Source organism: Thiemannella venezuelensis (assembly GCF_014203605.1).
Lineage (GTDB): Bacteria > Actinomycetota > Actinomycetes > Streptosporangiales > Streptosporangiaceae > Planomonospora_A > Planomonospora_A venezuelensis.
On record NZ_JACHJJ010000001.1, the window covers coordinates 55,209 to 110,336 of the forward strand.

The following is a 55,128-nucleotide window of genomic DNA, read 5'->3' on the forward strand; positions in this document are numbered from 1 at the left end:
ACCTTGAGGACGTGTCTGCGCGGGTGTGAGCCACGAAGTAGCGTCAATGGTGACGACTTCACCATTGGTTGGTGGGCGGTTTCCAGAAGTGGCGGAGATGCGACGTGGGTGACTGGCAGCAAGACGACGATCGCACGCGTGCGCTCCGGTCGCCCGAGCCCGCGCAGCCCCGGTCCGCGGGCCAGCCCGCCCATCCCGTGCCGGGACGGGGCACCCCGCCCGGCGGCGCGGGCGGCCCGGTGCCGCCGCCGGGTGACGGGCGGCTGCCCTCCGCGGCCTCCCCGGAGTCCGCCTCCTCCGGCAGGGCCGTACGGGACGACACCGTGCCCCGCGCGGTCTCGCCGGTGTACGGCAAGGCGCGGTCGGGCAGGAGCCCGGTCCGGCCGTTGAAGGGCTCCGGCGACGGCCCCTCCGGCGGGCCCTCGGGAGGGAGAGGCGGTCCCGGCATGCCGAACCCGGCCTGGGGCGCGAAGCGCCCGGGAGGACCCAGGAAGCCCAGGCGGCCGGGCAGGACGGCCGCGCGGATCCTCGCCGGCCTGATCGTCCTGCTCCTGGTGCTCGCCGTCGGGGGATACTTCACCATCGACGGGCGTCTGAAGCGGATCGACGCGCTCCGCGACTACGAGGGGCGACCCGCCGACACACCCGGCACGAACTGGCTGCTGGTCGGCTCCGACAGCCGGGCGGGGCTGAGCAAGGCCGAGCGGAAGAAACTCGCCACCGGCAGCTCCGTCGGCCGCCGCACCGACACGATGATGCTCCTGCACATCCCGGACAACGACGGCCGTCCCACCCTGGTCAGCCTGCCGCGCGACTCCTACGTGCCCATCGACGGCCACGGCAGCGACAAGCTCAACGCCGCCTACGCCTTCCAGGACGGCGGTCCCCACCTGCTCGCCAGGACGGTGGAGCAGGTCACCGGGCTCCGCATCGACAACTACATGGAGATCGGCTTCGGCGGCTTCGTCGGCATCGTGGACGCCATCGGCGGCGTCGAGATCGACGTCAAGCAGAACATCAAGGACCCCAAGGCCGGGATCGACCTGAAGAAGGGCGTGCAGACGCTGGACGGCGCCACCGCCCTCGGCTACGTCCGCACCCGCGCCACGGGGACCATCCCCGACTTCGACCGGACGCAGCGCCAGCGCCAGTTCTTCTCCGCGGTGGTGAAGAAGGCCGCCAGCCCGGGCGTCCTGCTCAACCCGTTCACGTCGGTCCCGCTCGCGTTCAGCGCCGCCGACTCGGTGTCCGTTGGTGAGGAGAGCGGCGCCTTCTCCCTGCTCTCCCTCGGCCTGGCCATGGGCGGCAACCCGGTCACCACGGTGGTCCCGATCGGCTCCCTGCCCACGATCAACGGCCAGTCCGTGGTGAAGTGGGACCGGGAGAAGGCCCTGCGCATGTTCGAGGCCCTGGCCCAGGACAAGCAGGTCCCCAAGGACCTCCTGGAGAAGTGACCTGAGGCCGTAAGCATCACGTAAGCGCCGGGACGGGCCGCCGGGGATACCTTCGGGCTGAGAGCCGGTCGCGGGACCCGCCCGCCGTGCGGCGGCGGAGGTTGCGCCCCGGGCTCCGAGCCTGGAGGGGACCATGAGAATCAGGAAGCTGCTCCGCCACCCCGTCACGTGGGTGGTCCTGGGGATCGGGGCCGTCGCGTTCGGCGTGGCCCTCTACCTGTTCCAGCCGTGGCGGCTGTTCACCACGGTCGAGGTGAACGAGGCCCCGCCCGCGGCGGTCGCGGCCTCGCAGGCGCCCGGCGCGAGCCCGGCCGCCACGGGCGGGCGGCCCGCGGGCGGGCCCAGGGAGCTGGCCACCGGCGCCTTCGTCTCCCACGAGCACGACACGGCCGGTACGGCCAGGCTCCTGGAGCTGGCCGACGGCAGCCGGGTGCTCAGGATCGAGGACCTGGACACCTCCGACGGGCCCGACCTGCGGGTCTGGTTGAGCGACCAGCCCGTCAAGGAGGGCCGCGCGGGGTGGTTCAACCTCGACGACGGCGAGCACCTGGAGCTGGGCGAGCTCAAGGGGAACAAGGGCGACGCCAACTACGCCGTCCCGGCCGGGGCCGACCTGGACTCCCTGAAGACCGTCACCATCTGGTGCAAGCGCTTCAGCGTCTCCTTCGGCGCCGCGGCGCTGGCCTGAGCCCCGGAGGTCCTCGGCCGGGCGCCCGCCCGGGTCTCCGGGTCTCCGGGTCTCCGCCGGGTCTCCGGGCGGGAGCCGCTCCCGTCCGGACGGCCCTTCTCCGCGGGTGGCCCGCGCCCGCCCCGCCCGGTGGGGTCAGGAGGCGGCGGCGGCCACGCTCCCGGCGGCGGCCGCGTTCATCGAGGCGATGTGCTTGGCCACGGCCTTGCCGACCCACACGTCTTCGGTGATCTCCTTGACCCGCTGCCTGTCGAGGCCGGGGAAGGCCTTGCGGTCGATCTTGGCGGCGCGCAGGACGGCGATCAGCGCGGCCGTCCGCTCGTCGGGGACGGCCCCGGCCAGCGCGCTCCGGACGCGCTCGCGGATCTCCTGCTCGACGCTCGCGTCACGCTCCGGGTAGCGGGAGCTGGGGAAGATCCCCAGGATCCTGCGGTGGTCCTCGCTCAGCACGCCCCGTTCGGCCAGCCCGGCGAGCAGGCGCTTGCGCAGCTTGCCGGACTGGAGCCTGTAGACCCACGACTCGGGCTTGCGCTCCTTGGAGTCTCCGGCGATCCGGGCGAGGGCCGCGTCGAGCTCCTCGTTCCCGAGCGGGGCGGCGTCCTCGACCACGACCTTCTTGCCGTCCAGGGCGATCCGGCCGCTGACGGCGAGCTCGGCCAGGATCGCGCCGCCGAGCGCGGAGTCCAGGTAGGCGGAGCTGACCAGTTGCTTGCCCTCGGTCTCCTCGTGGGCGAGGAGGAGGACCTCTTCGGCGATGATCGTCACATTCCGGATCCTATGCCGCGGAACCGGGGCGGTGACGTCGCGCGGCCGGGGCCGGAAGTGCTCCGCCGTACGGGGGCCTGCGACAATCTCCGGCTTGTGAGCATCTCTGAGGAACTCCACGTCATCGGCCGCCCCCTGCTCGACGCCCAGCTCGCCCACCCCACGGTGGCGGGGATCGCCAGGGGCGACCTGGCCGAGCCGGTGTTCCGGTCGTGGCTGGAGCAGGACTACCTGTACCTCCTGGACTACGTCCGCGTCTTCTCCCGCCTGGCCTGGCAGGCCCCCGACGGGCACCTCGGCGACCTGGTGGACCTGGCGCACTCCACCTTCCACGAGGAGCTGAAGCTGCACCGGTCCATGTCGGCGGAGTTCGGCGCCGACCTCGACGGCGCGGTGAAGGGCCCGGCGTGCGCCGCCTACACCTCGTTCCTGCTCCGGGCGGCGGCGGACTACGCCGAGGGGCTGGCGGCGCTGTACCCCTGCATGTGGGGCTACTCCATGCTCGGCCGCATCCTGGCCGAGGACCCCCCGGCGGAGCCGCGCTACCGCGCCTGGGTGGACACCTACGCCCACCCCGGCTTCACCGCGCTGACCGAGCGCGTCGCGGCGATGCTCGACGAGGTGGAGATCGCCCCTGAGCGGGCGAAGGAGCTGTTCACCGAGGGCATGGCCCACGAGCTGGCCTTCTGGGACGTGCCCTGACCCTCCGGAGCGTGCTCCGGCCTCCGGCGGGAGGCTCCCCGCCGGAGGCCGGCCGACCCGGGGCGAGCCCCGCCCGGAGGGCCTCCCCGCCTGCTCCTCAGGCCGTCACTGGGCCCACGGCGGCAGGATGGTCTGGTCGCCGAGGGTGGCCTTGATCCCGGCCGAGGTGCAGACGGTGGCGGCGGCCGGCTCGGTGGCCGAGGCGTTGCGGATCGAGAACGGGGTGTGCGGCGGCAGGATCATGGCGTCGCCGGCCTCGATCACGTGCTCCACGCCGCCGATGACGCCCACGATCCGTCCCGAGCGGGCGACGAACACCTCCTCGCGGTCGACGGTGTGCTCCTTGCCGGAGGAGCCTGGCGCCATCTCGATCGACCAGACGGCCAGCTCCGAGGAGCCGCGCGACGGGACGGCGAGTGAGTGGAAGGTGACGCCGTCGAGCTCGAACACGGGGGCGTCGGCCAGGTTCGCGGTGGTCATGCTGTCCTCCTAAAATGGTCAACGCGGTTGACTGCATTGAAAAGGTAAACCAGGTTGACTACATCGTCAACGGGCGGAGGGAGCGGCGGCATGACGCGCAGGCGAGGGGAGATCCCGTTTCTGCTGGCCATGACGTACCGGGCGATGACGGAGGCGCTCCACGAACGGATCGCGGCGGAGGGGCGCGAGCCGCTGCGCCCCGCGCACGGCTACACCTTCCGGCTGCTGCTGGACCGCGGGGGCGCCACCTCGGTCGAGCTCGCCGAGCACCTGGGCGTCACCAAGCAGGCCGCCTCCAAGATCGTGGCCGAGCTGGAGGACTGGGGCTACGTCGAACGCCGCCCGCACGCCACCGACGGCCGCGCCCGCGTGCTGGCCCTCACGGACAAGGGCCGCGCCTACGTACGGCACGCCGACGACATGTGGGCCGACATCGAGGACCGGTGGGGCGAGGTGATCGGGGCCGAGCGGCTGGACCGCATCCACGAGGACCTGCGGGCCTACGTGGACGAGGTCGCGGGGGGGCGCGCGGTTCTGCGCCCCATCTGGTGACGGGCTTGGGACAATGGGAAGCATGAACGTTCCTGAGGTGGAAGTGCACGCCGTACCCGGTGACGGGTTCCTGCTGGACGTGAGAGAAGACGACGAGTGGCACGCCGGGCACGCGCCGGCGGCCGTCCACATACCGCTCGGTGAACTGCAGACCCGGGTGGAGGAGATCCCCAAGGACGCGACCGTCTACGTGGTCTGCCGGGTCGGCGGCCGGTCCGCGCACGCCGCGGCCTGGCTCAACCACGTCGGCTACGACGCGGTCAACGTCGGCGGAGGCATGCAGTCCTGGGCCTTCGCCGGCCGTGCCATGGTGAGCGAGACCGGCCAGGAGCCGTTCGTCGCCTGACCTGATGCTTGTCAGAAAGAGGGCGGATGGCATACTTCTGGACGAAAACATTTACCGCGGGAGCTCGGGCGCAACCGGGCTGAGAGGGCGGAACCACGCAGAGGGCCGAGAACGGCCCTCCGGCGCGCCGCCGACCGCATGAACCTGTCCGGGTAATGCCGGCGTAGGGAGAGTGTGATGGCGTCCGACGTCGCCGAGCCCGACCATGCCCCGGTCAAGCATGCCGAGGCCCCCCTCACCCTCGACGAGGCGCCGCCCAAGGCCCTCGGCGTGCTCGACCAGGGCGCCCTCTGGGCCAACCTCGGAGTCAGCCTGCTCGGGTTCTCCGGAGCGATCGCGCTGATCGACCCGCTGGGCGACCGGCCCCTGAGCTTCCTGGCCGCGGTCACCGCCGCGGTCGTCGGCAGCCTCGTCGGCACCGCGATGGTGGCCCTGGCCGCGATCCCCGGCCAGCAGACCGGCGCCCCGGCGATGGTGCTGCTGCGCGGGCTGTTCGGGGCCCGGCTCTCGTACGTCCCGACCGTCCTCAACATCGTCCAGATGCTCGGCTGGGGGGCGTTCGAGCTCTGGGTCATCGCCCAGGGCGCGCAGGCCATCGCCGGGTCCTTCGGGGTCGAGGTGCCCTACGCCGTCTGGGTGGTCCTCGGCGGGGTGATCACCACCGCGCTGACCGTCCGCCCGCTGGGCGCGGTCCGCCTGCTCCGCCGCTACGTCACCGCCGGTGTGATCATCTCGATGATCTGGTTCACCGTCGAGCTGTTCGGCCGCGGTCCGTCGATCGGCACGGGCACCTGGGAGGCGTTCGCCCCCTCCGTCGACTACGTGATCGCCCTGTCGGTCTCGTGGGTGCCGGTCGCGGCGGACTTCGCCCGGTTCTCCCGCTCCGGCCGGGCCGCGTTCACCGGCGTGGTCGGCGGCTACACGATCGCCCAGGTGGCCTGCCTGACACTGGGCATCGCCGCGCTCGCGCTGGTCGGCAACGACCCGGGCAGGGTGTGGGACCCGTTCGTGGCGGCCTCGCTCGGCTGGCTGTTCTTCGGCATCCTCGTGCTGCGCGAGACCGACCAGCCGTTCGTGAACGTCTACTCCACCGCGATGTCCCTGCAGAACCTGCTGCCCCGGCTGGACCGCAGGGTCATCTCCGCCGGCACCGGCGTACTGGTCACCCTGCTGGCGATCTTCGTCGGCGCCGACACCTACACCGCCTTCCTCGGCCTGATCGGCGCGGTCTTCGTCCCGATGTTCGCCGTCCTGGCGGTGGACTACTTCCTGCTCGGCGGCGGGAGCCGCTGGGACACCTCGGAGGACGCGCCCTCGCGCTGGCTGATGGTCGTCCCGTGGGTGCTCGGCTTCGCGGCCTGGTGGATGCTGGCCGCGCTGCCGACCGCGCAGGAGCTGGGCTGGTGGACGCGCTTCTGGACCGGCGCCCGCGACCTGGTCGGGTTCGCCCCGCAGCCGTGGATGAGCGCGGCCCTCGGCGCGTTCCTCGTCTCCGGCCTGGTCACCCTCGGCCTGGGCGCGCTGCGCCGCCGGTAGCGGCGCCCGGAAGGCGCGGCTCCGCGGGCGGGCCGTACGGGACCACCGCCCGCCCGCGGGGCCCGGACCGCCCGCGAGCCCGTGCGAGGGCCGCGGGACACGTGGGTCAGCGGAGCCCCTCGATCCGCAGGAGCCGCTCCTTGACGGCCGTTCCCCCCGCGTAGCCGCCGAGGACGGACTCGCTCTCCACCACCCGGTGGCAGGGCACGACCACGCACACCGGGTTGCCGCCGAGCGCGTTGCCGACCGCCCGCAGCGCCCGCGGCCTGCCGATCCGCTCGGCGATCTGGCGGTAGGTGGTCACCGTCCCGTACGGCACCGCGAGCATCATCTGCAGCACGGTCCTGGCGAACGGGGTGGCCAGCCGGAGGTCGACCGGGGCGGTGAACGTGCGCAGGCGGCCGGAGAAGTAGGCGTCCAGCTCCCGGCGGACCGGGTCGATCCGCCGGGGGTCGGCCCCGATGAACGTGCTGACGCCCCTGGCGATGCGCTCGAAGACGACGCTCTCGTCCTCGTAGCCGCAGGCGACCACCCCCCGCCCGGTCACCGCGAGCACCATGCGGCCCACCGGCCCGTCGTGGGTGCCGAACGCGACGTCGGGATGCCTGTCCCCGACGTAGGTGGGCGAGGTCGCTCGCAGCAGTGCGTCGAGGTCGCCGGACGACCCGGATGACATGGCCCCACCCTTTCCCGTTCAGGTGTGTGGTGACCGCAGCGTATCGGACGGATCGCATCGGAGAGCGCCGGCACATGCAGGACGAAAGTGCCAAGATCCATCCGCTCCGGGCGGCAAGATGGGGCATGTGCGTGATGACATGAGCGCGATCAGTGACGAAGCCGTCGGCGGGATGATCGTCGGAAGCTCCCCCAACGCGATCGTCGCGCTCGACCGGGACCAGATGATCATCAACTGGAACCCCGCGGCCGAGCGCCTGTTCGGCTGGCCGGCGGGGGAGGCCGTCGGACGCCGGCTCCCGATGGTCCCCGAGGAGCTCACCGCCGAGCACAACGCGGTTCTGGAACGGGTCCGCACCGGCGGCCGGGTCTCGCTGCGCACCCGGCGGTTCCGCCGGGACGGCAGGCTGCTCGACGTCCGGGTGGACACCGGAGCGCTCTGCTCGGAGGCCGGGACCCTGCTCGGCTACGTCAGCGTCTACCACCCGGCCCAGGACGACGAGACCGCCAGCGAGAAGATCCTCCGCCGCGCGCAGCTCGTCCGGAGGCTGACCGACGTGGTCGCCGACATCAACGCCGAGCTGGAGCTGCCCACGGTGCTCGACCGGATCGCCGCCAGCCTCACCGAGCTGACCGGCGCCGACGCGGGCGGGATCGTGCTCATCGAGGGCGACCGGCTCCGCCTGGTGGCCTGCCACCGGCTCCCCGACGTGCTCCGCGGCACCACCGCCGACCTGCGCGCCAGCCTGGTGGGCAGGCTCCTGCGGGCCGGCCGGACCGTGATGATGGAGACCGCCGACCAGGCCCGCTCCGACGAGCCGGCCTGGTCGTGGCTGCCCGGCCTGCACACCATCGCGCTCGGCGTGGCGGCGGTGGGCGGCCGGCCGTACGGCGCGCTCTACGCCCTGTTCGCCAACGGCCGGGCCGGCCATGTCGAGCTGGAGCTGCTGGAGCTCCTCGCCGGGCATGCCGGGATCGCCGTGGACAACGCCATGGCCTACCAGGAGGCCGTACGGCAGCGCGCCCACGAGCGCGCGGTGTTCGACGCCAGCGCCGACGGCATCGCGGTCCTCGACGGCATGGGCCGCGTCATCCAGTGGAACCCGGCCGCCGCCGAGCTGACCGGCTTCCACGCCGCCGAGATGATCGGCGAGCCGCCGCCGTTCCCGCTGCCCGACCCGGGGGACAAGCTCACCTACCAGCTGCCCTCGGGCATCTGGCTGGACGTGCTCCGCGCGGAGATCGTGGAGACCGGGGAGACCGTGGTCGACTTCCGCGACATCACCCGGGCCAAGGAGCTGGAGGAGGCCAAGGACCTGTTCCTGGCCACCACCAGCCACGAGCTGCGCACCCCGATCACCGTGGTCCGCGGCTTCGCCGCCATGCTCGACACGCGCTGGGACGGCCTGAGCGACGCCGAGCGCCGCTCGGCGGTCCACACCATCGCCGAGCGGGCGCGCTCCCTCGGGCAGCTCATGGACCACCTGATGCTGGGCTCGCGCGCCGGGGCGGGCGAGCTCACCCTCAAGATCGAGGGCTTCGACCTCGGTGCGCTGATCCGGGCCGCCACGCTGGGCCTGCCGGTCCTGTCCGAGGTGCACCGGGTCGAGGTGGTCGTCCCCGACGGGCTGCCGGAGGTCTCCGGGGACGCGCTGGCCACCGACATCGTGCTGGGCCAGCTCCTGGAGAACGCGTTCAAGTACTCGCCGGACGGAGGTCTGATCAGGGTCGAGACGTGGCCGGAGGGCGACCGGGTGGTCCTCGTCGTCGACGACGAGGGCGTGGGCATCGCCCCGGCCGACCGGGAGCGGGTCTTCGAGCGCTTCGTCCAGGTGGAGAGCGGGAACCGCCGCCGGTTCGGCGGGGTCGGCCTCGGCCTCTACATCGTGCGCAGCCTCGCCCGCGCCCAGGGCGGCGACGTGTCCGCCTATCCCCGGCCGGGCGGGGGGACCCGGATGCGATTGGTCCTGCGCAGAGCCGACACGCCGGACGCCCTTACCGGCTCCGACACGCCAGCGCGGTAACGAGGCGGCAACGGGAGGGATGATCTATCGTCCAATGTGCACAAGCTGTGATCGGGGCACGGTTTCCATGGGAGGAGAACGGGGCATTTCGGTCGTATCTGGGGTGTGTTCCTCAGGGGGAACAGAGATACGGGGAGGTGAGTCCGTCGAGCGTCGTGTTGTTGCCGTACGCACCGTCCAGCGTCGCCGTCGCACGCCAATGCCTCAGCTCTGACCTGCAGGAATGGGGCGTCTACGAGAGTGCGATAGACGACGCCGTGCTGGTGGTGAGCGAGCTGCTGAGCAACGCTCTCCGGCACGCGCACCCCCTGCCGTCCGGGCAGATCAAAGTGGCATGGCGCTGGACCGATGGACATGTCGAGGTAGCGGTGAGTGACGGGGGCGCCGCCACCGAACCACGGGCCGGGAGGGCTCCGCTCTCCTCGTTGGGGGGACGGGGTCTGGGCATCGTCGAATACCTGGCCGACCGATGGGGGGTCAGGCACGAGGGCGAGATCACCACGGTCTGGGCGATCGTGACGACTCTCAACCACAAGGCCAACGGCCAGGAGCTCGGGGGCCGGATCGGCGGGCGCTACGCCGGGAACGGCCACCTGGGCAACGGCCACCAGGGGAACGGCCACCGTCCCGTCGCCGAGGCCGCCCTGCCGGAGCACATCTGAGCCTTCCTGCGGGCCGCCGCCGCGGTGGCCCGCAGGACGAGGCCGGTCCTCCGCGGCCGGGCGGCTCAGCCGTGCGTCACCTGGAGAACCGCGTCACCTGGAGAACCGCGTCACTTGGAGAACCTGGCCGCGACGGTGACCCCGGCGACGACCAGGAACGCCACGGCGGCCAGCACGAACAGGAACTTGAAGAGCCCGAACAGGGCGGGCAGCACGAGCCCGAACACCACGTAGAGCGCGAGAACGCCGCCCAGGACTGCCATCACGGTACGACCCATGGGTCCACCGTACGCCGCAGGCCGGTCCGGGACGCGGCGGGACGCATAACGATCAGGTCTTACGGACCGGTGACGGGATTCGGCGACCGGTCGTGTCCCGCCTACCGTGGGAAGCATGAGCGCGCGGATTCTGGTGGTCGACGACGACCCGACGGTGGCCGAGGTCGTGGCCCGCTACCTCGAACGCGACGGGCACACCGTCGAGTGCGTCGGCGACGGCGCCGAAGCGCTCAGGCGCGCCCTGTCCAGCCCTCCCGACCTGCTCGTGCTCGACCTGATGCTGCCCAAGATGGACGGCCTGCAGGTCTGCCGGAAGCTCAGGGAGCGCTGGCCGGTCCCAGTGATCATGCTGACCGCGCTCGGCGAGGAGATCGACCGGGTCGTCGGCCTGGAGACCGGCGCCGACGACTACGTCACCAAGCCGTTCAGCCCCCGCGAGCTGGCCCTGCGGGTGCAGTCGGTGCTGCGGCGGGCGCGCGGCGCCTCGGTCCCGGCGGGCACGGGTGTGCTGCGGGACGGCGAGCTGGTGGTCGACGTGGGCGCCCACGAGGTACGGCTCGGCGAGGAGGAGATCATGCTGACCGCCCGCGAGTTCGACCTCCTGGCCCACCTCATGCGCAACCCCCGCCAGGCCTTCAGCCGCTCCGACCTGCTCGACCAGGTCTGGGGCTGGTCCTTCGGCGACTCCTCCACGGTGACCGTCCACGTCCGCCGCCTCCGGGAGAAGATCGAACCCGATCCGACCGTCCCCCGGCGCATCGTCACGGTGTGGGGCGTCGGCTACCGCTACGAGCCCCTGGCCCTGCCGTGATCCCGGAGATCGTGGAGATCGCGGCGGTCACCGCGGGGCTCGGCCTGCTGGTGGCGCTGACCGGGCTGGGCGCGATGCGCCTGCTGCGGGAGCGGTCGATCGGGGTGATGCTCGCCGTGGTCGCGGCCGTCCCCGTCGCGGTGACGGTGGCGGGCGTGGTGGCGATCACCCTGAAAATGATCATCGAGGGCAGGCCCAGGGACATCGTGCTCAGCGTGGTCGCCGTCGGCGGCCTGGTCGGGCTGGGGGTGGCGGCCGTGCTCGCCCGGCGGGTCGTGGCCGCCAGCCGCAGGCTCGTCGCCGCCGTGCACGAGGTCCCCCCGTCCGGCGAGTTCACCCCGCCGGACGGGCTGCCCGCCGAGCTCGGCACGATCGCCGCCGCGCTGGACGAGGCCTACCGGCGCATCCGCCTCGGCCACGAGCGCGAGCGGACGCTGGAGGGCGCCCGCCGCGAACTCGTGGCCTGGGTCAGCCACGACCTGCGCACCCCGCTGGCCGGGATGCGGGCCATGGCGGAGGCCCTGGAGGACGGCGTGGCCGCCGACCCGGAGACCGTGAAGCGCTACCACACCCAGATCCGGCTGGAGGTGGACCGCCTCTCCGGCATGGTGGACGACCTGTTCGAGCTGTCCAGGATCCACGCGGGGACGCTGCGCCTGTCCCGCGGCCGGATCGGCCTCGGCGACCTGGTCGCCGACGCGCTGGCCGGGGTGGAGCCGCTGGCCCGGGCCAAGGGGGTGCGGCTGGCGGGCGAGGTGGAGCCTGCGGTGCCCGTCCACGCGGACGCGGGGGAGCTCTCCCGGGCCCTGCGCAACCTGGTGGTCAACGCGATCAGGCACACGCCGGGCGACGGCGCGGTCGTGGTCCGCGCGGCGGTGGAGGGCGACCGGGCGTGCCTGTCGGTGGCCGACTGCTGCGGCGGCATCCCCCCGGAGGACCTGCCCCGCGTGTTCGACGTGGCCTTCCGCGGCGAGGCGGCCCGGAGCCCGCGCCCCGACGGGGCGGGCGCCGGGCTCGGTCTGGCGATCGCCCGCGGCATCGTGGAGGCCCACGAGGGCGCCATCGGCGTCGTCAACGAAGGCCCCGGCTGCCGCTTCGAGATCCGCCTTCCCCTAGCGCCGAGCCCCCGCTCTCCGGCTGGGCCGGGATCATGACGCTCACCTGGGCCCGGCCGGGTTCTCCGCCGGCCTCCCCGCCGCCCGGCCCGGAGTCGTCGGGCTCGACGGGGTGACGGGCGTCACCGGCGGGGCGGGCGGGGGCGTCTTCCCCGCCGCGGGGCTCCCGCGCGGTGCCGAAGGTCTCCGACATCGCGCGGAAGGTCGGGCACGGCCAGCGCCACATGCAGCTCCGGCAACGCAGGATCGGATGCGCGGTGTCGCTGGTGATGCCGCCCGCGTCACGGGGCTGGTGGAGGTCGAGGAGCCGGACCCCGAGAGTGGCGAAGTCCAGCAGCTCCTCCCTGGCCGTTTCCAGGAAGTCGAGGTCGTCGCCGGTCAGGCGGGCCCTGATCGGGACGGTCCCCTCGCGGCTCACCAGGCCGCGGAGCAAGGCGGTGGCGTCCCGCCACGGCGTGGATCGCTCCGCGCGGGTGATGGCCGACTCCAGTCGCTCTCGGAGCCGCTGTCGCGGGAGGTCCTCAGGAAGATCGATGTTCATGGATTCTGTCAGGCCCGTTTCTCACTCGACGTCCGTCGCCCGTCCGTGCAGCGGCGGTCGGGAGGTTCCGGGCCTCCCCCTTTCCGGCCTAGCCGGCGTTGCACAGTGTCAAGCTTTGCGCACCGAGGGTTCCCGTGAAGGGAGAACGGGGACAAAGAACGGGTGAGTCGGATCGGCGGGCGCCCGGCGGCGCCTCCGGCCGTGAGGGGGACACCCTCTAGACGAGAGAAACGTGACCGGAGGGCTTCGCGCCGCTAGTGTGCCCGCTGTGGAGCTAAAAGTCTCAACTCGATCTCATGGCGGGCACACCGTCATGGCCATTGTCGGAGAAATCGACCTATATACCGCACCTCGCCTGCAGGCCGAGTTCACTCGGCTGCTTGAGGAGAGCGCCACGACCCTCGTGGTCATCGACATGTCCGGCGTGGAGTTCTGCGATTCCACCGGGATGAACGTGCTGCTCTCCGCGCTCAAGCGGCTGCGCGAGCGCGGAGGCGCGCTGGAGGTGGCCGGGCCCAGGCCCGCCGTCCGCAAGATCCTTCAGGTCACCGGCCTCGACTCGGTGTTCACCGTGCACGAGACGGTCCCGGAAGAGCTGCTCGCGGTGGAATCCCAGGGGTGAGCCGCCTCCATGACGCGGGTCCGGGGGGTGGACGCCGCATGCACGACGGTCTTCGCGCGGGCCGGGGGCGGAGGCCGTGACCGGCACAGCAGTGATCATCCCGGCGAAGGACGAGGCCGACCGGATCGGGGCCACCGTGACGGCGGCCCTGGCGCTCTCCGGGGTGGACCTCGTCGTGGTCGTGGACGACGGCTCGGCTGACCGGACGGGCCAGGTGGCCAGGGCCGCGGGGGCCCGCGTCGTACGGCACAGCCACAACCGGGGCAAGGCCGCCGCGATGGAGAGCGGCGCGGAGGTCGCGCGCCTGCTGGACGGCGAGGGTGAGGACCCGCGCCATCTGCTGTTCCTGGACGCGGACCTGGGCGAGACCGCGCACACGGCCGCGCCCCTGATCGAGCCGGTCCGGGCAGGCGAGGCGGACATGACCATCGCGGTCTTCGTCACCCGGGTCAAGCTGGGCGGTCACGGGTTCGTGGTGCGGCTCGCCCGCGAGGGCATCGAGCGCGCCACCGGCTGGGCTCCCGCCCAGCCCCTCAACGGCCAGCGCTGCCTGACCAGAGCCGCCTTCGAGGCGGCCCGGCCGCTGGCCCGCGGCTTCGGGGTGGAGACGGGCCTCACGATCGACCTGATCCGCAGGGGGTTCCGGGTCCGCGAGGTCGAGGTGGAGATGGCCCATCGGGCCACCGGCACCGACTGGAGGGCCCAGATCCACCGGGCGCGGCAGTTCCGCGACGTCGGCCGCGCCCTGCTGGCGCGCAAGGCCCTGCGCCGCTGACAGGGCCCCCGGCAGAGCCGCTGACAGGGCCGCTGACAGGGCCGCCGGCGGAGGCCGCCGATCACCGGGACCTGCGACCGGGCCGGGCCGGGCCGTCCCCCGGATGTGCTGGAATTTGCGGGTGACCCTGGATGCGGCGGCGGCCCCGAAGAACACGACGCGTGACCCGCGTGACGGCCTGGGCGTCCTCGCACCCGCGGCCATGGGCGCGTCGGTCGTCCTGACGCTCCTGATCGGTGCGCTGGGGCCGTCCGCCATGGTCCCCGCGCTGGCCGGGCCGTCCTGGGAACCCCCCTACTCGCTGGGCGCCGGGCCGGACGCCCGCCTGGTGATCGCGCTGGCGGCCGCCGCGATCCTGCTGGGCGGGGCCGGGCTGGGGGCGGCGCTGCACTCCCGGTGGCGACCGGACCCGCGATGGCTGCTGGCGGCGGGGTCCGCCGCGGCCGCGGTCCTGGCCTTCCTGCCGCCCTCGGGCTCGGCCGATCACCTCAACTACGCCGCCTACGGCCGGCTCGCCGCCCTCGGGCACGACCCCTACGCCGTCACGCCCGCCGAGGTCCCCGCCGACCCGGTGGCCGGAGCCGTCGAGGAGTGGGCCGGGGTGACGAGCGTCTACGGGCCGGTGGCCACCGCCGTGCAGGCGCTGGCGAGCCTGGCGGCCGGTGACTCGGTCAGGCTGACCGTCTTCGGCATGGCGCTGTTCAACGCCGCCGCGTTCGTCGGGACCGCCCTGCTGGTCCACCGGTTCACCGCCGGGGACGAGGCCCTCCAGCGCCGGGCGGCGCTGCTCTGGGCGGCCAACCCGCTGATGATCTACCACCTCTCCGCCGGGATGCACGTCGACACCCTGGCCGTCTTCTGCATGGTCGCGGCCCTGGTCGCCTGGCGGGCGGGCGGCCGGTGGCGGTCCCTGGCCGCCACCGGGCTGCTGCTGGGCGCCGGGATCGGGGTGAAGCTCAACGCCGGGCTCGTCGCGCTCGGGCCCGCCTGGGAGCTGCGGCGCTCGCCCGCCCGGCTCGCCGTCGTCGCGGGAACGGCGACCGCCACGGTGGCGGTCGTCTACGGCCTCGCCGGGCCGCACGTGCTGGACCAGGTTGGCGAGGCCAGCAGGAAGGTCTCCCTCGGCACGCCGTGGCAGCTGGTCAAGCGCGGGCTGCAGGAGCTGTTCGGGAGCGGCGCCTACACGGTCTGGATCCAGCTCGGCTCCATGACCCTGCTCGCCGTCCTGGCCTGGCTGCTGCTGCGCGCCCTCCCCGCCGGCCGGGTCCCCGGGGCCGCGGGGGCCACCGGACCGGCCCCGGGGGCCACCGGACCGGCCCCGGAGGGCGACGGGTCCGGCCTGCGGGGTGCGGCGGGGGCTCCGGCTCCGGCGGTGGCCGCGGTGGTCGTGGCGGCCTGGCTGTTCGCCGCGCCGTACGCCCTGCCGTGGTACGACGGGCTGGCCTTCGCGCTGCTGGCGCTGGCCTCCTGGCCCGCGCTGGAGCTGTTCATGGTCGCCAGGGTGACGATCCTCTCCCTGGGATACCTCCCGGCCCGCGAGGCGCTCCGCCCCGACGACCTGCTCTGGCTGAAGACCGTGGTCAGGCAGGAGGTGGTGCCGTGGTCCCTGCTGGCTCTGACGGTCGCTCTGGGATGGTGGGCGGCGAGAGCCGGAGCGCGCGCACGCAGGCGGCCAGCGTCAGCGGCACCGCGACCGTGAGCGCCATCGCCGGGATCGCGATGCCCGAGTCGTTCATCAGGAAGCCGACGAGCGCGCAGGTCAGCGCACCGATCAGGCCGGCGCGCAGGGCGGGGGCCGACGCGTAGGCGCGGCCCAGCGCGGCGGCTCCCCAGCGGGAGGGCCGGTTCAGCACCAGGAACAGGAAGGCCAGTGCGACCAGCGAGAGCAGGGTCAGCGACCAGTTCCCGACCGTGACGCCGACCATCGCGCCGAACTTCCGGGAGACCACCGTCCACGCCTCGCCGTCCAGCACCTGCTGGACGAACGCGCCCAGATGGGTGCGCCGCCCGGCGGGGCGCGACCAGTCGGCGACCGCGATCGCGCCGATCAGCACGGCCCCGGCCAGGCCGACCAGGCCGAGCCCGGCCACCGAGACCCGGCGGCCGGTCAGCAGCGTCACGAAGACGGCCACCCCGGCCAGGAACGCCGGGACCCCGCCGAAGTCCGCTCCCCACGCCGGCCAGCCGTCCGCGAAGACCGCCAGCCCGCCGTACAGCACGCAGACCGCCACGGCGAGCCCGCGCCGCCCGCGGCCGGTCAGCCACTGGGCGATCCCGGCCAGGGCGAGGATCGTGCCGGCCGAGTAGACGGCGAAGGCGATGTTGCCGAAGCCGTAGAAGCGCCCGCCGGTCACCGGCTCGTAGCCGGTGACGGCGTTCACCTGGAGCGTCGAGCCGGTCATCACGTCGAGCAGCAGGGCCAGCGAGGTGATCCCGGCGACCGCGGTCAGCGGGCCGAGCACGTGCGCCCGCCACGGCCCGGCGAGGGCGAGCCCGGCGACCGCGCAGGCGATGCCGAGGATGGTCAGGACCACCCCGGCCATCGGGACCGGGAACGTCCACCACGGCACGAGCTGGGCCAGGAAGGTGGCGACCGCGATCGAGCCGCTGACCGTGGCGACCGCCCGGACGGCGGTCAGCGCCCGGGCGCCGCCCCAGCCCCGGCGGATCGCCGCGGCGGCCAGCAGGTAGAAGAGGATCTGCACGGTGACGAAGGCGGTGAAGAACGGCCCGCGCACCTGGCGCAGGACCTGGCTGGCCAGGTCCTCGTCGGCCAGGTCCGCCACGAGGGCGGAGGCCGGTCCGCCGGCCGGGGAGCCCGCGGTCCAGGCCCGGCCGACGACGGAGGTGGGCGCGTCCAGTCCGAGCAGGGCGAGCGCGGTGGCGGTCAGGTCGGTGAGGGTGACCAGGCCGTCCTGGCGGGTCGAGGCCGCGGTGAGGCGGCCGCGCGGGTACGGCCCGCCGCCGGGGGACGGGCCGTAGGCGATCGCCACGTGCAGGTGGGCCGCGGAGGCGGTGTCGGACACCCCGCCGACCAGGAGCGCCGTGTCCGGCGGGAGCCGGTCGAGGACCGCGCCCACCTGCCGGTCGGCCGAGGCCACCGCCTCCCGCCTGGCCTGTCCGGTCAGGGAGGCGTGCTCGCCGCCTTCGCCGGTCCCGGCGCCGATCCACGCCCGGGCCAGGTCCCCGGCCTCGACCACGACGAGCCGGTACGGCGCCAGGTCGCCGAGTTGCTCCACGCTCTCCGCGTATCTCCCGACTTTTCCCGATGTGTCGGCTGCACCCAGGACGGCGCCCGGCCCGACCGCGGCGACCTGTCCCCCGGCCGTCGTCACGAGCCGCCCCAGCTGACCCAGCACCGGGTTGTAACCGGTCCCGGTGTTGAAGGCCGCCAGCTCGGCCCAGCCCGGCACGCTCACCCCCGCGCCGGAGACCGGCGGGGGCGAGGGAAGGGCGCAGGCCATGCCGGGGGTCCCCGCCCGCTGCCCGGCCGAGACGGTCAGCCAGCCCTCCACCGGGCAGATGAACCCCCGCCCCTGCGGCGGCGCCGCCCGGGTGGACATCGACGCCGACCCCCCGGCCTCCACGAGCCTCCACAGGTTCGGCGTCCGCGCCCGGTCCAGGTCGCTCCAGAGCAACCCCGGCACCCCGAGGACCACCACTCTGGCGGCACCGCGCCGCCCGGGCCCCCCGGCGGGCGCCGGGGCGGACGGACGGGCGAGGTGGTCCGCGGAGGACGGGCCCGTGGAGGACGGTGCGGCGGGCGGCGTGGCGGAGGCGGCGGCCGTACCCGGACCGGACAGGACCAGGAGCACGGCGGCGGGCAGCAGCAGGACGGCTGCTCTCCGGAGGGGATTGCTGAGCGCAATGAATATCGCGCTCAGCAATCCCCTCCGGGAAGACAGTCCTCCAGGAAGAGGCGGGACTCGGCTCGCGGGCCCCGGTGGGACCGTCCGAGACGGTGGCCGATCCGTGACCGCGGAGAGCACGCAGGGCCGCAGGGGCACCGGGGCGGTGCCGGGTGACGCGGAGAGCGGCCGGGCCGGGGCGGTGCCGGGTGACGCGGAGAGCGGCCGGGCCGGGGCGGTGCCGGGTGACGCGGGGAGCGGCCGGGCCGGAGCCGTACCGGACGGCCGGTGGTTCCCGCGTGCTGAGCTCATCCGATCCCCCGTATCCGTTCCCGCCGGTCTTTCCGGTCGTTCACGGTAGCCTGCCTCGTCGTGACGAGTGGCGAGGTGAGCGTGGGCGACCGGCCGGCGGGCGGGCGGGTGGCGGGCGGACGGCCGGTGTGGGTGTGGCCGCTCGCGCTGCTGATCGTCGCGGCGGCCGCGGCGCCCCTGGTGCTCCACTGGCTCGGCAACCCCGACGACCAGCGCCTGGTCGACCTGGACGTCTACCGTACCGGCGGGGAGATGGTCCTCTCCGGGCGGCCGGTGTACGACTTCTTCACGCCCGCGCCGCAGTTGCTGCCCTTCACCTACCCGCCGATCGCGGCGCTGCTGGCCGCGCCGCTGGCGGCGATGTCCTGGCCGGCGGCGCAGTGGGTGTGGACGGCGGGGATCTTCGCCACCCTGGTGGTCACCGTCGGGTACGGCTTCCGCGAGGCGCTCGCCCGCATCGGCCGCCCCGGCACGGCCGCGGGCGGGCCGGAGCGCGGCGGACCGGTCCCGCGGGTGCCGCGGCCGGTCTGGATGCCGCTGGCGTTCGCGTTCCTGACGGTCGCGTGCACCTACCTGATGCCGATCAGGGACCAGGTCCGCTTCGGACAGGTGGACATCCTGCTGGTCGCGCTCTGCCTGGCCGACTGCGCGGCGCGGCGGCCGGTGTGGCCGCGCGGCATGCTGATCGGGCTGGCCACGGCGGTCAAGCTCACCCCCGGCGTCTTCCTGATCTACCTCCTCGTCACCGGGTTCGGCCCCGGGGCGCGGGAGGAGCAGCGCAGGACCTTCTTCATGGCCGCCTTCACCGCCGCGCTGCTGACCCTGCTGCCGTTCCTGGTGATCCCGGCCGACGCCGCCGACTTCTGGTTCCGCGCGCTGCTCGACCCCGAGCGGCTCGGGTCCAACGCCGCGACCACCAACCAGTCGATGCGCGGCATGCTCATCCGGCTCTACCTGCCCGACACGCTGACCGGCCTGATCTGGGTCGCCCTGGTGGCGGTCGTCGGCCGGTACGGCTTCCTCCACGCCCGCCGGGCGCTGCTCGGCGGGGACGCGCCGACCGCCTTCGCCCTGGTCGGGCTGATGGCCGTGCTGCTCTCCCCGGTGGCCTGGATCCACCATCTGGCCTGGGTGGTCGTGGTGCTCGGCGCGATCGCGGGCGACGGGCGGGACCCGGTGCGGGTCCGGGTGGCGGCCGGGGTGTGGCTCTACTACGTGGTGCCGATCCCCTGGTGGGGAGTGGCGATCAGGGCGGCGGAGATCCCGGTCGTCAGCCCGGTGCTGGGCAAGATCGTGCAGAACGCGTTCGGGCTCGGCGCCCTGGGGCTGGTCTGGCTGCTCGGAGTCTGGCTGCCGAGACGGCGCGAGGCCTTCCGCGAGGAGGCCCTGCGGGCCGTGCCGTCCTGACCTGCGGGCTCCCGGGAGGCGTCTGCGGGTCGTCCCTTCCGCGGGGGAATTTTCCGGGCGCCGAGTGTGCCGTTCTGCGCGCACTTCCGGACACCCGCCGGATAACCTGGTGGTATGCCGAAACTCGCCTATCTGGGACCGGAGGGGACCTTCGCCGAGGAGGCCCTGCGGATCCTGGCGCCGGAAGCCGAGCGCCTGCCGAGCGCGAACGTCAGCGCGGCACTCGACGCCGCCCGGCGGGGCGAGGCCGACGGCGCCGTCGTCCCGCTGGAGAACTCGCTGGAGGGCGGCATCGCCACCACCCTGGACGAGCTCGCCTGGGGCGACCCGCTGCTGATCACCGCCGAGGTGCTGCTGCCGGTCGAGTTCTCGCTGCTGGCCCGCCCGGGCACCGAGATCGGGCAGATCAAGCGGGTCTTCTCCCACCCTGCGGCCCTCACCCAGTGCCGCGGCTTCATCGCCCGCGAGCTGCCGGACGCGGTGACCATCGCCGCCCCGTCGACCGCCGGGGCGGCCCAGGAGGTGTCCCTGCCCGCCTCGCCGTACGACGCGGCCATCGGCGCGCGCATCGCCGGGGAGCACTACGGCCTCGTCGAGCTGGCCGCGCGGATCGGCGACCGCTCCGACACGATGACCCGGTTCGTCCACGTGATCCGGCCCGCGCCCCTGCCCGAGCCCACCGGAGCGGACCGGACCTCCCTGGTGGTCTTCCTCTCCGACGACCACCCGGGCGCCCTGCTGGAGATGCTGACCGAGTTCTCGGTGCGCGGGGTCAACCTGACCCGCATCGAGTCGCGGCCCACCGGCGACGGCATCGGCCGCTACTTCTTCCACTTCGACTTCGAGGGCCACGTCGCCGAGGCCCGCGTCGGCGAGGCGATCTCCGGGCTCCACCGGGTCTGCTCCGAGGTCCGCTTCCTCGGCAGCTATCCGCGTGCCGACGGCGTGCCTCCTCAGGTCAAGCGGGGCACGGCCGACGCCGACTTCGCCGAGGCCGGCGACTGGCTGGCCAGGATCAGGACCGGGCTGGTCTGATCGCCGGGAATCCGGGAAATCATCAGAGAGCCTGAACGCAAGGCATCCGTGGCGCGTCCAACCTGATGAGGGAGGCGCCGTGGATGCCCGGCCGGGCGAGGGCGGGCCGGACGGACGGCGAGACCGGCGCCCACCGGGTCGCGGGCCTGAAGGCGCTGCGGTGGCGGGCGGGGCCCCCGAGCCGGGGACGCTCCGGTAGGCGGTATATCCGCGCGGGCGGGAGCCGTACGTCGGTACCCTGTCTCTGTGATCGACCTGCGTACCCTTCGTGAGGATCCCGACCGGCTACGGGCGTCGCAGCGTGCCCGCGGTGCAGACGACTCCGTCGTCGAGACGCTGCTCGACCTGGACGAGCGCCGCCGCTCCGCGCTGAGCTCGTTCGAGTCCCTGCGCGCCGAGCAGAAGACCATGGGCAAGTCCGTCTCGAAGGCTTCGGGCGAGGAGAAGGCGGCGCTGCTCGACCGCGCCAAGGATCTCGCCGCCCAGGTCAAGGAGCGGGAGGCCGAGGCGGAGAAGCTGGCGGCCGAGCTCGACGCGGTCCTGCAGACGGTGCCCAACATCGTCGAGGAGGACGCCCCGCACGGCGGCGAGGACGACTACGTCGTCCTGGAGGAGGTCGGCGAGAAACGGGCCTTCGACTTCGAGCCCCGGGACCACCTGGAGCTGGGCGAGCTGCTCGGCGCCATCGACATGGAGCGCGGGGCCAAGGTCTCGGGCGCGCGGTTCTTCTTCCTCAAGGGCGCCGGCGCCCGGCTCCAGCTCGGCCTGCTCAACATGGCCATGCAGCAGGCGGTCGCGGCCGGGTTCACACCGATGATCACCCCGGTCCTGGTGAAGCCCGAGGCGATGCAGGGCACCGGCTTCCACGTGGCCCACGACAAGGAGATCTACCGCCTGGCCGAGGACGACCTCTACCTGGTCGGCACCTCCGAGGTGCCGCTCGCGGCCTACCACGCCGACGAGATCCTCGACGCCGCCGCGCTCCCGCTGCGCTACGCGGGCTGGTCGTCCTGCTTCCGCCGCGAGGCGGGCTCGTACGGCAAGGACACCCGGGGCATCATCCGCGTCCACCAGTTCGACAAGGTCGAGATGTTCTCCTACTGCCGTCCCGAGGACGCGCACGAGGAGCACCTGCGCCTGCTCGCGTGGGAGAAGGAGATGCTCGCCAAGATCGAGGTCCCCTACCGGATCATCGACACGGCGGCGGGCGACCTCGGCACCTCCGCCGCGCGCAAGTTCGACTGCGAGGCGTGGATCCCCACCCAGGGCCGCTACCGCGAGCTCACCTCGACCTCCAACTGCACCGACTTCCAGGCCCGCCGCCTGGCCGTGCGCTTCCGCGACGCCGGGGGCAAGCCGCAGCACGCCGCCACGCTGAACGGCACGCTGGCCACGACCCGGTGGATCGTCGCCATCCTGGAGAACCACCAGCAGGCCGACGGCTCGGTCGTCGTCCCCGAGGCCCTGCGCCCCTACGTCGGCCTCGACGTCCTGGAGCCGGTCAAGTAGGCCCCGAGGCGGGGACCCGGCCGCTCAGGCCGGGTCCCCGCCGTCCCGCCGACCCGGCCCGCCGTACGGCCCGCTCGGAGCGGGGTCACGGTCACCCGACGAGGTAGCGCTGGAGGGTCGGGCCCAGCCAGTGCACGATCTCCTCGCGCGACATGGCGGCGACGGGGGGCAGGCGGAGCACGTAGCGGCACAGGGCCATGCCGAGCACCTGGGCGGCGGCGAGCCCGGACCGGAGGGGGACCTGGGCCGGGTCGTCGTGCAGCCCTGCGACCAGCGGGCCGAGCTGGTCCGCGAAGATCCCGCGCATGCGCTCGGCGACGGCCTCGTTGGTGACGCCGGTGCGGAGCAGGATCATCATGCCCTCGTCGTCCTCCCACCGGTCGAGGAAGTGGGAGATGAGGGCCGTCCCCACGGTCTCGCGCGGGAGCCCGGCCAGGTCCGGGAGGCGCAGGTCGACGTCGGCCGCGGCGGCGAAGAGCTTCTCCTTGCTGCCGAAGTAGCGCATGACCATCGACGGGTCGATCGCGGCGTCCGCGGCGATGGCGCGGATGGTCGCCCGTTCGTACCCGTCGGCCGCGAAGCGCTCGCGGGCCGCGGCCAGGATCAGCGCCTTGGTGTCCTCCGAGGATCTCCTCATGCCAACGATTGTAGGCCAACAACTGTTGACTTCGCCGCCCGCGAGGCGCAGAGTTATGCCAACAGACGTTGACCAACAAGCGTTGGCATAAATCATCGGAGGCCGAGATGCTCCCCACCCGTACGGACGTCCTCGTCGTCGGCGCCGGGCCCACCGGGCTCACCGTCGCGGTCTCCCTGGCCGCGCAGGGCCACGACGTGACCGTCGTCGACGACCAGGCCGCCGGCGGCAACACCTCCCGGGCCGCGGTGGTGCACGCCAGGACGCTGGAGGTGCTGGAACCGCTCGGCGTCTCCGCCCGGCTGGTCGCCCGGGGCATCCGGGCTCCCCGGTTCACGATCAGGGACCGCGACCGGGTGCTCGTCCCGGTCGAGTTCGGAGGCCTCCCGACCGCCTACCCCTACACGCTGATGATCTCCCAGGCCGAGACCGAGCGGATCCTCCTGGAGCGCCTCGCCGAGCTGGGCGGCCGGGTCGCCAGGCCGTACCGGCTGGAGAGGCTCACCCAGGACGGCGAGGAGGCCACCGCGGTCATGGCCGACGGGAGCACCGTGCGGGCGAAGTACGCGGTCGGCGCGGACGGCATGCACAGCACGGTCCGGGAGCAGGCGGGCATCGGCTTCACCGGCGGGCGGTACGCCGAGTCGTTCAGCCTGGCCGACGTCCGGCTCACCGGCGGGGTGCCCGCCGGGGAAGTGGTCCTCTACTTCTCGCCCGCCGGGCTGGTCGTGGTCGCCCCGCTGCCCGGCGGGATCCACCGGATCGTGGCCACCGCGGACGAGGCGCCCGCCGCGCCCGACGGGGCCTTCGTCCAGGCGCTCCTGGACGCCCGGGGACCGGAGCGGGAGCGGGCGGTGGTGCACGAGGTCGTCTGGGGCTCGCGGTTCCGGGTCCACCACCGGGTGGCCGACGCCTACCGGGCGGGACGGATCGTCCTCGCCGGGGACGCCGCGCACGTCCACAGCCCCGCAGGAGGCCAGGGGATGAACACCGGTATCCAGGACGCCGCAGTCCTGGGGGAGGCGCTCAGCGCCGCCCTGAAGGGCGCGGAGGAGGCCCTGGACACCTACGAGGCGGCCAGGCGCCCGGTGGCCGGGCAGGTGGTGGCGTTCGCCGGCCGCCTGACCGCCCTCGCCACCATGAACCGGCACGCCCGCCCGGCCCGCAACCTGGCCCTGCGGACCCTGGCGCGGATCCCGGCCTTCCGCCGCACCCTGGCCCGGCGGCTCTCGGGGCTGGTCTACCGGGTCTGAGCCTCGCCGGGGGCGGTCTGAGCCCCGCCGGAGGGTGTGAGCCCCGCCGGAGGGGTCGGAAAGCACGAAGGCGGGGTTCGCGCAAAGCGAACCCCGCCTCTGTGACCTAGTGGTCTATGCGTCAGATGCCACGGACCTGCGAGGCCTGCGGGCCCTTCTGACCCTGCGTGATCTCGAATTCGACCCGCTGGCCGTCCTCGAGGCTACGGTAGCCGTTGCCGACGATCTCGGAGAAGTGCACGAACACGTCCGGCGCACCGCCGTCCGGTGCGATGAAGCCGAAGCCCTTTTCAGCGTTGAACCACTTGACGGTTCCCTGAGCCATTAAAGCTCTCCCTCAGGATTTGAAACTATGGGATTCACACCTCGTGAACCCCCGTGTGTCGTACAGCGGGGCCCCGGGTGGCTCAGATCTAGCTCTGGTCATGCACTACGGGATCAGCTAATACAACGCCATCACATCTAACACTATCCCGCCTCCGCGTGTTCCCGCCATCGGGAAGATTCCTCTCCAAGCGATCCCGGGACTGGCGCGGCAGGCATCACAGTGCAGACTGGGACCTGTTATGGGAAGTCCCCGCCTTGTCGCCACAGACCTCGATGGTACCGCCCTGCGTTCGGACGGCACTGTCTCACCCCGTACCGCCGCCGCGTTCGCCCAGGTCGAGAGCGCCGGGGCCGCGCTGGTCTTCGTGACCGGCCGCCCGCCGCGGTGGATGCACACCGTCGCGGGAGCCGTACACCACCGGGGGCTGGCCATATGCGCCAACGGCGCCCTCGTGTACGACCTGCACACCGAGCAGATCGTGAAATCCCACCTGATCGAGCCCGAGGTGCTCGAAGAGGTGGTCAGGAGGCTTCGGGAGAAAGTTCCAGAACTTTCCTTCTCAGTGGAATACGAGGGCGGATTTGCACACGAATCGGACTTTCGGCTGGGCGGCTGGGACAGCAAGGCCGTCGCCGGGCTCCGCGTCGGCACGGCCACCCTCACCTCGCGCCCCTGCGCCAAGCTCCTGGCCCTGCACCCCCGGATGGATCCCGACATCCTCCACGCGGCGGTGTGCGGGGTGGTCGGAGACCTGGTCACGCCCACCCACTCCAGCGGCCGGGCGCTGATCGAGATGAGCGCCCACGGCGTGACGAAGGCCTCGGCCCTGGCCGAGCTCGCCGAGGCGCAGGGGGTCGCACCGGCCGAGGTGGTCGCCTTCGGGGACATGCCGAACGACCTGCCGATGCTGCGGTGGGCGGGGACCGCCTACGCGGTCGCCAACGCCCACCCCGAGGTGCTGGCCGCGGTGCACCACGTGACCGCGGCCAACGACGACGACGGGGTCGCCCGGGTCCTCGAAGAGATCTTCTGAGCCCGGGCGCCGGGCCGTGCTCAGAGGTAGGGCCCGGAGCTCCCCTGCTGGTGGCCCTCCTGGTGGAGGGAGGCGCCGCCGGGCAGCGCCCGCCGCATGTTCTCCAACTGGGCGCGGGCGGCCATCTGCTGCGCGAACAGCGTGGTCTGGATCCCGTGGAACAGCCCCTCCAGCCAGCCGACCAGCTGGGCGTGGGCGATCCGCAGCTCCGCGTCGCTCGGCGGGGCGCCGTTCTCCTCGGTGAAGGGGAGCGACAGGCGCTCCAGCTCCTCCACCAGCTCGGGCGCCAGGCCGTCCTCCAGCTCCTTGATGGAACTCTGGTGGATCTCCTTGAGCCGCTTGCGGCTGGCGTCGTCCAGCGGAGCCGCGCGCACCTCCTCGAGGAGCTGGCGGATCATGCTGCCGATGCGCATCACCTTGGCGGGCTGCTCGACCAGGTCGGTGATCGACCGCCCGTCGCCTTCCTCCTCGGGCTGCATGCCCTGGGGGCCCACGACCACGATGTGCGGGGTGCTCTCCTCAGCGTTCATGGAATCAACCTACTAACTGCCGCCCGGTGGTGGGGCGGTCCAGAGCGCGGACACGACCCCCGTGATCACAAGTCGTTCGTCAGCAGGACCTTCCCGACGTGCTCGCCGGCCTCCACGATCCGGTGCGCCCGCGCCGCCTCGCTCATGGGCACCCGCGCGTGCACCACCGGGCGGATCGCACCGGCGTCGAACAGCGGCCAGACGTCGTCCACGACACTGCGCACGATGGCGCCCTTCTCGTCGACCGGACGCGAGCGCAGCGTGGTGCCGTGCACCGAGGCGCGCTTGACGAGCAGCGCCCCCAGGTCCAGCTCGCCCCTCGTGCCGCCCTGCATCCCGATCACCACGAGCCTGCCGCCGGTCTTGAGGGCCTTCACGTTCTGCGCGAGGTACCTGCCGCCGATGATGTCGAGGATCACGTCGGCCCGGACCTTCTCCGCGAAGTCCTCCTCGCGGTAGTCGATCCCCTCGTCCGCGCCGAGCTCCAGGCAGCGGGCGATCTTCTCGGCCGATCCCGCGGTGACGACGACGCGCGAGCCGAACGCCTTCGCCAGTTGCACGGCGAGCGTGCCGATCCCGCTGGCGCCGCCGTGGACGAGCAGCGTCTCGCCCTTGCGCAGCCTCGCGGTCATGAACACGTTGGACCAGACCGTGCACGCCACCTCGGGCAGGCCCGCCGCCTCGACCGGGTCCACCCGGTCCGGGACGCGCATGACCTGCTGCCAGGGGACGGCGACGCGCTGCGCGTAACCGCCGCCGGCCAGCAGCGCGCACACCCGGTCGCCCGGCGCGAACCCCTCGACGTCCGCGCCGACCTCGCCGACGACCCCGGAGCACTCCAGCCCGAGGTACGGCGGGGCGCCGGGGGGCGGGTCGTAGAGGCCCTGGCGCTGCAGGAGGTCGGCCCGGTTGACCGCGGAGGCCGTCACATCGATGATGATTTCTCCCCGTCCGGGACGGGGGTCGGGAACCTCCCGCCAGGAGAGGACCTCGGGCCCGCCGGGCCTGTCAATCATGATGGCGTGCATGCGGTTCACGCTATCGGGGAACCCAACTCGGTGGTTGCCTGCATCGAAGAGAACACGGGGCGTTAATCTTCAATGTGTTTGCTGCCCCTTTAGCCCATCCCGAGGGGGAACACGGTGGCAAGACACGATCGTGAGGAATCTCTCGAGGAACAGCTCGCCTGGCTCGACGCCATCAAGGAGCAGGAGGAGGCACCCGTCGCGGTGACCGTCGCCGCAGCCGCGGCGACGGACGACGCCGTCGCATCGCCATATCCGCAGGACCCGTGGAGCCTGGTGCCCACGGAGCCCGACACCGCCTCGTCGTCGCTGTTCCGCACGGCCGCCGACTCCGAGCACGCCGCCGCGGGCACGTCCGTGACCGTCGCGGACCCGCCGGCGGACCGGGAGACGGAGGCCGCCGACGCGGCGGACGCGGCCGAGTGGACGGAGGCCGCGGAGGCGGCGAGTTCCTTCACGCTGCCCGCCATGCCCTCCCCGGAGGACAACGACGCCTTCCTGGCCCCGCTCAAGCCGCTGCCCCGCCAGGAGTCCGGTTCCCCGGACCCCGGCGGCTCCGGCACGGGCTTCGGCTCCGGGACGACCGGCGAGTACGCGCCGGGCTCCTCCGCCGGGCCGGAGCCGGCCCGGGGGCTGTTCGAGGAGCCCAGGCGCGGCGAGGGAGCGGGCGAGTCCTTCACGCTCCCCTCCGCCGGCCTGCCCGCTCCGGGCCCGGAGCCGTCCGGCCCCGGCGGGACCGAGCCCGCCGCCGGCCGCTTCACGCCCGGCGCGGAACCGGACGCCGTCCGCTTCGGCCCGGGTGACACCGACCCCGGATACAACCGGTTCGGCCCGGGTGACACCGATCCCGGATACGACCGGTTCACGGCCGGCGGCACCGAGACCTCCGGCTCCTTCCAGGTGCCCGGCTCCTTCGGGACGGACCGGCAGGGCCCGGCCGCGCCGCAGGAGCACTCCGCTCCCGGCGCGTTCGCCCCCGACCTCTCCGAGACCGCCAAGGTCTTCCCCCGCGGCGGGGACACGGCCGCCGAACCTGGTCGCGGCGGGATCTCCGAGCCCGATCGCAACGACACGATCGGAGCCGTCCGGGCGGCGGCCTTCGGCACGGCCCGGAACGCCCCTCCCGCCGCCGATGACCAGGGCGCGGCCGAGCCGGTGCGGGAGCCGTACCCGGACGCGGCCGAGCCCGTGCGGGAGCCGTACCAGGCGCGCCGCCGCCAGCAGCCTCCGGCGCCCGCCTTCGGCGCCCCGCCCCGCCGGCAGGACCCGGGCACCCCCCGGCCGTCGGCCGACAGCCTGGACCCCGAGTCGCTGCTCAAGGGCCGCCGCAACGGGCCCTCCGGCGGCTGGCGCAAGCTGATCTTCAAGGCCTCGGCGGGCCTGATCAAGCCCGGCGAGTCCCCCGAGGTCCGCCGCCGCGGGGAGCTGCTCACCCGCGCCCGGACCCCGGTGGCCACCGGTCACCACCGCGTCGCCGTGCTCAGCCTCAAGGGCGGGGTGGGCAAGACCACCACCACGGTCGGCCTCGGCGCCACCCTCGCCCAGCTCCGCGGCGACCGGGTGATCGCCGTCGACGCCAACCCCGACCGGGGCACCCTGTCGGACAAGGTCGAGCTGGAGACCGCCGCGACCGTCCGCGACCTGCTGAACGAGCGCGGCCAGATCAAGCGCTACGTCGACATCCGGGCCTTCACCTCGCAGGCCCCGTCCCGCCTGGAGATCCTCGCCTCCGACAGAGACCCGTCGGTGTCCGAGGCCTTCAGCGCGTCCGACTACCAGTCGGTGGCCCAGGTCCTGGAGAACTTCTACTCGATCTGCATCACCGACTGCGGCACCGGGCTGCTCCACTCGGCCATGTCCGGCGTCCTCGGCCTGGCCGACCAGCTCGTCCTGGTCAGCTCCCCGTCCGTGGACGGCGCCAGGGCCGCCTCGGCCACGCTCGACTGGCTGGAGGCCCACCACTACGAGCACCTCGTCCGCTCCGCCACGGTGGTGCTGTGCAGCGTCCGTCCCCGGTCGAAGTCCACCGTCGACCTCGACCGGCTGGAGGCCCACTTCGCCGCCCGCTGCCGCGCGGTCATCCGCGTGCCGTACGACCCGCACCTGGAGGAGGGCGCAGAGATCGACCTGGAGAGGCTGCAGCCCGCCACCCGCGAGTCCTACCTCCGCCTGGCCGCGTCGGTGGGCGACGGGTTCGCGCCCGTGTCCGCCTGAGTCCGGGTACGGCGTGGCGCCTCGTCCGGGAGATCCGGACGAGGCGCCACGCGGTACGGGTCGTGAGAGACTAGGGTGCAATCTGACGCGTCCCGCGGGCGCGTCACCAGGAGAGCTCGCCTAGTGGACGATGGCGGCGGTCTTGAAAACCGCTAGGCCGGGTGACCGGCCTCGTGGGTTCGAATCCCACGCTCTCCGCTGACCAGGGGAAACAGTCGGAGTCGGTTCCGGCGGCCATCGCCGGGACCCCCCGATGGGAACAAAATGGGAACACGGCGTCACGAGCTCGCCTCCTGAGCGCCCTTCCGCCCCGGCAGGAGCGCCACGACCTTCTCCGCCGCGTCGTCCAGAACGGCCTGGCGGACGTGCTGGTAGAGATCCCGCGTGATCGTGGTCGTGGAATGCCCGAGCTGCGCGGAGACGATCTTCACGTCCAGTCCGGCCTCCAGACCGAGTGAGGCCGCCGTGTGCCGCGCCTCGTGCAGCTTGATGACCGGAAGCCCGGTGTCCCGCGCGATCTGCTTGAACCGCTCCGTCACCCGGTCCGGCGGCAGAGGCCGACCATCGGGACGGGGGAAGACGAGGTCGTTGTCCTCGTAGCGGTCACCGGCCGCGAACCGCTCCCGGCGCTGGACCGAGTGGTGCGCCTTCAGCAGCGACACCGTATCTGTGTCCAGGGACACGACCCGGTGCCCGGCCCTGGTCTTCGGGGTGTCGATGACGATCCGCCCGCCGAGCTGCAGCACCGTCTGAGTGATCCGGGCGTGTCCGGTGTCCATGTCGAGGTCGCTCCACCGCAGGCCGCACGCCTCACCGCGCCGCAGCCCTCGGAGCAGGACGATGCGGTACAGCAGTCCGAGCGGGTCGTGTTCGGCGGCCTCCAGGAACATCCCGACCTGCTCGGGCGACCAGACCCGGGCCGGATCACGCTCCTCCGCCGGGAGCTCCACGCCCATGCACGGGTTGGACTCGACCATCCGCCGTTTCACGGCCCAGTTGTAGGCGTTGCGCAGCGTGGCGAAGATCCGGTGCTGGGTCGCGACCCCGGTGACCTTGTGGCGCTCGCGCACGTCCCCGGCCAGGTTCGGGACACGCTTCTCGGCGGCGGCCGTGCGGATCTCGGCGTTCCACTCCTCGATCGTGTCGAACATCCCGTCGATGTGGGCGGCCCGGAGGCGGTCACGGGAGATGTCGCCGAGCTGGGGGATGAGGTAGTGGTCCAGGTGCTGCCGCCAGCCGCGCCTGGTCGACTCCTTCTTCGCTCGCTTGGAGGCGTACCAGTCCTCCAGCAGATCGGCGACGGTGCCGACGGAAGCGGTCAGGTCGAGCCCGAGCTTCAGCTTGCGCCGGACCTCCTCCACGTCGGGCAGTTCCTGGCCGTGCTTGGTCGCGAAGATCAGGTCGCCGATCTTTCGGCGGGCCGTGTCGTCGTCCCGGGCGAGCTGCACTAGATCCCGTACGCGGCCGAACGCCTGCTCTGCGGCGGTCTGCGTCGCGAAGCCGAACCGCTTGAGCTGGCGCGCGGCCCGGTCGGTCGTGTCGAGGCGGGTCGTGAAGCCGTGCGTGCCGTGTCGGCGCTTGGTGAGCTCCGGGCACTTGGAGTCGAGTGGCTTGCCCGTCTCGGGATCCTTGCAGCCGCAGCGCTTGGAGTAGGACGCCTTCATCTTCTGCCGCCTACTCCGATCTGCGCGCCTGGCGCGCGGCGACGAGATCAGCGGTGGCGACCTCGGTCATGAAGATCCGCTCGTCCATCCCCGGCAGCGGCTCCTCCCCGCGTACCCACGCCCGGACGGTGTCGGCGTCCTCGACTCGCTCTGGGGTGACCTTCACCGGCCCGTCGCTCAGCGGGACGAACAGATGCACCAGGCCGACGTCCAGCACCGCGCCGAGCGCCAAGAGCTCTGTCAGGGTGACGTTCTGGCGCTTGCCGTTCTCCAGGTTCGACACCGTGAAGCGGTCCCACCGCACCCCCTGGCGGGTGAGCGCATCTCCGAGCTGGGCGGCTGTCCACCCCTTGCGTCGGCGGAGCTCGCGCACGCGGCGGCTCACGACCTGCACCGGGTCATCAGGGATCACATCCCAACTCTAGGCCGAAAGTGAATTTCAATGCAACTAGAGTGTATCAAGAAGAACAAACGTGATGTTCGTTCATTATAAGTTGGGTTCATTTCACATATGGGAGAAGCAATGACTGCTCCGGTTGCTCGTCATGGCCTGGATCGGCCCTTCGATGGGGACCGCTTCCTGACCACCGATGAGGTCGCGCAGCGCTACCGCACCAACCCCAGCACCGTCCGCTACTGGCGTCATGTGGGCTACGGACCCGTGGGAGAGAAGTTCGGCCGGCGAGTGCTCTACCGCGAGTCGGACCTGATCCGTTGGGAGCAGGAGAAGGCACGGAACGGCAGCGCCGCCTGAAGCGGAGGGTCAGAGTTATCCGGCGCGGAATCGGCCCCCACGCTGTGTGGGGGCCTGACCGTCCTAGCCGGACTGGCGGTTGAGGTAGGGCGCCGGACGGGCCTGGGGGTCCGAGTCGTCGATCGCGTCCGACGTCCTAGCCCTGAGCGGGACGATATTGTCGGCCGGGGTGTCATTCTTGACCTGGAACAGGCCGTAAATCTCGCTGACGTAGACCGGGCGGTCGGAATTCGCGGCAAGGAAGTCATTGATGATCTCGAATACCACCCGGCCGTAATGGTCGCCCCGGGCGATCATCGTATTATCGACGAATTCCTTCACGTTTCGAATCTTGTCCCGGCATTCCACGACCCACTTCTCGGGAGCAACCGACATGAACCAGTGGCGGGTGAGCAGAGCGGAATTCCATGCATGGTCCGGGAGATCGGCCGAAAGCTCAGTTTCCATCATATCGTCGAAGCCGCCGTCAATCTCATCACGCTTTTCACGGTACTCATGAATCTGGTCGAGCATATATGCCGGGCTCGGCTCCAACTTGGTTCTGTATTGGCTTTCGATATATCGATCGGTATGTCGGCATGAGTCAACGGAGCCGCGGAGGAGATCCTTGGCAGACTGGAGACCGAAATCTTTGATGAAGTCGACTAATTCTGCGACGATGGCGTACGCCAAATTCTTGTTTTCCTCATTTTCCTCCATCCAGTCATGCCAGTTTTCCCCGACGGTGGCCGCAAGCCATTCCCGAGTGGTGAGTTTGGCGTCATTTAAAAGTTTCTTGGCCTTCTTAGCGGCGTACTCCTCCCGCTTCCTGGCGGCCTCCATCTCCCGTTTCTTCGCGGCCCGCCTCTCTACCTTCTGTGCGGCCTTCGTGGCGGCCTCGGCGGCGGCCTTCCTCTCAGCTTCAGAGAGCTTCCGCTTGGCCACGGGATTCGTCAGCTTATCGAGCGGCTTGTATCTGTTCAGGCGGCCCCAGGCGTTGCCGTCGATCTCGATGAGTCCGTAACTCTTCATCTCTTTCAGGTCGTCGCTGACGGTGTTTGGGTGGACGTCCTTGGGACCGGTGCTGATCAGCTTCCCGAGATCCTTGCGCGAGGTATAGGCCCATCCGAACCGCTCAGCATCGTTCTGATTCTGCCCCTTGATCCGATCCAGGATGATCCACTCCCGAAAAACGCGGGGGCGAGGACCGTGCGTCAAGATGTCTCGGGTGACCTTGGTCCATCGCCCCACATCCAGACGATGCAGATGCGAGTAGCCGTGGTATGTGTCCTCCAGGTTCTGGGATTCCCGGTACAGATGGAACACCACTCCCTTCCGGCCAGCATGCCGGACCGACATGAAACCGGACTGCTCCTGTCGGCGCATCGAGCGCTGGAGGGTCCGCTTGGCGATCCCGAGGTCCTCGTAAATCGTCCGAAGCAGAATCGGCGACGTGCCGCCATCCAGGGCGCCGAAATACGTACAGACGTAGGCCCAGACGGTCACATCGATATCGTCCAGATGGTCAGAAATGGCGACCGTCAACGGCACCTTGCCGAATGGCATCTTGGCAGAGCCTGGGGGTAGACTACCCATAGGATGAAGTCCTTTCGCTTGGATCTACTTCATCTTCCGGCCCGGTTCCTCCCTCAAGGAGCCGGGCCTTCCGTCGTTCACGGTAGAGGACGACACAGCCACCTGCCTAATTCGGAAGGCATATCCCAACTTGGAAGTTCTCGCGAGTTGGGTTTTACTCACCACCGTGGAAAGAATTGCGCATCATGGACGCCGTGTGACACCCAGTCGACGGCCCATCGGTCGGGTAGGGCGGGTGGCCCGACTGGGTAATCACACGGCGGTCACCTTGAAAGAGCGTGCCGAGCCCGAGCGGCCGCATCTAGTTGGGATATTGGGGCCAGAGGACCGTCGCCCGTGGGGTGTCACCACGACTGAGGGATGTCACCATGACTGCGTTACTGCGACCGTGAGGTGTCACCGCGACTGGGCTAATAGAGATTTTCAAGATTTGAGAGATATTAGGGAGAGACTTCGTCTCTCTACGCCGCGACCTTCGGTCGCGGCGGAAACTCCAAACTCCAGGAGTCCGGAAGCCATGGACCATGGCCAGCAACTGCATGCTCCCGGCCCGATGCTTGGTCTCCGGTCAGATTTCCCGCTGCAGACCTCCGGCCCGAATATCCCTGCGCGGCCCTGAATGCCATTCTCCGGGCTGATCACCTCGATTCGGTGGGGATTCCGCAGCCGGGGTCCCGTCGGCCCTCAGAAGCGATCTGAGGGCTTTATTTGATCACCGGCCCCGAATCCCGCTCGGACGGAAACGGCCTGCCGATGCGATCCCCGGCCGGATCCCGGTCACGGCCCAGGAGACCGGTTGCCGCTCCCAGCGCCTCGACGCTCTAGCGGCCGGAAAGTCGGCCCGGCATGTGGTCACCGCCGCGAGCACGCACAGACCACACCAGCGTTGGATACGATCACGGACGCGTCCCTCCACGAAATGCGGCCCCCGTGGAGACGGGGCGGAAAAATCGGCGCCCGACGGAACGCCCCTCGGATCCAAGGTCGGAACATGGCCCACAGCTCACCCGGACCCCAGTCGCCGACTGGAGCCCGCGGGCTGCGTTTCCGCAGGTCAAAAAATCGGCGGATTATTTGGCGGCCCTCCGGATCCCCTGGCTCTACACCTACGTCAGACCCTGATCTCCACCGGCCGAAAGCACCACATCGAATCTCACGTGAGCTTGGCCCGCCGCGTACAAGTTGACCAGCATCGAAAACACCGGAGCCCGATTTTTCGGCTCGGCGTAGCCTGGATAGAAGCGACCCTCGGCATCCTTCCAATCGTCATCGCTGTAGCTCATCGACAACTGTTGAGACCGGGGACCGAAGAGCTGGAGCGCCTGACTATCCAGCGTGATCCCCTTGGCCAGCATCTGCCGCACCATGATGCTGACCACCCGCGACAGCGGAAGGTCCAGCTCATTCTTGGCACGGGCCGAGGCCAACTCCAGTGCCTTCGGGTTGACCGAGTAGCTCGTCTTATGGCGCGTCATGGGCTCGGTTATATCGAAGCTGCCAAGATATGGATGAGTTGTCCGCGCCCTGTCCCCGATTCCCAGCGTAGGCGGTTACCGGGACCAGCCGAAAAATCGGCGCCGCTCGGAGCACTCTCCTCTACCTACATGAGGACCGGGACCACGAAGACATCCTGACCGCAGACCATCCGCATGCCGTTCCGGCCTCCTGGTCTCGGCCGTCGGCACCTGGTGCCAGCGCCTACGCGGCCGCCTGGTCCCTCGCACCAACTACGCCGGACACCCGGTACCCCGTAGGTCAGGGCATGGGGGCAGACGAGCGCCCAAGGACTTGGGGCAGTGGCCGGATGGCGCTCCGCGCCGAGCTCGTCGCCGGAGCCGGAGACGACGAGAGCGCCCACCCCACGAGGGACGAGCGCTCTCAGCGGCCTTCGAGCTCTGCGACCTATCGGCGCGTCCGGCTACGGGAACTGGACCTCCATCCCGAGGGCGGACAGGACCAGGACCACGACGATGACGACGGTGGTCCGGAGGTACTGACCCCACTCACCGGGGATCTGGACGCAGAGGGTGAAGTTGCTCATGGGCGCCTCCTCGGCGGATCGACATGATTACGGATGTGCCGGGCCTGTCCGAGGAGTCGGATTCTGCTCGCTACCCTGAGCGTGCGAAGAACAGGTGCGTAGCTGAGCCTCTGGCTCGGCTGGACACCTAGGGGAGGCCCGGTCCCTTTGGCCGAGGGGCCGGACTTCTCGATGCCCGAGGGAAACCATACGGGTGGGCAGCCGCGTACAAACGGAATCGAGAGCGCCGAGACTCGTTTTCCCTCCGGGATCAGGCGTTACTTCTTGTGCTCGAACGGGCTGCCATGCCGGTTCCGGGAAAATGGCAACCTCCGCACCGTGCAGGTCGACGGCTAGAACTTCCGGCCGTAGAGGGTGAACGACCTGCTGGAGGAGGGTTCTCATGGACTTCGTCGCCGAGTAGCTGCTGAACGGCGGACAGTTCGGTGCAGTACCAGGGCCACGATGACGAGAGAGCCGCGAATGTCGCTGACAGGGCGGTCCCCCCATGAGAACGTCGACCGTTGTTCGGCATGCCTCTGTCACCGAGATGAGTCGATCGGAGCAGACAGAGACCGCCGATCTCCATCTTCGCCGCCAGCCGACTTCTCCCCGTCGGCAGAGCATCTTGGTGTCGTTCATGGCCTTCGTTTCCGACGGTCGGAGCTGACGTCCTCCCGTACGTCACCCGTACGTGAAACTGGTGACGTACTCGGCTCTCGGCCGGAGGCGTGACGCGACCGAGCCGCGCCCCCTGGAGTTCTCCGAGCTGTCGCAGGCTGATCGACTCCCAGGCCCGGGACGGATTGCCCAGTCGCCGGCCTCTGCTCCGTAGGCGGATTTTCCCGCGTTTCCGCAGGTCAAAAATCTGCGGACCCCTGGCGGAGAAAATCGGCGCGGGTCTGGACATCTTGTCGGACCAAGGACAGAGGCACGGACGACCGCGCAGGGAGCAGGACTACGCCCACCGGCTCTCAGGTCCCGTTCTCGCCGTCCTGGTTGGAGGTCATGGGGTCTCCGCTCGTCGAGCAGCTCGCCCCCGAGGCCCTGGCCGTCGTGTAGTCAGAGACGACGAGAGCGCCCACCCCACGAGGGCGGACGCTCCAGGCGGTCAGGCAGGACTACAGGCCGGTCACCGGGTTGTCAGTCCAGCGGTCGCCCTCTTCCAGGTAGCCGAGCAGGGCCGTGGAGCCGTCGGCCCATCCGCCGTGGCGGCCGATTCTCTCCAGGGTGGCGCCCGCGCGCCGGGCGGCCGTGGCGAACCCGCGCCGCAGGGAGTGACCGGTCCAGCGGCCTTCGAGGCCAGCGGATGCGGCGATGCGGCCGACGATCTCCGCGACGGCCTCGGCCGTCATGCGGCCCTGGGGGTCGCCGATCACCTTGCCCTTCCGGGTCATCGGCGGGGCGATGCGGCCGTGCCGGTCGATGCGGACCAGGAGCGGCCCCGATGTACGGCCAGCCTCGCCCATGGCGCCCAGGAGAGCGCGCACGGCGCGCACGGGGCAGGTGGCCGGAATCCGGCCGTACGGAATGGCAACCTCGGTGAACTTCTTGATCTTCCGCCGGTACACCGTGACCAAGAGCCCGTCGGCCGTCTCCCGAACATCGACGATGTCCAGAGCCACCAGCTCGGAGATGCGCGCTGCGCAGGCGTAACCGAGCAGGAGCGCCACGGCGTCCCGCTTCCCGGCCAGGGTCGTCCGGTCCAAGGTCTCCAGCATCGTGCGCAGGGCGTCGGGCTCAGCCGCATCGGCCTTGCGGGTCTTGGCGGCCGGGTCCTTGGTCAGGGCCAGCCGCTCGCGGTAGCCGGACAGCACCTTCCGCGCGGCCTTGGTCTGGGGCGGCTCGACGTCGGCCGCGTTGTGCCTCGTGCGGATCGCGGCGAGGGACCGCTCGATGCTGGAGGGGGCCAGCGGACGGCCGGTCTTGGCCGAGGGGGTCACGGTCAGGTGGGCGACGTACTCGGTCACGGTCTGGGCCGTAGCCGGAAGCGCCACGCGACCGACCGACTCGCACCACACCGAGAACGTCTCCCAGTCCGAGGCGTACGCGCGTCGGGTCGACCCCGGGACGCCCGCGATGACGGCCACACGGGTGAACGGGCTCAGAGTGAGATCGGCGGCCGAGTGGGTCACCCGCGCGTCGACGGCTGGGACGACGACGGCCGAGGGAGTGAGGGGGGCGGGGACGAGCTCGGTCATGGGGGCTCCGGTCGATCGGTTCTGGCTCTTGAGAAGAAAGATTATCAAGAGCCAGACGAGATGAGATCATGTTTGGTCACGGTCAGGCGACGATGACGACCGGTCTCCAAGGATCGGCCCGGCCCACGAACCCGCCGTGATATCTGCCCCTCTCGTTCTCTCTCCTCATGCGCCCCCGCCACCGGTCGGCCCCCGTACCGCCCCGTTCCGGATCCTCCGCGAGACGCCCCGCCCATCCACGCCGCGTCTTCACCAGGGCATCGCCTCGTAGGTGAACGCTCCCGCCGTCAGCCAGCCACCCCAGTCCAGCCCGCACGGCGACAGCGCCGAGCACGCGGCCTGGTGCGTCCCCGACTGCCCACAGCCTCGCCACGACCACGGCCCCGCCGTCGGTGGCCCCTGCTCGGCGACCCGACCACGGCGAGCACGTCACCCCGGGCCATCGGCCGTCGACTGGCGGACCCGGTGCCGCACCTCGTGGCGTTGACCCCCCCACCCTTAAACGGCCTTCTCGAAAGGCCCCCCGCCTGGTTTCTCAGGTAGGTCACGCCCTCATGGTCGAGACAGTGGCCTGAAATTCCCGAAGCCGGGACCAGTGCCATTGTGTAGGCGGTCACACATTACCATTCAAGCGATGTACTTCATTAATGTATAAGCATGAAGAACATCAAGGTATCCCCCGAGCGGTTCAAGCAGATCAGAGTAGAAAAGGGCGTCAGCGCATACGCCCTGGCTCGGATGATCGGTAGCAGCTCAGCGCAGATGTGGCGGATCGACAGCGGCCGTTTCACAACCAGCACACTTTTCCTCCAGCGCCTCGTTCCGGTCTTCGGCGAGGAGGCCGTGGCCTCCCTGCTTGTCGACGATGACCAGCGCGAACACTTCCTGAACGCCTGCGCCCGCCTGCGCGGCATCCAGCAGGTCTGACCCGATAACCCCTTCCAGAAGGAACGGTCCTACGGAGCTTACTCGAACACAAAAAGCGTCCAGGATCGAAAACTCCTGAACGCTCGACCTTTCCTCCTGGTCCTTTCCGGCTAGGAGAAAATCAAGTGAACAACGACAACAGGGTATCCCCCAGTAAGGATGCTCGAACCGTCTCCCAGTACCTCCGCGAGAGGATCCTCCTCGGAACGGTGGACGGCAAGGCAATTACCCGGTTCGCCGAGAAAATCGACCTCGTCGAAAACGGCTGCTGGCGCTGGACCGCAGACGACAACACGAACAACGGCTACGGTCGGTTCAGCCACAACGGCAAGCCCTGGGTCGCCCACCGCTGGGTCTGGGAGGCCATCAACGGCCCGGTGCCCGAGGGCCTCGTCCTCGACCACTTCCGGCACCCGCAGGACGGCTGCATCGGTCCCCTGTGCGTCAACCCGCACCACGTCAAGCCGGTGACCCAGCGGGAGAACGTTCTGCGCGGCAACAGCCCGAGCGCCCACAACGCCCGGAAAACGGTCTGCTCCAAGGGCCACCCGTACGACCGAAGGGACAGTCGCGGCCAGCGCCGCTGCTCCACCTGCCAGGCGGCCTACAGCCGCGCACGGTACGCGGCCAAGGTCGCCGCGCGGCGCTCGGCGGACCATGTCGGCCAGCTCCTGGCGCCTCTCCTGCCCTCCCCGGCCTCCAGGCCGCTCACCCTCGTGGAGACCTCGTGATCGACTTCGACAACCTGAACGCCGTCTACCACGACCAGATGGACCGCACCGGCCGATTCTGGAACATGTACAACACCGTCGTCGACGGCATCGGCGGGCACCTTCAGAACCAGATCGACGAGGCGTACGACTATCACCGCGCCCAGATGGCGCATGAGGACACGATCATCCGCCACCAGTTCCAGTCCCGGCCCACGGCGTCGGGCCAGCCTCGCACGGGGCCGACCGCCTCGGCCGGGGCCACTCACACCACGTTCACGGGTGCGGCCCTCAGCCACACCGTGTCCGCAGCGTCCGCCCGTATGCCGCTGGCACGGCCGTCGTGAGGAATCGGCCGACCCTGGAGCGGCTCGGCCTGCTCCTGGGCGATATGGGCAACGCCCTCATCCGGCGGTCGTTCACGTCCCGGTCCCTCGACGCCTTGGCGCACATCATCGAGGGCCGGGAGGACGCGGCCGACGAGATCGTGAGGTACCGGCTGACCTTCGCCCAAGCCGAGGACCTCAAGCGGTTCATCGTCGACCTGAGCCGCCTCCTGGACGCCAGGTTGCTGGACCAGCTCCTCCGTGAGTCGGAGCACGTCGTCCAGAGGCCGGACGGCCCCGCCGTATGAAGCAACCGGGAGCCTGTTGTCAACATCCACTTACTATGTCGCCAAATTGGCTTCCGGCTGTTTCGCGGCAATCTCGCCGATTCGAGTTGGGACCCAAGTGCGTGGAACGCGGAACAGGATCCCAACTCGCGACCCAGGCCCCGGCGCCTGCTGATACGACGCAACACACCGCCATGCATGCCTGTGACCTGCGGATTCTCTGCCCAGGCAAGTCGCCGGCTCACCCCCGCCGGTCGGACTCTCACTGGAGGCGACAGTAACTGTTTCGGCTTCCGCAGGCCGTGAATCACGCTGAGCGCGGCGGGCACCGGGTGACGCCGATGCCCGCCGCGCGGTCTACCGAGCCTGGCCCATGAGCAGGCTGATCCACCACACTTCGGTCTCTCGCTGCGGCCACGGACCCGCGTAGTGGATGGCGTCCAGGTGCCGGACGGTGCGCCGGATCACCCGATGGCCGCCCAAGGCGCACAGCTCGTATGTCGTGGATCGGCACGGGCAGGTGTGTTCTAGGACGCGCCGCACATCACCGGGCGCGGTCGCATTCCACCGCAGTTGCCTGGCCCCGGGCCGGGGCGTGATGGGATGCGGGGAGATCCCCGGACAGGGCCAGAGCACGGCGCTGTCCTGACTATCCATCGGCCTGGTCGGCCTGGTCGGCCTGATCGGGCTGACCGTCACCGATACCACGACGCCTTGATCCGGTTCGCGATGGCCAACAGTTCCAGGTCCTCGAACGACTCGGAGGACAGGACCTGCTTGCACCCAGCCGCGAGCGCCTCGGTGTTGAGCGGGTGGCGCAGCCGGGCCTGGAAGCCGTTGCCGTCTTCGCTCACGTCGTACTCGTAGATCCCGAAGGACTCGTCACCGTCCATGACCAGGACGGTAGAAACGGCTGGTCGTCGCTCTCAACGAAGTTGCCTCAAATTGCCGTGAGTGCTGCCGCGATCAGCTCCCGGGCGGGTGCCCCGTAGACGGCTGCGTGCTGCATCTGCTCGAACGTCCGGCCGTACAGAGCGATCTCACGGGGCTGCGTGATGGTCAACTGGGCGCTGACGGTCTCCACCCGAACCGTCATGTCGTCGAACATCAAGAACCCCTCGGCGGGCCAGACCTGTCGGACCGCGCCTGCCGGGACGATACCGAGGCTGACCCGTTGCAGGCTCATCGTGGCCAGCAACCGGTCGAACTGGCCCGCCATGACCTCCCGGTCCCCCACCCGCGTCCGCAAGGCCTGCTCTTCGATGACAACCAGGAAGCGGCGGTCGCCGCTGTAGAGCACCCGCTGGCGGTCCATGCGCGCCTCGACCGCCTGGTCCACGTCATCGGGGAGGTCGAGGAAGGCACGGACCTTCCGCAGGATGGCGGCGGCGTAGTCGGCGGTCTGGAACAGGCCCGGGATCAGGAACGGGTGGTAGATCCGGAAGAGGTGGGCCTGCTCGTACAGCGGGACCGACGCCTCCTGGCGCCGTCGCAGGCCAGTGCGGAGCTGGCGCTTCCACTCGATGTAGGCCGACTCGATGCCGCGCAGCGTGGCGATCAGATCCGGGACCTGGCCCTCGGCGTTGCAGTGCAGGCACCAGGCCCGCACGTCGTCTTCAGAGGCGTTGCGCACGCCCCGTTCAATCCGGGTGACCTTCGAGGGCTGCCAGCCGACGAGTGCGGCCAGCGCCCGCCCGGTGAGGTTCGCGTCCTTGCGGATCTCCCGGAGACGGGCGCCGAATGCCTCCTTGGCCTGCTGGATCTGGCTGGACACCGATCAGGCCGTGACCGGTTCGTACTCGGCGTGCGGGGTCGCCAACTCCCACAGCAGGTCCCGAACTCGGGCGCACGCGGCCACGACATCCGGGTCGGTGATCAGTTCCTTGCCCCGGGATCGGCCGTCGTCGTGGAAGTGGTTGACGACCACCTGTGCGTCGTCGAGGAGCCAGAAGTCGTTGCCCTCGATGGGGAAGGTGAGATCGGCCGGGAGCCGGTGGCGGGATAGCCACCGGACGTCCTCGCCCGCGCCGACGTTGTGCGGGGTGTCGTGCCACTCGAAGGCGATGTAGTCACTGATCGGCTCGGTCACCACTCGTAGGCGACGGATCGTCTTGCCCGCCTGGGTGGCCGCGCGGACCTTGTCGGTCCAGTCGCTGAACCAGGCCGCGACCTCCTCGTACGGCTGGCGCTCCCCGGCCAGCCACCGGCCGAACCGGGTGGCCTCTCCAGCGACCCCGTAGGAGTCGCGCAGTTCCAGGTGGAAGGCGTCCTTGTGGAAGCCGTCGAACAGCTCGCGCCACTCGTCAGCGGCCAGCCACCGCATACTCCTCCTTCATGACCGTCCGGAGTGCCCTGGGCACCTCGACCACGGTCTCATGGTCGGGGATGTCCATGTGCGCGAGCGCCTCGGCGTCGCTGACGGCCTGGCCCTTGACGATGTAGGTGTCCCGGTCGGTGCGCAGGATCACCGGCGCGGCCTGACCGTCGTCGGGCGCGTCGAGCTGGACGCTGTTGGCCAGACGCGACATCAACGGCCGGGGCACCTCCACGCAGGTTTCCCCGAATGCGAGATCGAGCTGAGCGAGAACGGCGGGATCGGAAACCTTCCAGCCCTGAACGAGGTAGGTGCCCCGGTCAGTGTCGTAGAGGCTCGGACACTCGTCCTTCTCCGAGCCAGGGTCCTTGCCGAGGAACGTGACGCGCATGACCGCCTCCAGGTTGCCGGAAATTGCCGCTGGACTGGATGCTCCGCGCGAACAGAACGACTGTCAAGTGCTGAACGACAGAGGTTGCGTCATCACTCGCGGTGGAAGATCGCCCTGACCATGGCGATGAAGAAGACGGCGACAACGCAAGTGCCACAGCTCACAAAGATCGCCAAGCCGGGACTTCCGTCGGTGCTGTCCAGATATTTCTCCCAGGACTGAACGGTCATCACAACGCCGCCGACCAGGGCCATGAAAAATAAGACAGCTGCGCGTACGTTCTCGGCGTGGTCGTCAGCCTCGGCAGCAGCACGAATGACAGGTGCCATTTTCTGCTCCATCGGCACGGGGAACATCATTGGGGTGCCGTCCGCGTGGAAAACCGGCTGCCCGTCCGGGCCGATCGCCTGCTGCCACATCGGGGTTTCAGCCGCTTCGAGCGCGGCTTCGCGCATGTAGGGGTCGTGAGCGTAGGAATTGCAGCAGTTGCAGTAAGGGTCGTACCCGTGGGGGTGCATGGCGCGGATCCTAGCCGTCCAGATCGGGGGACAAAACCTCAAACATGACCTCTGGCCAAGCGCGTGCCCTCGATAGGCATAGCACCCGCGATAGCGCCCGATCCAGTCCGTGACCTGGGGCCTATCCATCTAGCGGCCCACGCGCAGGGGGCCTGAAACCGGGCCGTTCCCGGGCTTCGATGCCCCTGCCGCTGATAGGACTACCTCACCCGCCGGATCTTCTTCGGCACTGCCTCGACCACGTCGCCGCGAGTGATGCCGCGCCGATTCACGCCCCGGCCGTCGACCGTCCGGTAGACCTGCCCGACCTTGACGCCGTACGGCTTGAGCACCGCCGTCAGGTGCGCAGTCTTGGCCTCGTCCGCCTGGTCGGCCCACGGGCCGTAGACCTCCGGCCGCAGCTCGGCCAGCCGGTCGACGACCACGCTGTTCCAGACCTTGTCCTCCCCGGCCGGGACCACGGTGAGGATGTCGGCCAGCAGGTCGTAGGAGACAGGCTCGACCGGAACCTGCCCGACCGCGTAGCCGGACAAGGTCCCCGCGGCCTCTCTCAGAGCACGGGCACGGTCAGCGATTCGGCCCGACGTCGGGTTGTCCAGGTAGTACGAGCGGACGATCCTGGCCTCGGTGCTGACCCCGAGCAGGTAGCCGATGCCGAGGTCCTGGTCCGTGAACGTCGTGGCCCGGATCCCGTTCCTGTAGGCGCTGGTCCCGAGGACCATGTCGTTTTCGACCTGCCCGGCGACCTTCAGGCAGAAGCGCACCAGGACGTTGGCGGACACACCGGTCGGCATCGAGTCCTTGTCCGGCCGCTGGGTGGCCAGCAGCAGGATCACGCCCAGGGCGCGGCCCCGCTTGATGATGGCCGTACACAGCTTGGCGGCCTCCTCGCCGAACTCCTCGTGGGAGAACAGTTCCTGCACTTCATCTGCGGCGAAGACCAGCGGGTGAAGGCCCAGCGCCTTCTGGGCCGCCAACTCCGGCGTGACCTTGTTCTCCGGGCAGACGTCCTCGGGCAGGCCGTCGATGACGTCGGCCCGCCGCTCCAGATCCCGGTAGACCTCGCGCAGCGAGACCACGCACGCCTCGATCGTCGAGTCCTTGGCCCCGCTGGCGTAGTGGTGTGAGACCTTGGCCAGTGGCTTCAGATCCCCGGTGCCCTTCAGCTCGAACACCCGCAGCTCGGCCGACGGGTCCAGCGCGGCGCCCAGGAGCAGCACCCGCAGGGCGAAGGTCTTTCCGAAGCCGGGCATCGCGCCGATGAGCAGGTTGCGGTACATCAACGGCACAGAGACCATCCGGCCCCGCTGATCGGTGCCGAACGGAATCGGCTGGAACAGGTCCACCTGACCGGTCCTGGTCATCGGCCACAGCGGCTGACGTGCCTTGTTCATGTCCTGGTCCCCGACCCACAGCACGAGCCGCCCGGGGTGGATGTGGGCTGCCGGCTCGGGCCACACGCACCCGAGAGGACGACGCAGAGCCGAGGCGAGCCGCGCCCGCTTGTCCATGACGTCGGTGGCCGTGACCCCGAACGGAAGGTCGACGTCGGCCCGCCAGCCGGGACCGTCGCGGGTGATGGGGGCCGGGAAGTTGATCCCGTCGCCGCCCTTGCCGACGGCCTTGTTCAGCTCGGCGATCCCCAGGGCGCCCAGGGCGCGAAGGACGAGGTCGCTGGTCAGCTTCTGGGCCTGGGTCGGGATCACGGCCCGGTCGAACACCCGCTTGTCGGCAGGAGTGCCCACAGCCCCGAGCAGCGAGACCAGTCCGGCGAGCGCCGCCCACTGGCTGTAGGTGGGGGCCGTTTCCATCGCCAGAACCGCCCCGAGGGCCAGGACCACGGCGGCCGACACGGACACGATCAGCCGGTTACGGACCCGCACGTCGTGGGCCTTGGACAGCTTCAGGTACTGCTCGGCGTCCCGACCTGCGGCGGCCAGCTTCCGCACCGGCCTGCCCTCGGTGTCGAAGGTCCACGACACGACCGCCTTGACGGCCTTCCCGGCGCCGCGCGGAGAGCGGGCCGCCAGACGGCCGAGGTACTTCGGGGACCGGGTCAGGTGGTAGGCGCCCACGTAGGCGTAGTGGTTGACCAGCCAGCCCATGACGGCCAGGGCCTCGGCCTTGGACCGCAGCCACACCGGGACGATCGGCAGCCGGTTCTTCGTGCGCTCCTCGATCTCGGTCAGCCAGTCGTGATCCGCCGGGCTCGGCTGGTCGACGAGCACGACCGGCGAAGCGCTCAGGTCGTCGCTGACGGTCTCGGCCTCCGGGGCGGTCGGGACGGTCTCGTGATCGTCTACGAGCTCCTCTACGACGCCCTGGGGGCTGCCCGGAGTGATCTCGATCTCGGCGGCGGTCATCGGGTGCCTCCAGCGATGCCAGCGTCACAGAAGGGGTGTCGGGGGTCGCGCCCGCATCCGGCGCAGCAGGTGCCGTCAGCGACGTCGGCGGCCAGCTTCCGGACCACGTCGGAGAAGCGGCGCAGGTGCTCGTAGTCGCCGAAATTCGGGTCATCGGCGAACTTGTGGCAGTACTCGGCCAGGGCCAGGGGCGCGTGCTCGGTCAGGGCCTCGGCGATGCGGGCCAGCAGTCGCGTCCGCAGCCAGGCAGGGGCCTTGCGGTAGTGGTCGGGCATCTGGCCCAGGACCTCGCCAGCAAGCCAGGAAATCTCTTCCTGACTCGCCGAAGGCGTCGTGGCGGCGTCTCGCGCGGTACGGACCGTGAGCGCGCCTACGGCGCGAAGAGGATCGGTGGTCTTCTTCTTGGTCTTCTTCTGGTCCTCTGTTCTTCTTAAGGGGACGGATTTTCCGTCGTTGGTTCCGACCTGCGGCGATGCACCGTTCTCGCTGGTCACGACCTCTGACGGATTTTCCGTCGTAGGTGTGATCTGGGCATCAGGGGTGTTGTCGCTGGTTGCGGCCTCCGCCGGATTTTCCGTCGTAGGTGCGGGCCGGTCGTCACCGCCAGGGACGGAAAATCCGTCGTTGGTTCCGACCTGGGCAGACGTCGCCGAAGTGGTCCACGGGTCGGACAGGACGTACTCGACGACGCTGAGCTTGCCGCTGGCGTCCCGCTTGCGCTCACGGCGCAGATATCCGGTCGTCTCCAGCTCGCGGATTCCCGCGCGTACGGAGTCGCGGCCGTCCGGGGCCGCGCCGATGATGGCCTTCTCCGACACTCGGAAGCCGACCGCGTGGGAGGCCAGCCAGGCGAGGATGCCCCGGCTCTTCCACGTCAGGCGCTTGTCGCGGATCCACCGATTGCTGAGCATCGTGAAGTTGTCGGCAGGGAGTTCGGCACGCCGGAATCCGGCGCTACGGTGGGACACAGGTCTCTCCTGGTTACAGCAGGAAGTGGACTCAGGCCCCGGACCCGGTGTTGGCGCACCGGCCGGGGTCGCTTGCTTGTTGGGGACGGAAGCGGGGACGAGCCCGCAGACCGTCAGGCGGACAAGAACGGGGACGGCGGTAAGGCACGGCCCCCAGCGCTCACGGGGACGAGATCGGGACGGCTCCCCAGCACCGGGGACGGACCGGCTATCCGAGCGGCCCGTGGCGGCCCCGCCCGAGGACAGGACCGTCCCCGGCGCCGGTTACCGGCTGGCGGCCGAAGCGGTCAGTGTCTCGCCCGCTGTCCCCTGCTTGAGCAGGGCGAGCAGCTTTGAGGCCCGCCCGGTCGAAATCGGCTGACCGAGGTCCCGCAGGCCAGCAACGAGGTTGTCGCGAGTAAGGGGACGGTCCTGCTCGGCCAGCTTCTCGACGACCCTCGTCCCCACAGGGAGCAGGTCGGCCACGTCCGAAGACGAAGACCTCGTCCGGCCCGGCTTGCGGGGACAGTCCCCGTCGATGGCGCGGAGCGCGGGGCGGACCGGCTCGGGACGGTCGTCCTTATCCCCGGCCTCGTCCGTGTCCACCGAGCGGCCGTCGTCCGCCAGCTCGACCCCCTCGTCCACGAGGACGGTCTCCTCGTCGGCTTCCTCCGCCAAGACCTTGCCGGTCGGGACCAGATCGGCCGGGACGAGCTCCCCGAGCTTGTACAGGGCACGCTCTCGGCGGGTGGCCTTCCAGCGCCACAGCCGCCCGTACCGGTCCTGGAGATCGGTCTTGGCCAAGACGCGGTCACGCTCCCGGCCCAGCGCCAGCGGGTAGGACCGGATCTCCCACAGGACCATCCGGCGCCACAGGGAGAACGTCGTCATGGGCGCCAGCAGCCACCGCGACTTGCGGATGCTGTCCATGTGGGTCTCGGACGACAGTCCAGCGAACCGCCGGAAGACGTGGGCCGCGACCTCCACGGCGATGACCCAGAGCATGGGCAGCATGGCGTGAGCGACGACGGCGAACGGGTCGTACTCCCCGGCCACGTTGAGGTAGATGGTCGCAGCAGTCAGCGCCCACGGAACGAACCGCAGGATCTTGACCCGCATGTCCAGCCGGGCAAGCACGATGTCCAGGGCCGAGAAGGCGAGGATGCCGAGGTCGATGCCGAGCGGTACGGTCCACGCCAGGGCGCCGAAGAACGGCTGCGCGGCCTCGGTGACCTTGGCGAAGCTGTTGACGAAGCCGATCAGGCCGAGCGCGAAGACCACCGCACCGACGGCGGCAACGGTCGCGTACTCGCCGGAGGTCAGGGAGCGGGGCGGCTCGGTGGAAGCCGGGGCGCCGATCACGGGCGTCCGGTCGTCACCGGGCGTCAGTACGGTCCCGGAGATACGGTTGTGCATGGGTCCTCTCCTGGTTACGTCAGGGTGATGGATCAAGGCCCTGAGCAGGTGTTCGCGCACCCGCTTGGGGCCGTTTTCGCTTGACGTCATGCCTGGTGAGAGGACGGCGGACCGCGTGCCCAGATGGGAACACGATGGGAACAACAGGTCCGAATACAGTCGTGATCAGCCAACGCCAGCCACCCATGGAGAAGGCGCTTGAGCTGCTGGTTTGTGGTTGCCCAACGCCACCCGACGGCAGCAAACGATCTTTCAGGTGTCTTGAAAACCGCTAGGGCCGGTGACGGTCCTCGTGGGTTCGAATCCCACGCTCTCCGCCGAGCACGCGAAACGGCGTCTGACCAGGGGTTCTGCCCCGGTGAGGCGCCGTTGATCGTTTCCGGGGCATGCAGCCGTGTGCCGCTCTGAGCCGCCGCATGCCGCCGGCCGTGGGATAGGGATGGTGCCGTACAGCCGGAGACACGAAGGCTCCAGGCCGACTGGAGATCTGTTCCCGAACCCTCGCGTCCCGATCCCCTGTCGCCGATGATGGACGGCATGACAGAGACCCCCTCTGTACCACCGGGGACCGGGCCGCTCGCACCGGAGTTCTCCGGGATCGACCCGGCGCTGATGAACGGCTTCATCGCCGAGTTGGAACAGGCCGGGCAGGTGATCGCCGAGCAGGCAGAGAACATCCGCCGTGAGCTGACCGCGGTCGACCTGCCCGCCGCGGGGCTCGCTCCGATCCGGGAGATCGGTGGCTGGACCGAGCAGCAGCTTCCCCGGCTGCGGCAGCGGGTGGCGACCATCACCGCTCCCATGCCCGAGCTCCCCGGGATGTCCAGCGTGGGGCTGCGGCCGTACCGGGAGGCGTCGTTGCTCTCCCCCGCCGAGGCGCAGCGGCAGGGCACCGACCTGGGCAAGCGGTTCGCCGCCATCGACCCGGACGAGTTCCGACTCACCGGGCCGTACGCCTCCGACAGAATCGCCGCGGTGCTCAGGGAGCTGAAGGCGCACCAGCACGATGCCGTCTTCACCGCGGCGTTCTTCGCCGCCCTCGGCCCGGCCGGGGTCCGCCAGGTGGCGGCCGCTCTGCGCCGGCTGCCCGGCGAGAAGCGGCCCGATGCGCTCCGTGCGGCCGGTACGGCCTTCGCCACCGCGATCAGCGGCGGGGCGAAGGTTCCCGGGTTCGCCGCGGTGCTGAAGGCCGTGGAGAAGGCGAAGGCCGAGGGCGCCGAGGACATGGAGGCGGTCGCCACCCTGCTGAGCCATGGAGACTATCCGGACGTGTGGCTGGCCGGACTCGTCGCGCCCGCGCTGAGACCCGGCAGCCGGATCAGCGGCCCGACCCTGGCGGGGCTGCTCAACGCGCTGGGGAACAACCCCGCCGCGGCCCGCCTCGCGATCGGCTCGGCAGCCGAGTTCGGCGCCAACCCGGCCTCCCCGACTCTTGCGCTCCCCTTCGGGCCACTTTCCCCGTCCCCCGAGAAGTGGGATAGCCGGCCCGAACTGGCCGCGTTCCTGAAAGGGCTCAATGAGCGGGCGGGGAGATCAGCGGAGGGATCGGACGCCTTCGGGCGGCTCCTGGCCGCGGCCTCCGGCGCCTATGACGAGCAGGACGGCGAACACAGCCAGGAAGCGGCGCTCTTCGCCTACACCGTGATGACCGCGGCGGACGGGTGGTCGCTGAACGACGCGACCCGGATCCACCTGGCGGAGATCGCAGGCTCGTACGCCACGGAGATCACCCTGGGCGCAGATCTCGGTGATTCTGACGTGGCCAAGGGCAGTGCCATGCAGACCACTCCCGGCCTGTTCGAGTGGACACCGCCTCCTGGGTTGCGCGGTGCCTTCCGGTTGAGCCCGGAGGACACCTTCCGCTTCATGACCACCTTCGCTGGGACCTCTGAGACCCGCAGTCCCTTCGACGACGGCATGGACAATCTTCTCCATCGCATGCTTCCGCACGCTTCTGAGATGGCGAGAAGTAGTGGGGATGTCACCGCGCTGGACAACTTGTTCGCGGCCTTGGGCAATGTGCGAGGCTTCGAGTTGGCTGCTGCCGTGAGAGTTCTCAAGCCCAACGACGATGGCGTCGAGGATGCCGAAGACGCCGAGAGCTTCCTCGCGGGTGGCACTCTGGGAGTTCTTGGACTGATCAACCCCTTCTCCACCATCCCCAGGGCTTGGACTGCGCTCTCCACTGGAGTCTCCGCTTACTACACCTACGGGCGCGACCCGAAGATGCAAGTAGAGGAGATCCAGAAGCTGGACGGGGCGGAAACTTTGGCTCGCCAGTATGAAGCAGCTCGGCTTCTCATGACGCAGGGGTTCACGCCAAAGGTGGACCCGTCGGGCTCTATCGTCGGCCCGGACGGTGCGCTCCGTCCTTTCAATGAGATCGTCAAGCAGGGGAAAGCAGGTCTGCAAGCTCTTGATCAGTGGTTTGTCGACAACGGCATGGGCAGAGGGGATAAGTTCGCGTTCGGGCAGTTGAGTCGTCGCGAGACACAGTACTTCGAGGGCGCGAAGCAGCCTGCCTTCGAGAGAGCCCGTCTCTATACGGACAAGCTCATGACCGATTGAGGCATTCTGTCTCCCCCCGGACCGTGTACTGCCCGTCCGCCGATGAGTCCATGTGAAGCGAGGTCTTCGTTGCTTCACTGGTAACACTGAATTTTTCACCACCCGGTCCGGTCATTTTGTAATCGGCGAACCCGCTTAATGCGCCGAGCATTTGGATGTTGAGCATTCTGGGCTTCGTCTGCCCAGCGATGTCCAAGCCGGTGGCAGCGAAGGTACGTTTGGCCTTGCCGTCGCCGCAAGGTATGTCCTTGCCGGGGTCGGTGACCTGGACATTCTGGGCACTCACCTCGTCGAGAAGCTTCAGGATGTGGTTCTTGAGGGTCGCACCCGCCTCGGCAGCCGTCGGCTCCTTCTCACCGCAGCCGACCGCGGCCAGAGCCACCACCAGGAGCGTCGCGCCGAGCCGTACGGGAAGCCTTCGGCTGGAACGGGGCATTGGATATCCTCCAAAGAGCTGGCCGTCTGAGCGCACCATCTCATATCGTCCGGGAGACCGCGCAAGCCGTTCCAAGGAGAAAGGGGAAGCGTTTGGCCCCCGAACCGCAGGATATGGCCCTCAATCCCCGCAGAGAGGAATTGCTGCGAGCGCTGGCGAAGGTACGCATGCACGCGGCTCGGCTGGAAACGGCCTTGGACCCGGCGCATGCGGCGTTCACCGGCAAGGCGGTCTGGGTGGGCCCGGCGGCGCGGGACTTCACCGGGGAGTTGACCGGGCACAGAGCACGGCTGCGGACGCTCACCCAGCGGATCGTCGAGGAGCTGGAGGACGAGCTGCGGGCCACACCCGAGAAGGCGGCACGGTCCTCGGCCACGTGGTAAGGCCCGCCGGACACGCTGCTCACCGTGCCGGGCTCCTGGGGCGAGCCCGAGGCCGGTGCCCCAGACGGGACCTGCCGGGCGGGACGCGCCGGCGAAGAAGCGGCGGCGGGTCATGGCGCCCGCCGTTTCTTGTCTTGGACGCGGTGGACCGTTGCGATGATCCGGTCGATGGCCGCTTCGGTCTCCAGGGTGACGGGTGCCTCGTCCGGCCAGTACCTCGTGCCCAACCCCCACAGCGGCTGCGGGACGGCGCCGTTGAGGTCCGGGGTCGTGCCGTCCGGTGGCGGGGTGAGCGCCGTCACGACGTCCGCCTCGGCGCACCACGATCTGCACGCTCCCCCGAGCGCCTCGCGGGCCCAGCCGATGAAGCGTTCTCCGCGATAGCCCTGATCGGTCCATAGATGCACCATTCGAGGAAAGCGGTCGATTGACCGCGACAGCAGCACCAGCGCCCCGCCGCGATCCCCGGTGTCGGCAGGGCTGACGCAGGCGCCCGGTACCAGGCCCAGGGTGTCGACCAGCAGGTGGCGTTTGACGCCCAGGACCTTCTTGGCGCCGTCGTAGCCGTGCAGGCCGCCGTGTTCGGTGCCACGTACGCTCTGGCTGTCGATGATGGCGTTCGGGGTGGGATCGCGGCCCTGCCGGGTGCGCTCGCGCTCGCGCAGCACCGCCAGCGCCTGCTCCCGTGGACCGTCGATGTTCCCGTGCCGCCGGTAGTGGTAGACCGTCTGCCAGGGCGGCGAATCATGCGGCGGAAGCCGCCAGGCGCAGCCAGCCCGCAGCCAGTAGGCGATCGCGTTCACGATCTCCCGGCGCGAGTGCCGCACCGGACGACCACCGCGTTTCGGAGGTGGGACCAGCGGTTCCAGCAGTGCCCATTCGGCATCGGTCAGATCGGTCGGGTAGGGGCATCGATGTACGGGCATGAGGACCTCCCGCACCCAGCAGCGCATACCAGCAGGCAGCTGAACAGCGACGCGGACGTCAGCTTTTCAGACACCCTCTGACCTGCAGAGACATCGCGAGCCGGTTCCGGTGGTGATCGTCGGAACCCTCCGGGGGAACACGGTGGCATGAGCTCGCCTCCAGCGGGCTCTCCGGCTGCTGAACCGTGTGGGGGGCCTTCAGCGGCTTTGCCCTGTCCTCGTCGAGGGAGACAACCCGGTTCCCGGTCTTGGTCTTCGGGGTGTCGACTTCAAGATCCATCCGCGGCACCTGCCTCGTCGAGGTTTTTACGCCGATCCGAGGACGTGGTCCATCCGCCTTGATGAACATCCGATGCTGTCAGACGTCCCGTAGGCGAAACACCGCGAAGGCCGCCATGAGCAGGGCGGCTGTGCAAGCGGTCATCAGGCCGAACCCCGTCCAGGGGGCGAGCCGCTCCGGATGGTGGGCAGTGGTGATGACCTGAAGTCCGGCTGAGATCGGCCAGTAGGTGGTCACCCACTCTCCGACGGCTGCGGGCATGAGCCGGGGTCCGATGATGGGGATGATGAAGTTCACAGCCGTCACCATGGTCGTGGCGGCCATCGTGTTCCGTAGCAGGCAGCCGAGTGCCACGCCGATGAGACCCACCAGGACCCAGACCAGCCCCATACCGACGACGGCGCGCAGGACACCGGGCTGGTCGAGCGTTGCAGGCGAAGCGCCGCCCGCTCCGATCATGATCTGGCCGAGGAGAAAAGAGCAGAAGGCGGCGACTTCCCCCGTTACCAAGGCGATCAGACCGAACGTCCAGACCTTGGCGGCCAGCAACCGTCCCCGCCGCGGGACCACGGTCAGGCTCGTGCGGATCATTCCCGTGGCGTATTCGGATGTCACCACCAGCACGCCGAGTGCGCCCACGCTGATCTGGGCGAAGAGGAACCCGCCGTACATGCTGATGTACGTGGGGTCGAACGCCGCTCCCACCGCCTGGTGGTTCTCGCTCGCCCTGCTGGTGGTCAGTGCGCTCGCGCCTACCATGACCGTGACCGTTGCCAGCAGGATGGGCAGGTTGGAGGGGATCGAGCGGAACTTGGTCCACTCCGACCGCATCGTGTCCGCGATGGCGGCGCTCATGCCGCGCCCGCCTGGAACTCGACGCTGTCGCGGGTCAGGCCCATGTAGGCCTGCTCCAGTGAGCGTTGTGGTGTCAGCTCCGTCAGCACGACGCCGACGTCCAGCGCGATCTTTCCGATCTGCCGGGTGTCCAGCCCGGTGACGATGAATGAGCCGTCGGTCCCCTGCTGGATGGAGCCGCCTGCCTCGACCAGACGGGGAACGAGCCGGTCCTGGTCGTCTGCCCGCACCAGCACATTGGAGCCCTGCCGGAGGAACTCGCCGATGCCGATGTCCGCGATCAGCTTCCCCTTGCCGATGATGACGAGGTGGTCGGCGGTTTGCGCCATCTCGCTCATCAGGTGACTGGAGACCAGGAGAGTGCGGTTCTCGCCGGCCAGCCCGCGCATCAGCTCGCGGATCCACTTGATACCTTCGGGGTCCAGGCCGTTGACCGGTTCGTCGAACAGCAGGACCTGCGGGTCGCCGAGGAGCGCCGCCGCGATCCCGAGCCGCTGGCCCATCCCCAACGAGAAGCTGCCGGCCCGCTTGTGCGCCACGGACTCCAACCCGACCAGTTCCAGTACCTCGTCCACCCGCCTGCCCGGGATACCGTTGGTCTGGGCGAGGCAGAGCAGATGGTTGCGCGCTGTGCGCCTGTCGTGCACCGCATGGGCATTGAGTAACGCGCCCACTTCACGCATGGGCCGGGTCATGCCCACGTAGTCGCGGCCGTTGATCGTCACGCTTCCGGAGTTCGGTTTGTCGAGGCCGAGGACCATTCTCATGGTCGTCGACTTGCCTGCTCCGTTCGGGCCGAGGAATCCGGTGACCCGGCCAGGCTCAACGGTGAACGTCAAGCCGTCCACGGCGGTTCTGTCACCGAAACGCTTCGTCAGCCTGTCTATCCGAATCATGCCGAGTGCCTCTCGTGCATACTTATCGATCAAGAATGTTGATCCGTACACTGGCATATCGAGAGCAATGGGCATAGTCCTTAGGCGTTGTCTTTCCGGTCTCCGGGCCTTCGCCGTGACCGGCCGGCGCGGGATATCTGCAGGGCGCTCTCTGCCGTGCGGGGTGCGGGGGGAGAGCCGTCGCCCCGGTGCAAGGACTGCTGGAAGGTCCCGTCCGTCCGGAACGCAGTCCTTTTGAAAAACCGATGGGGCCGGTGACGGTCCTCCTGGGCTCGAATCCCACGCCCTTCGCCGATCACGCGAAACGGCTCCTGGCCGGGAATTCCGACCGATTGGGGCGCTATTGATCGTTTCCGGGGTGCGCAGTCGTGTGCAGTCGTACGCCGTCGTGAGCGGTTCTGATCCGGTGTTCACGGAATATGCGCGAAATGATGCTGGTCGCGTTTCCCCGGGCGGCCATCCCCGGGAGGTGTTTTGAGACCTTGTCGGGCAAGAGGCGGGTTCAAACAGCGAGGTTCTTGGCCAGAACGACGCTGTCGTAGTTGGTGACGTCCCACCTCCACGTCCCGATCGATGCGTAGCCGCGGCGGCTGTACCAGGCGAGGAGATCGGTGGCCTGCGAGGAAGTGTCGATCACCACCCTCGACGCGCCCAGAGCGGCGATGCGCGTCTCAGCCAAGGTCAGGAGACGGTGTCCCAGGCCTGTTCCCCGTCGGGCCGGGTCCACTGCGAGTTGCCAGAAGGATCCCGCGTCGGCGGATGACGGATATCCGGGTGGAGTGCCGTACGCCCCTGTCACCGTGACGCTTCCGATGATCGTCTCCTGCTCCAGGGCGATCCAGCACTCACCTCTGTCCAGGCGGCTCAGTGTGTCCTCAGGAGACTGGTACGAGGCGAAGAAGACGAGCCCGGCGGCCGCGTGATCCGCATACGCGCGGTGCAGGAGCGTGGTGAGCTCTTCCGCCGAGTCACTGCCGGCGAAGCGCCGCATGATGATCGATTCCACAGGACCATGGTGTCCCACGCCCCCCCTTCCCGAAGATCATCGTGATGGGCCGGCCTCCGGTGAACGACCGTCACATCGGAAAGAGCGAAGAGACCCCGGTGACACCCTGGGTCCCTTCGCGTCTCCGTTCGCTCACGCCACCGGTGCAGCCTCGACTCGCCGGTCGTCCCCACCCGGATCGAGACGGTGGGGTCCTCCGAACCGTCCG

General features: G+C 70.1%; 56 protein-coding genes and 2 tRNA genes. 28 read left to right on the top strand and 30 right to left on the bottom strand.

Annotated features, from left to right (window positions below; all coding sequences use genetic code 11):
* The first annotated feature begins 104 nt into the window (after positions 1 to 104).
* On the top strand, positions 105 to 1,454 hold the full coding sequence (locus FHS22_RS39095; RefSeq protein ID WP_338047535.1) for an LCP family protein: 1,350 nt from the start codon (positions 105 to 107) through the stop codon (positions 1,452 to 1,454).
* Between the two features lie 133 nt (positions 1,455 to 1,587).
* On the top strand, positions 1,588 to 2,142 hold the full coding sequence (locus FHS22_RS00310) for a DM13 domain-containing protein (RefSeq protein WP_184937238.1): 555 nt from the start codon (positions 1,588 to 1,590) through the stop codon (positions 2,140 to 2,142).
* A gap of 135 nt (positions 2,143 to 2,277) precedes the next feature.
* Here FHS22_RS00310 and FHS22_RS00315 read toward each other — a convergent pair whose 3' ends face one another.
* Positions 2,278 to 2,907, bottom strand: a complete 630-nt coding sequence (locus FHS22_RS00315; protein ID WP_184937241.1) for a GOLPH3/VPS74 family protein — start codon at positions 2,905 to 2,907, stop codon at positions 2,278 to 2,280.
* A 96-nt stretch (positions 2,908 to 3,003) separates the two neighbouring features.
* Here FHS22_RS00315 and FHS22_RS00320 point away from each other — a divergent pair, with 96 nt between their 5' ends.
* Positions 3,004 to 3,609, top strand: a complete 606-nt coding sequence (locus FHS22_RS00320; RefSeq protein ID WP_184937244.1) for a TenA family protein — start codon at positions 3,004 to 3,006, stop codon at positions 3,607 to 3,609.
* 105 nt (positions 3,610 to 3,714) lie between these two features.
* Here the strand turns inward: FHS22_RS00320 and FHS22_RS00325 are convergent, their stop codons facing one another.
* Positions 3,715 to 4,089, bottom strand: coding sequence for a cupin domain-containing protein (locus FHS22_RS00325; RefSeq protein ID WP_184937246.1), 375 nt, complete (start codon positions 4,087 to 4,089; stop codon positions 3,715 to 3,717).
* Positions 4,090 to 4,179: 90 nt separating this feature from the next.
* On the opposite strand from FHS22_RS00325, the gene FHS22_RS00330 reads away from it, so the two are divergent.
* The 3 genes from FHS22_RS00330 (at position 4,180) to FHS22_RS00340 (ending at position 6,523) form a co-directional block, all read left to right on the top strand.
* Positions 4,180 to 4,641, top strand: coding sequence for a MarR family winged helix-turn-helix transcriptional regulator (locus tag FHS22_RS00330; protein WP_184937248.1), 462 nt, complete (start codon positions 4,180 to 4,182; stop codon positions 4,639 to 4,641).
* Positions 4,642 to 4,654: 13 nt separating this feature from the next.
* Positions 4,655 to 4,987 carry a rhodanese-like domain-containing protein gene (locus tag FHS22_RS00335; protein ID WP_184937250.1) on the top strand — a complete coding sequence of 111 codons (333 nt, stop codon included), beginning with the start codon at positions 4,655 to 4,657 and terminating at the stop codon, positions 4,985 to 4,987.
* 177 nt (positions 4,988 to 5,164) lie between these two features.
* Positions 5,165 to 6,523: a purine-cytosine permease family protein gene (locus FHS22_RS00340; RefSeq protein WP_184937252.1), complete on the top strand. Its 1,359-nt coding sequence runs from the start codon at positions 5,165 to 5,167 to the stop codon at positions 6,521 to 6,523.
* Positions 6,524 to 6,629: 106 nt separating this feature from the next.
* Here FHS22_RS00340 and FHS22_RS00345 read toward each other — a convergent pair whose 3' ends face one another.
* Positions 6,630 to 7,199 (bottom strand): methylated-DNA--[protein]-cysteine S-methyltransferase, encoded by a 570-nt coding sequence (locus tag FHS22_RS00345; RefSeq protein WP_184937254.1) that lies wholly within the window; start codon positions 7,197 to 7,199, stop codon positions 6,630 to 6,632.
* A gap of 118 nt (positions 7,200 to 7,317) precedes the next feature.
* Between FHS22_RS00345 and FHS22_RS00350 the strand changes: the two genes are divergently transcribed.
* Both FHS22_RS00350 and FHS22_RS00355 read left to right on the top strand, forming a co-directional pair.
* Positions 7,318 to 9,222 carry a sensor histidine kinase gene (locus tag FHS22_RS00350; protein WP_184937256.1) on the top strand — a complete coding sequence of 635 codons (1,905 nt, stop codon included), beginning with the start codon at positions 7,318 to 7,320 and terminating at the stop codon, positions 9,220 to 9,222.
* Between the two features lie 155 nt (positions 9,223 to 9,377).
* Entirely contained in the window at positions 9,378 to 9,884 is a 507-nt protein-coding gene (locus FHS22_RS00355; RefSeq protein WP_338047567.1) for an ATP-binding protein, read from the top strand.
* Between the two features lie 110 nt (positions 9,885 to 9,994).
* On the opposite strand, the gene FHS22_RS00360 is transcribed toward FHS22_RS00355, so the two are convergent.
* On the bottom strand, positions 9,995 to 10,162 hold the full coding sequence (locus tag FHS22_RS00360) for a hypothetical protein (RefSeq protein WP_184938379.1): 168 nt from the start codon (positions 10,160 to 10,162) through the stop codon (positions 9,995 to 9,997).
* Positions 10,163 to 10,277: 115 nt separating this feature from the next.
* Between FHS22_RS00360 and FHS22_RS00365 the strand changes: the two genes are divergently transcribed.
* Positions 10,278 to 10,973, top strand: a complete 696-nt coding sequence (locus tag FHS22_RS00365) for a response regulator transcription factor (RefSeq protein WP_184937258.1) — start codon at positions 10,278 to 10,280, stop codon at positions 10,971 to 10,973.
* Positions 10,970 to 12,127 carry a sensor histidine kinase gene (locus FHS22_RS00370; RefSeq protein WP_184937261.1) on the top strand — a complete coding sequence of 386 codons (1,158 nt, stop codon included), beginning with the start codon at positions 10,970 to 10,972 and terminating at the stop codon, positions 12,125 to 12,127. The genes FHS22_RS00365 and FHS22_RS00370 overlap by 4 nt, the downstream gene beginning before the upstream one ends.
* Here the strand turns inward: FHS22_RS00370 and FHS22_RS00375 are convergent.
* Positions 12,045 to 12,629 carry a hypothetical protein gene (locus tag FHS22_RS00375; RefSeq protein ID WP_184937263.1) on the bottom strand — a complete coding sequence of 195 codons (585 nt, stop codon included), beginning with the start codon at positions 12,627 to 12,629 and terminating at the stop codon, positions 12,045 to 12,047. The two genes, FHS22_RS00370 and FHS22_RS00375, sit on opposite strands and share 83 nt — an antisense overlap.
* A 268-nt stretch (positions 12,630 to 12,897) precedes the next feature.
* Between FHS22_RS00375 and FHS22_RS00380 the strand changes: the two genes are divergently transcribed.
* From FHS22_RS00380 to FHS22_RS00390, 3 genes are all read left to right on the top strand, one after another.
* Positions 12,898 to 13,251, top strand: coding sequence for an anti-sigma factor antagonist (locus FHS22_RS00380; protein WP_184937265.1), 354 nt, complete (start codon positions 12,898 to 12,900; stop codon positions 13,249 to 13,251).
* Positions 13,252 to 13,327: 76 nt separating this feature from the next.
* Positions 13,328 to 14,026, top strand: coding sequence for a glycosyltransferase family 2 protein (locus FHS22_RS00385; protein ID WP_184937267.1), 699 nt, complete (start codon positions 13,328 to 13,330; stop codon positions 14,024 to 14,026).
* Between the two features lie 121 nt (positions 14,027 to 14,147).
* The gene (locus FHS22_RS00390; protein WP_184937268.1) at positions 14,148 to 15,725 is read left to right on the top strand and encodes an MptA/MptB family glycosyltransferase; all 1,578 of its coding nucleotides are present in this window, start codon (positions 14,148 to 14,150) and stop codon (positions 15,723 to 15,725) included.
* Here FHS22_RS00390 and FHS22_RS00395 read toward each other — a convergent pair.
* Positions 15,607 to 17,913 carry a hypothetical protein gene (locus tag FHS22_RS00395; RefSeq protein ID WP_184937270.1) on the bottom strand — a complete coding sequence of 769 codons (2,307 nt, stop codon included), beginning with the start codon at positions 17,911 to 17,913 and terminating at the stop codon, positions 15,607 to 15,609. The two genes, FHS22_RS00390 and FHS22_RS00395, sit on opposite strands and share 119 nt — an antisense overlap.
* Before the next feature lie 333 nt (positions 17,914 to 18,246).
* On the opposite strand from FHS22_RS00395, the gene FHS22_RS00400 reads away from it, so the two are divergent.
* The 3 genes from FHS22_RS00400 to serS all read left to right on the top strand — a co-directional run bounded on the left by FHS22_RS00400 (position 18,247) and on the right by serS (position 22,137).
* Positions 18,247 to 19,593 (top strand): glycosyltransferase 87 family protein, encoded by a 1,347-nt coding sequence (locus FHS22_RS00400; RefSeq protein ID WP_338047536.1) that lies wholly within the window; start codon positions 18,247 to 18,249, stop codon positions 19,591 to 19,593.
* Between the two features lie 114 nt (positions 19,594 to 19,707).
* Positions 19,708 to 20,628 carry a prephenate dehydratase gene (pheA, locus tag FHS22_RS00405; protein ID WP_184937272.1) on the top strand — a complete coding sequence of 307 codons (921 nt, stop codon included), beginning with the start codon at positions 19,708 to 19,710 and terminating at the stop codon, positions 20,626 to 20,628.
* Between the two features lie 246 nt (positions 20,629 to 20,874).
* The gene (serS, locus tag FHS22_RS00410) at positions 20,875 to 22,137 is read left to right on the top strand and encodes a serine--tRNA ligase (protein ID WP_184937274.1); all 1,263 of its coding nucleotides are present in this window, start codon (positions 20,875 to 20,877) and stop codon (positions 22,135 to 22,137) included.
* 91 nt (positions 22,138 to 22,228) lie between these two features.
* On the opposite strand, the gene FHS22_RS00415 is transcribed toward serS, so the two are convergent.
* Positions 22,229 to 22,774: a TetR/AcrR family transcriptional regulator gene (locus FHS22_RS00415; protein WP_184937275.1), complete on the bottom strand. Its 546-nt coding sequence runs from the start codon at positions 22,772 to 22,774 to the stop codon at positions 22,229 to 22,231.
* A gap of 68 nt (positions 22,775 to 22,842) precedes the next feature.
* On the opposite strand from FHS22_RS00415, the gene FHS22_RS00420 reads away from it, so the two are divergent.
* Positions 22,843 to 24,027, top strand: coding sequence for an FAD-dependent oxidoreductase (locus tag FHS22_RS00420; RefSeq protein WP_221473068.1), 1,185 nt, complete (start codon positions 22,843 to 22,845; stop codon positions 24,025 to 24,027).
* A 121-nt stretch (positions 24,028 to 24,148) separates the two neighbouring features.
* Here FHS22_RS00420 and FHS22_RS00425 read toward each other — a convergent pair whose 3' ends face one another.
* Complete coding sequence (locus FHS22_RS00425; protein WP_184937277.1) at positions 24,149 to 24,352, bottom strand: cold-shock protein; 204 nt, start codon at positions 24,350 to 24,352, stop codon at positions 24,149 to 24,151.
* 241 nt (positions 24,353 to 24,593) lie between these two features.
* Between FHS22_RS00425 and FHS22_RS00430 the strand changes: the two genes are divergently transcribed.
* On the top strand, positions 24,594 to 25,388 hold the full coding sequence (locus FHS22_RS00430; RefSeq protein WP_184937278.1) for an HAD family hydrolase: 795 nt from the start codon (positions 24,594 to 24,596) through the stop codon (positions 25,386 to 25,388).
* A gap of 20 nt (positions 25,389 to 25,408) precedes the next feature.
* Here FHS22_RS00430 and FHS22_RS00435 read toward each other — a convergent pair whose 3' ends face one another.
* Positions 25,409 to 25,918 carry a bacterial proteasome activator family protein gene (locus FHS22_RS00435; protein ID WP_184937279.1) on the bottom strand — a complete coding sequence of 170 codons (510 nt, stop codon included), beginning with the start codon at positions 25,916 to 25,918 and terminating at the stop codon, positions 25,409 to 25,411.
* 65 nt (positions 25,919 to 25,983) lie between these two features.
* Complete coding sequence (locus FHS22_RS00440) at positions 25,984 to 26,946, bottom strand: NAD(P)H-quinone oxidoreductase (protein WP_184937280.1); 963 nt, start codon at positions 26,944 to 26,946, stop codon at positions 25,984 to 25,986.
* A gap of 114 nt (positions 26,947 to 27,060) precedes the next feature.
* On the opposite strand from FHS22_RS00440, the gene FHS22_RS00445 reads away from it, so the two are divergent.
* Positions 27,061 to 29,157 (top strand): MinD/ParA family ATP-binding protein, encoded by a 2,097-nt coding sequence (locus FHS22_RS00445; RefSeq protein ID WP_338047537.1) that lies wholly within the window; start codon positions 27,061 to 27,063, stop codon positions 29,155 to 29,157.
* 109 nt (positions 29,158 to 29,266) lie between these two features.
* Positions 29,267 to 29,355 (top strand) — tRNA-Ser (locus FHS22_RS00450).
* A gap of 80 nt (positions 29,356 to 29,435) precedes the next feature.
* Here FHS22_RS00450 and FHS22_RS00455 read toward each other — a convergent pair.
* Positions 29,436 to 30,821 (bottom strand): tyrosine-type recombinase/integrase, encoded by a 1,386-nt coding sequence (locus tag FHS22_RS00455; protein ID WP_184937282.1) that lies wholly within the window; start codon positions 30,819 to 30,821, stop codon positions 29,436 to 29,438.
* Positions 30,822 to 30,831: 10 nt separating this feature from the next.
* Positions 30,832 to 31,233: a helix-turn-helix domain-containing protein gene (locus tag FHS22_RS00460; protein ID WP_184937283.1), complete on the bottom strand. Its 402-nt coding sequence runs from the start codon at positions 31,231 to 31,233 to the stop codon at positions 30,832 to 30,834.
* Between the two features lie 111 nt (positions 31,234 to 31,344).
* Between FHS22_RS00460 and FHS22_RS00465 the strand changes: the two genes are divergently transcribed.
* Complete coding sequence (locus FHS22_RS00465) at positions 31,345 to 31,575, top strand: helix-turn-helix transcriptional regulator (RefSeq protein ID WP_184937285.1); 231 nt, start codon at positions 31,345 to 31,347, stop codon at positions 31,573 to 31,575.
* 63 nt (positions 31,576 to 31,638) lie between these two features.
* Here the strand turns inward: FHS22_RS00465 and FHS22_RS00470 are convergent, their stop codons facing one another.
* The 4 genes from FHS22_RS00470 to FHS22_RS00480 all read right to left on the bottom strand — a co-directional run bounded on the left by FHS22_RS00470 (position 31,639) and on the right by FHS22_RS00480 (position 37,371).
* Complete coding sequence (locus FHS22_RS00470; protein WP_184937287.1) at positions 31,639 to 33,120, bottom strand: hypothetical protein; 1,482 nt, start codon at positions 33,118 to 33,120, stop codon at positions 31,639 to 31,641.
* Between the two features lie 1,136 nt (positions 33,121 to 34,256).
* The gene (locus FHS22_RS00475; protein WP_184937289.1) at positions 34,257 to 34,625 is read right to left on the bottom strand and encodes a hypothetical protein; all 369 of its coding nucleotides are present in this window, start codon (positions 34,623 to 34,625) and stop codon (positions 34,257 to 34,259) included.
* A gap of 443 nt (positions 34,626 to 35,068) precedes the next feature.
* The gene (locus tag FHS22_RS37635) at positions 35,069 to 35,191 is read right to left on the bottom strand and encodes a hypothetical protein (protein WP_260407554.1); all 123 of its coding nucleotides are present in this window, start codon (positions 35,189 to 35,191) and stop codon (positions 35,069 to 35,071) included.
* Positions 35,192 to 36,291: 1,100 nt separating this feature from the next.
* Positions 36,292 to 37,371 carry a tyrosine-type recombinase/integrase gene (locus tag FHS22_RS00480; protein ID WP_184937291.1) on the bottom strand — a complete coding sequence of 360 codons (1,080 nt, stop codon included), beginning with the start codon at positions 37,369 to 37,371 and terminating at the stop codon, positions 36,292 to 36,294.
* A gap of 657 nt (positions 37,372 to 38,028) precedes the next feature.
* Here FHS22_RS00480 and FHS22_RS00485 point away from each other — a divergent pair.
* The 4 genes from FHS22_RS00485 (at position 38,029) to FHS22_RS00500 (ending at position 39,642) form a co-directional block, all read left to right on the top strand.
* Positions 38,029 to 38,298 carry a helix-turn-helix transcriptional regulator gene (locus tag FHS22_RS00485; protein WP_184937293.1) on the top strand — a complete coding sequence of 90 codons (270 nt, stop codon included), beginning with the start codon at positions 38,029 to 38,031 and terminating at the stop codon, positions 38,296 to 38,298.
* Positions 38,299 to 38,507: 209 nt separating this feature from the next.
* Positions 38,508 to 39,029 (top strand): HNH endonuclease, encoded by a 522-nt coding sequence (locus FHS22_RS00490; RefSeq protein ID WP_221473069.1) that lies wholly within the window; start codon positions 38,508 to 38,510, stop codon positions 39,027 to 39,029.
* Positions 39,026 to 39,355, top strand: coding sequence for a hypothetical protein (locus FHS22_RS00495; RefSeq protein ID WP_184937297.1), 330 nt, complete (start codon positions 39,026 to 39,028; stop codon positions 39,353 to 39,355). Before FHS22_RS00490 ends, FHS22_RS00495 begins: the two co-directional genes overlap by 4 nt.
* Complete coding sequence (locus FHS22_RS00500) at positions 39,352 to 39,642, top strand: hypothetical protein (RefSeq protein WP_184937299.1); 291 nt, start codon at positions 39,352 to 39,354, stop codon at positions 39,640 to 39,642. The genes FHS22_RS00495 and FHS22_RS00500 overlap by 4 nt, the downstream gene beginning before the upstream one ends.
* Before the next feature lie 674 nt (positions 39,643 to 40,316).
* Here the strand turns inward: FHS22_RS00500 and FHS22_RS00505 are convergent.
* From FHS22_RS00505 to FHS22_RS00540, 8 genes are all read right to left on the bottom strand, one after another.
* On the bottom strand, positions 40,317 to 40,514 hold the full coding sequence (locus tag FHS22_RS00505) for a hypothetical protein (protein WP_184937300.1): 198 nt from the start codon (positions 40,512 to 40,514) through the stop codon (positions 40,317 to 40,319).
* 47 nt (positions 40,515 to 40,561) lie between these two features.
* On the bottom strand, positions 40,562 to 41,395 hold the full coding sequence (locus tag FHS22_RS39100; protein WP_184937302.1) for a helix-turn-helix domain-containing protein: 834 nt from the start codon (positions 41,393 to 41,395) through the stop codon (positions 40,562 to 40,564).
* Positions 41,396 to 41,398: 3 nt separating this feature from the next.
* Positions 41,399 to 41,944 carry a DUF6879 family protein gene (locus tag FHS22_RS00515; protein ID WP_184937304.1) on the bottom strand — a complete coding sequence of 182 codons (546 nt, stop codon included), beginning with the start codon at positions 41,942 to 41,944 and terminating at the stop codon, positions 41,399 to 41,401.
* On the bottom strand, positions 41,925 to 42,326 hold the full coding sequence (locus tag FHS22_RS39105) for a hypothetical protein (protein WP_338047538.1): 402 nt from the start codon (positions 42,324 to 42,326) through the stop codon (positions 41,925 to 41,927). Before FHS22_RS39105 ends, FHS22_RS00515 begins: the two co-directional genes overlap by 20 nt.
* 92 nt (positions 42,327 to 42,418) lie before the next feature.
* Positions 42,419 to 42,781, bottom strand: a complete 363-nt coding sequence (locus FHS22_RS00525; protein WP_184937306.1) for a hypothetical protein — start codon at positions 42,779 to 42,781, stop codon at positions 42,419 to 42,421.
* 263 nt (positions 42,782 to 43,044) lie between these two features.
* Positions 43,045 to 45,207, bottom strand: coding sequence for a P-loop NTPase family protein (locus tag FHS22_RS00530; RefSeq protein WP_184937308.1), 2,163 nt, complete (start codon positions 45,205 to 45,207; stop codon positions 43,045 to 43,047).
* The gene (locus tag FHS22_RS00535) at positions 45,204 to 46,175 is read right to left on the bottom strand and encodes a helix-turn-helix domain-containing protein (RefSeq protein WP_184937310.1); all 972 of its coding nucleotides are present in this window, start codon (positions 46,173 to 46,175) and stop codon (positions 45,204 to 45,206) included. Before FHS22_RS00535 ends, FHS22_RS00530 begins: the two co-directional genes overlap by 4 nt.
* A 264-nt stretch (positions 46,176 to 46,439) precedes the next feature.
* The gene (locus FHS22_RS00540; RefSeq protein ID WP_184937312.1) at positions 46,440 to 47,570 is read right to left on the bottom strand and encodes a DUF2637 domain-containing protein; all 1,131 of its coding nucleotides are present in this window, start codon (positions 47,568 to 47,570) and stop codon (positions 46,440 to 46,442) included.
* A 187-nt stretch (positions 47,571 to 47,757) separates the two neighbouring features.
* On the opposite strand from FHS22_RS00540, the gene FHS22_RS00545 reads away from it, so the two are divergent.
* Positions 47,758 to 47,887: transfer RNA gene (locus tag FHS22_RS00545), tRNA-OTHER, on the top strand.
* Between the two features lie 208 nt (positions 47,888 to 48,095).
* Positions 48,096 to 50,138, top strand: coding sequence for a hypothetical protein (locus FHS22_RS00550; RefSeq protein ID WP_184937314.1), 2,043 nt, complete (start codon positions 48,096 to 48,098; stop codon positions 50,136 to 50,138).
* On the opposite strand, the gene FHS22_RS00555 is transcribed toward FHS22_RS00550, so the two are convergent.
* A complete protein-coding gene (locus FHS22_RS00555; protein WP_184937316.1) occupies positions 50,125 to 50,574 on the bottom strand; it encodes a hypothetical protein in 450 nt (149 codons plus the stop codon). The two genes, FHS22_RS00550 and FHS22_RS00555, sit on opposite strands and share 14 nt — an antisense overlap.
* A 194-nt stretch (positions 50,575 to 50,768) precedes the next feature.
* Between FHS22_RS00555 and FHS22_RS00560 the strand changes: the two genes are divergently transcribed.
* Complete coding sequence (locus FHS22_RS00560; RefSeq protein WP_184937318.1) at positions 50,769 to 50,957, top strand: hypothetical protein; 189 nt, start codon at positions 50,769 to 50,771, stop codon at positions 50,955 to 50,957.
* Between the two features lie 110 nt (positions 50,958 to 51,067).
* On the opposite strand, the gene FHS22_RS00565 is transcribed toward FHS22_RS00560, so the two are convergent.
* The 5 genes from FHS22_RS00565 to FHS22_RS00585 all read right to left on the bottom strand — a co-directional run bounded on the left by FHS22_RS00565 (position 51,068) and on the right by FHS22_RS00585 (position 54,920).
* Complete coding sequence (locus FHS22_RS00565; RefSeq protein ID WP_184937320.1) at positions 51,068 to 51,883, bottom strand: IS5 family transposase; 816 nt, start codon at positions 51,881 to 51,883, stop codon at positions 51,068 to 51,070.
* Between the two features lie 58 nt (positions 51,884 to 51,941).
* Positions 51,942 to 52,163 (bottom strand): hypothetical protein, encoded by a 222-nt coding sequence (locus FHS22_RS00570; RefSeq protein WP_184937322.1) that lies wholly within the window; start codon positions 52,161 to 52,163, stop codon positions 51,942 to 51,944.
* A 78-nt stretch (positions 52,164 to 52,241) separates the two neighbouring features.
* Complete coding sequence (locus FHS22_RS00575) at positions 52,242 to 53,018, bottom strand: ABC transporter permease (protein ID WP_184937324.1); 777 nt, start codon at positions 53,016 to 53,018, stop codon at positions 52,242 to 52,244.
* Positions 53,015 to 53,914, bottom strand: a complete 900-nt coding sequence (locus tag FHS22_RS00580) for an ABC transporter ATP-binding protein (RefSeq protein ID WP_184938292.1) — start codon at positions 53,912 to 53,914, stop codon at positions 53,015 to 53,017. The genes FHS22_RS00575 and FHS22_RS00580 overlap by 4 nt, the downstream gene beginning before the upstream one ends.
* 502 nt (positions 53,915 to 54,416) lie before the next feature.
* On the bottom strand, positions 54,417 to 54,920 hold the full coding sequence (locus tag FHS22_RS00585; RefSeq protein WP_184937326.1) for a GNAT family N-acetyltransferase: 504 nt from the start codon (positions 54,918 to 54,920) through the stop codon (positions 54,417 to 54,419).
* Positions 54,921 to 55,128 lie beyond the last annotated feature (208 nt).

Excerpts from the sequence above, each read along its gene's own strand:
- FHS22_RS00310 (WP_184937238.1), top strand. The coding sequence starts at position 1,588 with ATGAGAATCAGGAAGCTGCTCCGCCACCCCGTCACGTGGGTGGTCCTG.
- FHS22_RS00325 (WP_184937246.1), bottom strand. The coding sequence starts at position 4,089 with ATGACCACCGCGAACCTGGCCGACGCCCCCGTGTTCGAGCTCGACGGC.
- FHS22_RS00330 (WP_184937248.1), top strand. The coding sequence starts at position 4,180 with ATGACGCGCAGGCGAGGGGAGATCCCGTTTCTGCTGGCCATGACGTAC.
- FHS22_RS00335 (WP_184937250.1), top strand. The coding sequence starts at position 4,655 with ATGGGAAGCATGAACGTTCCTGAGGTGGAAGTGCACGCCGTACCCGGT.
- FHS22_RS00340 (WP_184937252.1), top strand. The coding sequence starts at position 5,165 with ATGGCGTCCGACGTCGCCGAGCCCGACCATGCCCCGGTCAAGCATGCC.
- FHS22_RS00345 (WP_184937254.1), bottom strand. The coding sequence starts at position 7,199 with ATGTCATCCGGGTCGTCCGGCGACCTCGACGCACTGCTGCGAGCGACC.
- FHS22_RS00350 (WP_184937256.1), top strand. The coding sequence starts at position 7,318 with ATGGGGCATGTGCGTGATGACATGAGCGCGATCAGTGACGAAGCCGTC.
- FHS22_RS00360 (WP_184938379.1), bottom strand. The coding sequence starts at position 10,162 with ATGGGTCGTACCGTGATGGCAGTCCTGGGCGGCGTTCTCGCGCTCTAC.
- FHS22_RS00365 (WP_184937258.1), top strand. The coding sequence starts at position 10,278 with ATGAGCGCGCGGATTCTGGTGGTCGACGACGACCCGACGGTGGCCGAG.
- FHS22_RS00375 (WP_184937263.1), bottom strand. The coding sequence starts at position 12,629 with ATGAACATCGATCTTCCTGAGGACCTCCCGCGACAGCGGCTCCGAGAG.
- pheA (WP_184937272.1), top strand. The coding sequence starts at position 19,708 with ATGCCGAAACTCGCCTATCTGGGACCGGAGGGGACCTTCGCCGAGGAG.
- FHS22_RS00415 (WP_184937275.1), bottom strand. The coding sequence starts at position 22,774 with ATGAGGAGATCCTCGGAGGACACCAAGGCGCTGATCCTGGCCGCGGCC.
- FHS22_RS00425 (WP_184937277.1), bottom strand. The coding sequence starts at position 24,352 with ATGGCTCAGGGAACCGTCAAGTGGTTCAACGCTGAAAAGGGCTTCGGC.
- FHS22_RS00430 (WP_184937278.1), top strand. The coding sequence starts at position 24,594 with ATGGGAAGTCCCCGCCTTGTCGCCACAGACCTCGATGGTACCGCCCTG.
- FHS22_RS00435 (WP_184937279.1), bottom strand. The coding sequence starts at position 25,918 with ATGAACGCTGAGGAGAGCACCCCGCACATCGTGGTCGTGGGCCCCCAG.
- FHS22_RS00440 (WP_184937280.1), bottom strand. The coding sequence starts at position 26,946 with ATGCACGCCATCATGATTGACAGGCCCGGCGGGCCCGAGGTCCTCTCC.
- FHS22_RS00455 (WP_184937282.1), bottom strand. The coding sequence starts at position 30,821 with ATGAAGGCGTCCTACTCCAAGCGCTGCGGCTGCAAGGATCCCGAGACG.
- FHS22_RS00465 (WP_184937285.1), top strand. The coding sequence starts at position 31,345 with ATGACTGCTCCGGTTGCTCGTCATGGCCTGGATCGGCCCTTCGATGGG.
- FHS22_RS00470 (WP_184937287.1), bottom strand. The coding sequence starts at position 33,120 with ATGCCATTCGGCAAGGTGCCGTTGACGGTCGCCATTTCTGACCATCTG.
- FHS22_RS00475 (WP_184937289.1), bottom strand. The coding sequence starts at position 34,625 with ATGACGCGCCATAAGACGAGCTACTCGGTCAACCCGAAGGCACTGGAG.
- FHS22_RS37635 (WP_260407554.1), bottom strand. The coding sequence starts at position 35,191 with ATGAGCAACTTCACCCTCTGCGTCCAGATCCCCGGTGAGTGGGGTCAG.
- FHS22_RS00480 (WP_184937291.1), bottom strand. The coding sequence starts at position 37,371 with ATGACCGAGCTCGTCCCCGCCCCCCTCACTCCCTCGGCCGTCGTCGTC.
- FHS22_RS00485 (WP_184937293.1), top strand. The coding sequence starts at position 38,029 with ATGAAGAACATCAAGGTATCCCCCGAGCGGTTCAAGCAGATCAGAGTA.
- FHS22_RS00505 (WP_184937300.1), bottom strand. The coding sequence starts at position 40,514 with ATGGACGGTGACGAGTCCTTCGGGATCTACGAGTACGACGTGAGCGAA.
- FHS22_RS00515 (WP_184937304.1), bottom strand. The coding sequence starts at position 41,944 with ATGCGGTGGCTGGCCGCTGACGAGTGGCGCGAGCTGTTCGACGGCTTC.
- FHS22_RS39105 (WP_338047538.1), bottom strand. The coding sequence starts at position 42,326 with ATGCGCGTCACGTTCCTCGGCAAGGACCCTGGCTCGGAGAAGGACGAG.
- FHS22_RS00525 (WP_184937306.1), bottom strand. The coding sequence starts at position 42,781 with ATGCGCGAAGCCGCGCTCGAAGCGGCTGAAACCCCGATGTGGCAGCAG.
- FHS22_RS00530 (WP_184937308.1), bottom strand. The coding sequence starts at position 45,207 with ATGACCGCCGCCGAGATCGAGATCACTCCGGGCAGCCCCCAGGGCGTC.
- FHS22_RS00540 (WP_184937312.1), bottom strand. The coding sequence starts at position 47,570 with ATGCACAACCGTATCTCCGGGACCGTACTGACGCCCGGTGACGACCGG.
- FHS22_RS00550 (WP_184937314.1), top strand. The coding sequence starts at position 48,096 with ATGATGGACGGCATGACAGAGACCCCCTCTGTACCACCGGGGACCGGG.
- FHS22_RS00555 (WP_184937316.1), bottom strand. The coding sequence starts at position 50,574 with ATGCCCCGTTCCAGCCGAAGGCTTCCCGTACGGCTCGGCGCGACGCTC.
- FHS22_RS00565 (WP_184937320.1), bottom strand. The coding sequence starts at position 51,883 with ATGCCCGTACATCGATGCCCCTACCCGACCGATCTGACCGATGCCGAA.
- FHS22_RS00570 (WP_184937322.1), bottom strand. The coding sequence starts at position 52,163 with ATGGATCTTGAAGTCGACACCCCGAAGACCAAGACCGGGAACCGGGTT.
- FHS22_RS00575 (WP_184937324.1), bottom strand. The coding sequence starts at position 53,018 with ATGAGCGCCGCCATCGCGGACACGATGCGGTCGGAGTGGACCAAGTTC.
- FHS22_RS00580 (WP_184938292.1), bottom strand. The coding sequence starts at position 53,914 with ATGATTCGGATAGACAGGCTGACGAAGCGTTTCGGTGACAGAACCGCC.